Origin of the sequence: Turneriella parva DSM 21527 (assembly GCF_000266885.1) — a bacterium.
In the GTDB taxonomy this organism is placed as follows: domain Bacteria; phylum Spirochaetota; class Leptospiria; order Turneriellales; family Turneriellaceae; genus Turneriella; species Turneriella parva.
In genome coordinates this window covers 1-57,671 of the sequence record NC_018020.1, presented here as the reverse complement: position 1 = coordinate 57,671, position 57,671 = coordinate 1, and the positions used below count along the sequence as shown (strand labels likewise).

Here is a 57,671-nt window from a genome sequence, read left to right as displayed (position 1 = left end):
GCTGTCGTGCAGAATATCATTGTCGAGAAAAACGGGCTGGTCGCCCTCGTGCAGCTTTGCCTGCTTAATGACTTTGACAAATTGTTTTTTAAAGAAGTCTTGCTGTACGACCATTTCATGGTATTTCTGTACGTAGAGCTCACGCTCGTTGACGTAGGCGCGGTCACGGTCTTGCAGTTGGTCGGCCTCAACCTGAATGTTGCGCTGCAGGCTCACGGCAAATACCGAGGCGACGATCACGAATATCAGCGAAAATATGGCGAGCGCAATAACATAATTACTGAGCTGCATATTGACGATCGCCTTATCGTTGTGCGGAATCACCAAGAAGGTGATACGCTCGTTACCTTTTTCGCGCAGCCTTTTGCGCACCGCAGCTGCGCGCTTTTCAATGCGCTGGCGAATCGTCAATTGCGTTCCCCGAGAATTTTGCCACCTTCGGTTTCCATCATTTTCGCTTTGTCGAGAATGAGGCCGTCGCGGCTGTCTGCCGGCATCGGCATACCGCCGTCGAGATAGATGGCGCCTTTGGGGCAGGCTTCTTCACACAGCCCGCAGTAGATGCAGCGCAGCAGGTCTACCTGAAACGACTTTGCGTATTTGTCTTCGGGGTGCAGGTATTGCCTTTCAGGAGTGACTTCGGCGGCGACGATCTGAATCGCATCGGCAGGGCAAACCCACTGGCAGCAATAGCAGGCGGTGCAGCGCTCCTGGCCTTTTTCATTGCGCTTGAGCCGGTGCAGGCCGCGAAAACGCGATGACAGCGGCAGTTTTTTTTCAGGGTATGAAACCGTGACCATGCGGCGAAGAAATGCGGATTTCAGAAAGTGCTTGAGGGTTACCCACATGCCGGCAGAAATCGACATGAAGTAAAACTTCTCGTACCATCTGAAAGCGTACTTCTTATGAACCTGAATCGTTGCCATTAGACTGTCGCTCCCACTGGTGTCTTGAGGCGTGAGAGAACCTGGCCCACAGACTGCAGACCCTGCACGGGCTTCAGCACCGCAGTTGTAGTTTTCGTCACGCCGTTCTTATCGACATACCGACCCTCATGTTCGGGAAACGCCAGCACCGGAACTGCGAGCGCCGCGCGCAGTGCTGCAGAATTGTGGTGCGTTGTGAAAACCGCGGTTTTTACCCACGCCGCTTCGCCTTCAATGGTCTTGAATAGCTGAGTCTCTTCGACGGCGGCAGCAATTTCAAGCCCCGCGACATGCGCGCTGTGCTCGTCCGCGCCGGCAATCTGGTACGCATAAGGTGCAGAAAGTTCATTAATGACAATCACAAGATCAACGTTGCGGATTTCCGATTGTAATGCAACAAAATTCGTGAGCTCGGTTGCACCCTTGTCTCGCAGGTATTTTGCGTTCGGGCGCAAATCGCCGCTAAGCAAGAAGTCGTAGCCGGCACGATTCTCGAAGGCAGCCGCAGTAGACCTAAAATCCCATTTGACCTGTTTGCCTGCGGCGCGCCATTCGCCGATTGCGGCCGCGACCGAATCGACGTCGTCGGTGCATTCAGTTGCACCGCCGAGTACAAGAATACTTCGGGCCGCTGCAATCTTCTCCGCGAGATCGGGTAACACCTGTTTTGAAGTGGCCTGAGCGCCGGTCGCGACGTAGTGGTGCAGCCGGTCGGTTGAAAAGTGTTTACCCGAAAAACGGCCATAGTCGCAGATGAAAATGCCGTCGCTGATTTCGCCGCTTTGCGGCGCAGCTGCGGTGGGCATGTATCGGTAAAGGCTGTTGTTCTTCACGTTAGTCGATACTTTGCACAGCGTCGAACAGCCATGGCAGTGCGATTCTTGTGATTCATACCACCAAACACGGGATTGAAAGAGCGTGTTTTCGTTCAACAGCGCGCCGACCGGGCAGATATCGGCGAGCGCGCCCTGGTAGTTGTGGTTGAGGTATGTCGATTTTTCTCCCGATGTTTCGGGCGGCGTGTACGCAATAATGGTGTCGTTGCCGCGCGCGAGCATTTCAAGGTCATTGACCCCGACGATTTCACGGTCGAAGCGCACGCAGCGATAGCACAGGATACAACGGTTGTGGTTGATAAGAAGGTTGGTGCCGATCTTCTCTTGCGGTATATTGCGCTTCTCTTCTTTGTATCGTGTCGTCTCGTGGCCCAGCGCGAACGAGTAATTTTGCAGGCGGCATTCGCCCGCCTTGTCGCAGACCGGGCAGTCGAGTGGGTGATTGATGAGTAAAAATTCCATTACACCCTCGCGCGCTTTGACGATCTTCTCGCCGAACGCATTGATTTTCATGCCGTCTTTAATGGGGGTGTTGCAGGCCGCCTGAAACTTGGGCACGCCTTCGATTTCAATGAGGCAGATGCGGCACATGCCGACGACAGAGAGTTTTGAGTGGTAACAGAAGTGCGGTATCTCAACGCCCTTTTCTTTGAGCGCATCGATCAGGTTCTTTTTCTCGTCGACCTCAAATTCGGTCCCGTCGACGAAGATTTTAGCCATGGGCACTTTTCGTAAGCGAAATCAGGGTGTCTATTTCTTGTTGTTTACGGTCTACCGGTTCGTGAGGGTGAAAACTGCCAACCCACGGCTTTCGACGAAAATTCAATTTTTCCGGTCTCTGTCGTGCCAGCAATCGCCCCCCCTGGTAAACCTCGCAGGGCAATCGTCGGCAAAGCGCCTGAAGTCTCGGTGGGCCAAGGTTGCCCGTACCTCAGGCCTGCCGGGCTTTGCACGGCTACTGCTTGTTCACGCCGGGGCTGATGGCAACACCTGAATCAATCATGCTTCCGGTAACCTGTTTCACATAGTTGGTGGTGCTCACGGCATTGGCCGTATATAGCATGATTGAATTCCCTGCCGCATCCTGCATGTTTATGGTACACACTTTCCAGACCCCCGTTTCGTGGTAATTCTGGAGTGTCACGGTACCCTCGAAATACGTTCCCTGGTTTGTTACAACCCCGTTCGTGATTGTTGTTCCGCCGGTGCCCGCGCTGATCCGCGTCGGGCTACAGAGCTGAAAGGTGCCATACTGGAATCCCGACCCGGTCTCCGTGTAATAAATCCTTACCGTGACGACGGCTGGGTAGGTGCTCGTTGAGGATGGCGTTGCCGTCACCGATGTGATCTGCGGCGGCGTGATGTCATGCGTTGTGCCTGTGACATTGATGCTCCCGCCAATGGCAACACCTGAATCGATCATGCTTCCGGTAACCTGTCTCACATAGTTGGTGGTGCTCACGGCATTGGCCGTATATAGCATGATTGAATTCCCTGCCGCATCCTGCATGTTTATGGTACACACTTTCCAGACCCCCGTTTCGTGGTAATTCTGGAGTGTCACGGTACCCTCGAAATACGTTCCCTGGTTTGTTACAACCCCGTTCGTGATTGTTGTTCCGCCGGTGCCCGCGCTGATCCGCGTCGGGCTACAGAGCTGAAAGGTGCCATACTGGAATCCCGACCCGGTCTCCGTGTAATAAATCTTTACCGTGACGACGGCAGGGTAGGTGCTCGTTGAGGATGGCGTTGCCGTGACCGAGGTGATCTTGGGCGCAAATACATCATAAGCCACGGTCGTCACCGTGACGGTGTAATTGACCACAGTGCCATCCTGTGCCTGAACAGCGTAGATCACTGGTGCCGAGAAGTTGTTGGCGGTGACATCGCTGAATTGCGGGTTGCCGTTCACCCGCACAATCTGGCCATTGATTCTGAAAATCGCGACGAGGTTTGTCAGGTCGGTGCCATTTGGTACCCGCACGGCGATATTCGTACCATTGAATAGGCCGAAGTCCGATGTGCTCGCAAACGTAAAGTAGGCAATACTTGCCGTCGAATTGGGTGCCGCGACGGTGAGGGTGACGGTATAACTGTAGAGCGTACCGTCGGCAGCCTCGATCGTGTAGACGACCGGCTGAATGAAGTTGTTGGGGGTGACACCGCTCGTCTGCGTCACACCATTGACTTTGACAACCATGCCGGTGGTCGAAAAGGTTGCGATAAGATTTGAGACGTTGGTTCCGTATGGTACCGTTGCAGCAATCTGCGTTCCGCTCACGGTTCCTGTTGCACCCGCGGCGGTAAACGTAAACAATTCAATCGATTTGTCGTCCACAGCTGCAACGTTTACGGTGACCGTGTAGTTCTGCGTCGATGCGTCTGTGGCAGTCACGGTGTAGACGACCGGGGCGGTAAAGTTGTTTGCTGTAGTACCGCTCACCTGGTTGGTCGCTCCGACAGCGACGCTGCTTCCTGTTCGCGAAAAGACGGCGATAAGGTTTGAGACATTGGTGCCGTGCGGCACGTTGACTGCTATGTTGTTACCCGAGATAATTCCCACTGCATTGAGTGATGGTATCGAATAGCTCGTGATCTCTTTTGAAGTATTGAGCCCCACGTTCGCCGTTACTGTGAAGTCGCGCGTAGTGCCGTCCTGTGCCGTCACGGTGTAAACTTTGGGTGTGCTGAGATCAACCTGAGTCGAGTTGCTGACCTGCGCCACGCTGTTGATCTTAATGGAAATACCGTTATGCTGGAATATCGGCGTCACATTGATTACGTTGGTGCCGAAAGGCACATCGATGGTGATCGTGTTCCCTGATAAACGCCCCACATAACTGCCGAATCCGTAAGATAAGATTTCTTTTGTGGGATTATCCGCGTTCACGGTTACCGTATAGTCCTGAAAACTCGCGTCCTGCGCTGTGACCCGATAGATGACCGGTGAAGAGAAGTCATTGGCGGTGACGTTACTCACCTGAATCGTTGCCCCGATGGCGATGCCGCTGCCGTTGTGCGTAAAGACTGGCACGAGATTGCTGCGGTTTGTGCCATAGGGCAGCGATATCGTGATATTGTTACCGCTGATAGTCGAAACCCCGCCCAGGTTTGGAAAACTGAAGTAGGTGATTGCCTTTAGGCTTGAACTTGTCGTTACAGTGACGGTATAGGTCGCGGTCGAATTATCTTGTGCATGGACCGTGTATGTTACGGCGGTGGAAAAATCGTTGGCTGTGACCCCGCTGGTCTGTTGGGTGCCGCCGACTGTCAGCGACGTACCATCAATGAGAACGACTGCTCTGAGATTATTGATCGCGGTTCCGGTGGGCACTTGTACCGAAATATCGGTGCCGCTGATCTGTCCCGTGGCCGGTATGGTCGGAAAAGAAAAATGGGTGATTGTTTTGGCAGAAGACGTACTCGGCGTCGTGTTTGAACCGGCCGGCTGGCCCTGATTGGCGCCTGAATCAGGCGCGGCGCAGCCAATCGCCAGCATCAATATGGTCATGATTAGCCCGCCTCGCAGGCGTGTGGTGGGTGGATTGATCTTTTTCATGGCATCTTCTCGCACACTTTCTCAAAAATGTCCATAGGGCATCTTGCCCTATGGACATTTGGCCAGAGGCAGCTATTATGCTGCCAGTTAAAAAAGGAGATAACTATGAAAACTTTAACTAAGCTGACGGTACTTCTGCTCCTGGCTGCTACGGCGGTGGCAGCGGGACCCATAAGGTATGCTACGACAGCGCTGAAGGTACGATCAACGCCCGGTACTGATGGAGACCTCGTCACGGTGCTTAAACCCGGAACACCGGTTGAGGTGGTGGGCGAAGAGGGTGAAGAGGTGACGATTTCAGGCGCAAAGGGTAAATGGCTGCAGATTCGCCACAGCAGCGATAGCCACACGCAGTTCTATGCGTTTGGCGGATTTCTGAGCCAAACCGATCCTTTGGCCGATACGCTTACCAGGACTGAGGCGGTTTTTCTCGAAGACCTGGCCTGCAAGGGCAAAAAAGGAAAATTGGGGTGCAAACTCAAGAAACAGCCTCCAGCTATGATCGCCGACCGCGCGCAGAGGCTTTGTCGCCTCAAAGGGGGGCATCTGTTCACCGAAAGCGATTTTCACAAACATTCGACCAGATTTACGGATGAGGGGTTTCAACTGGAGGTCTTGGTCGTCCGTCAAGCTGGTGACGTGGGCATGACACGGTGCTATTATGAAGAGTTTGAGGCCTCGCTTATTTGTCTGTCGGTGCATCCATTTTCTACCCAGGTTGAAACTTCGGGTGCGCTCTGCGTCAAAGACTGAGGGCTCTGTCAGATGACCTTCCCCTGCCTGAGGCAGGGGAAGGTTTGAACGTGTTATTTCGCCTTGCGAACGCGCTTTTGTGGCAGCGCAGCCTGGCACTCGGCGCCCAGTTTGTCGCGGTTCTTGAACAGGCAGCGCATCGAGTGCTGCTTGCGCTCTTCTTCTGCTTTGCAGAACTGCTGCACGTCTTTTTCGCAGGTTTTCATCACCTTTTCGTAGCGCTCTTTGTGCTCGGCGCGTTTCGCGATAAATTTCTCTTTTTTCGCCTTACATTCAGGGGAAAGCTGGTCGGCGTTCGCCTTCATGCAGGCACGGAGTGCTTTTTTATCGCCTTTTTGCGCGCCGCAGAGGCGCTCGATATCGGCTTTGCAGGCGCCGCTTTTATTGCCCTTACGCTGGCGGTTGCCTTTTTCTGCAAACGCAGGGGCCAGCGCGATCAGCGTGGCCAGAAGTATGGTAAATATACGGTTCATGATGTCTCCTTATTGGTGCATAGTTAGTACGCTTTACAAATCACTACCGGACTCGTAAAGAATGTAGCAGGTTTCTTACAGGCGCCCGATAACCGCCTGGGCCAGACCCTCGACGCGAAAGCTCGCCGGGTCGGCGGCAAAGGGCTCGTATTTGGCGTTCAGTGAATAAAGAAGAATTTTTTTGCCTGACCTGACCAAACGTTTAATGTAGGCACGGCCATTGTCTGAGCAGGCGACGACGCTGCCGTCGGGTACCTCGGCTGCCGTTTCGAACAGCACCAGATCACCGTCGTGTATGCGGGGCTCCATCGAGTCGCCGTGGGCACGCACAAAAAAGGGGGATTTCAGGTGTACATGCATGAACTGCGGTGGTAGCTCGATGCGCTCTTCAACGTCACCCGAAAGCAACGTGCCCGATGGCCCGCAGCGCGCGAGGCCATAGAGATTGACCAGAAAGAGGCCCGACTCTTCGGGCGGCTGCCTCACCCGGTAGTCGGCCGGGTTCATCGGGTTGCGTTCGATATATCCCTTTTTTTCAAGCTGCTGCAGATGAAAGAAGACAAGGCTCGGCGTCGAGAGTTCAAGACTCTCTTGCAGCTCGCGGATTGTATACCCTTCGCCTGACAGCTTGGTCAGTAGCTTGAGCAATTGTTTTTGGGTGGGATGTAGTTTTTTCATAGAACAAAAATAGAACAAATTGGTTGCTTTTCTATTCTTGTTCTATAGTGTGGCTGTAAAGTAAATTCTGCCTCACCCCGCGCAAGAGCGCACCCCTCTCCTAAAGGAGAGGGGTAAGAGGTGGGGCTCCCCCTCTCCTTTAGGTGAGCGCCTTCGCTCTCCGTCATCGGTGAGGGGGTTGGGGGGTGAGGTATGTTTCATAGGGCTACAAATTTCAGCATCGGGGTAAATCCTCACAACGAGCTAACGCTCGCCAACGCGTACCGCCTGTGGGACTACAAGGGCAACAACCGCTCGATGGCGTACCTGACCGGGGCATCGGCTGTTTTTCCGCTGACGCAGGTCTGGCAGACGCGCATGGCAATCGCGGGCATCAAGACGCACACAATCGACTGTGCGATGCGCTTTAATACCTATGCTATTTCTGACGAGGCGCTGCGCCAGCAGGTTTCGCCCGAATCGATCGCTGACAGCATCACGATCACCCGCGCTTTCACACCATACCAGATTCTCGATGCAGTGCAAGAACTGAAAAAAAATGAAGTCGTCTTCATTCTTGCACCTGCGAAACAGTTTTTTGACGGCGATGTCGCCTTCGATGAGGGGCTGTTTCTTATCCAGAAGCTGGTGAGGTTTTTTGCCAATGCGCATGAGCGCGGGGTGGCGCTCTTCGTCGTCGAAAGGCCGTCATACGCCGCACCCGCGTTCAGCACATTTCTTACCGATCTGAAGCCGCTCGTCGCCGGCAGCAGCTTCAACCTCACCAATGCCGGGGCCCCCGACGCCTGGCGGCTGCGCCACAGCTCGCATGGCAGAATCAGCAAAGAGATTCTGAGCCTGCCCGGCTCGGCGCGCATGCGCGAAAGTACCAACAGTGCACACCTGCTGAAAAATACAACTCTGCCCGGGCAAACCGCGCAGATGCAGTTTGCTTTTTCATAGGTCATGGTGAGCTCGTCGAACCATGACAACTAACTTTCACACTCTTTTAAGGAGAAAAAAATGAAACCGAAGAAAAATTCCCTCGCGACAAGTAGCCCAGAAGAGCTGCACCAGCGCCTGCTCAAGCTCTCGCTGTGGGACTCTCTCAATAAAAACCGCAAACAGCCGATCTCGTTTGCATTCAAGGTGAATCCGCACGACGTCATTAACCGAGCGCTTTCTGTCGAATATCTTGCGCGCATGCGGCAGCGCGAGAGCTCTTGCTGATATGGGCCGAACTGTCGTCCCTTATTCCCTCGTCATCGAACAGGTCATGCACCGGTTCGATAACTACCGCCGCACGCTGCGCCGTGAAGACCGCGAAGCTTTCGACGAGCTCATGCGCGTCGCCAAAATGCAGGTGCAGGCAGGTGTCATGGCGCAGCACCCCAACGCCTTCGACTCGATGAGCATGGCGATGCTGGTGCAGCTCAAGCGCGAAATCAACGAACTCAAAAAAAATATAAAAAGCCAGGGAGAACTATATGCAGGGGTGGAAACGCAATAATATCAAGACCACAGTGTCGCTGCCGGCAGGGTTTGTTGCCCTGTTTGGGGTGTGGCAAAAAGCCTGGCTTAGGGCGCTCGACGCGTGTCTCGCAGATACGCTCAGCAGTAAAGCATGCCGGGATAGGGCGAGGTGTTATAATCATGCAAGAGACAAATATGAGATTGTGCCGGTTTACTGGCCGGTAGAGGTGTATAATAAGTTGCATGCGTTGGCTGCGGCACAGCGCGTGAGTGTCTCGTCGCTCGTCTATAGCATGATCGTGCGAATGCTCAGTCGTGCAGAGCCGGGGCGAACTACAGGTTTCAATAACTATTCCATGAAGGTCAAAAAATGGTCGAAAACCGGAATCCATGTTGAAGAAAACATAAATTTCAGACCACAAGCCAAAGAAAAAGACCACCCACCGCTCGCAGCCTGACCCGTGCATTTCAATGCCATCACCCGGCATCAGCGCGCGTTGGCATTTTGCTGGCTATCTGTTCGACGCCTACAGCGTCGGCGACCAGATTTACCTTTGGTTGCTCAGCGACGACCGCCACCTGCTGCAGGTTGCTGAAACCTTTTATCCGGTTATTTATGTGCACGCCAATACCGAAATCTATCGCAAGGTGGTGGCACGCCTCGCGGCCACCGGCGCGCTTGCTGCGCCACCGCGTCTTGAAAAGAAGCTGCTCTTTTATGAAAACCGAACCATCGATGCTCTGCGCGTCGAGATTGCTGACCCCGGCATGCTCCTGGGGCTGAAGCGCCGCCTCTTCACGCTCTATGGCCGGTTTGACATCTATCACTCCGATCTCGACCCTGTTTCGAGTTATCTTTCGTCGCGCAATCTTTATCCGCTGGCCCCGGTGAAGGTACGCACCCAGCTCTCTGGCCGCAGCAACCGGCTTGTTGCAATCGAAACTTCGGGCAGTGCGTACGATCTCGAATACCAGCTGCCGCCACTGCGCATTCTGAAGATGGCGCTTCAACACAGCCATCGTCTTGGTGTCAGCGCGGCAAATCCGTTAATTTTAAAAATTGAGGATAGAGACTATACACTCGCCGAACGCCGTGGTGAAGACTATATCCACAAGCTCAACCAAATCATTCGCACTGAAGATCCCGATTGCATAATTTCTGCTTACGGCGACCAGGTGATATTGCCGTTTTTATACGAAACAGCGCAGAAGAGCGGGGTGCGGCTCGAACTGGATCGCGATCTCGCAGCGCCGATCAGCCGCAACATTCGCAAAAAAGGTTCGAGCTTCAACACCTACGGCAGCTGGATCTACCGATCTGCTTCGTACCCGCTCTACGGGCGCTGGCACATCGACCAGCACAACTCATTCACGTTCAAGCACACCGACCTCGCCGGCACGATCGAGCTTGCGCGCATCAGCCGCATGGGTGTGCAGCGTCTGGCGCGCGCTTCAACGGGCAATGCGCTCACCGACATGGAAGCCGATGTCGCGATCAGAAAAAACTATCTGGTTCCGTGGCAGAAAAGCGCGCTCGAAAACCGCAAGACGTGGTACGAACTGCAGCTTTATGACAAAGGCAGTCTTATCTACCAACCCGACATCAGTAAGGGAGTCGTGCGGCACAATGTCGCGCAGCTCGATTTTTCGCAGATGTATCCGACGATTATGCACAGGCATAATATTTCGCCCGAAACGATCAATTGCCCCTGCTGCCGTGATGATGCCAGCGTGCCGCGCGTTCCCGAAACGGGTTATCATATCTGCAGCAAGCGGCGCGGCGTTGTTTCCGATGCGCTCGCGCATATTCTGTCGCGCCGGCGTTATTACAAGGCGAAGCTGCAAGAGCCGCTTGACGAGAAGCTGCGCGCTGTTTACGAGCAGCGTACCGACAGCCTCAAATGGATGAATGTTGTCAGCTTTGGTTATCTCGGCTTTCGCAATGCCAAGTTTGGCAAGCTGGAAAGCCACGAGAGCGTCACTGCATTCGGGCGCGATAAACTCTTAAAGGCGATTCAGCTCGCCGAGCGTCATGGTTTTGAACTCGTGCATGCGATCACCGACTGTATCTTCATCGCCAAACCCAACGAGAGTAATTTCAGCGCTGAAGAAATCAACCGCCTTTGCGCCGAAATCTATCGCGAGACCGATGTTGAGATGAGCACCGAGGGTATCTACTCATGGGCGCTGTTTCTGCCTTCGCGTACCGACAGCCGCATGCCCGTTGCCAACCGTTACATGGGGCGTTTTCAGACAGGTAAGTTTAAGCTGCGCGGTATCGCTGTTCGCCGAAAAGATATGCCGCAATACATCACCGATTTTCAGCGTGAGCTGCTCGTGCTCATTAAAGATTGCCTCACCGCCGCCGACGTGGCGGCGATGTATGGGCCGGCAAAGCAGCTCTACGAAGAACGAATCGCAGAGCTCACGGCTCAGAAGGTATCGTGGCGGCTCTTGCTGCTGCGGCGCACCGCAAGCCACGAGCTCGAAGACTACCAGGTGATGAACGGCACATCGCTCAGCATGCATTCGCTTCAGGCGGCGGGTATGCACATTGCCCCTGGTGAAAAGGTACGCTATTTCGTCGTGCAGCAGAACCACCGCGATCTTTCGCGGCGCTACATGGCAGAAGAAATCGCCGAGCAGCGTCGCAGTGAGTATCTGCACTACGATGCTGCTTACTATGTGAAGCTGCTCTTTGAGTCGTTTGCTGAGATATTTGCCCCGTTTATTTCGCAGAAAATACTCTCACCCACAGAGAGTCTGCAACCGGAGATTTTTGACCTTAACCCAAAATCTTAAACCTGCTTGACCGCGATGTGGCGATGACAGGCCTCGTCCTGTCCATGCCCGAAACAGTACCTTACGTTGCTTTTTTTGATCTCGACGACACCTTGCTCGCTGATAACAGCGGCAAAGTCTTCTGGGATTATTGTGTTCAGAACAAGATTTACTCCCCCCTGCAGATGGGTTTTCTGGGCATGTCGCTCTTCATGTATCTGACGGGTTTTGACGAAACCGAAGATTTTATCCGTAACTGGGCAAAATGCTTTAAAGGCTGGCAGACCGAAAAGATGGAATTTGTCACGCGCGAGCTTTTCGACCAGAAGATACGCGATCTGATTCGCCCACAGGCCCGCGAGGCCGTCGAATACCATAAGAGCCGTGGTGCAGAGACTGTTATACTGTCGGCATCGACGCGGTATGTATGCGAGCCCGTCAAAGATCACCTCGGCATGCACGCGGCAATCTGCACTCCTCTCGATGTCGAAAATGGCGAATTCAACGGCCGCCTCGGTGGGCCCTATGTCTTCGGCGAGCAGAAACACCTTTCGGCGCTCGACTACTGTGCCCATAAAGGCATCAACATCACCGACTGCTATTATTACGGCGATGCCTACACTGACCGCTTTGTTATGGAAGCCGTCGGCACGCCGGTGTGTGTAACCCCCGACAAAAAACTCAGGGCGCACGCTGCAGAAAATAACTGGCAGATCGTCGAGTGGTAAAGGGGCGCGGCCCTTTCGTATATCGGGAACTTGCGCCAGCAAGTGCCCGATATGCCGCTTCTAACCCTTTTGCTCGCCACACCGTCGCAGATTTTAGATACGTCGTCTGACAGAAGGTTCATGGGTACCTACAGCTTTTCACCAGAATTTGAAAAAAGGTTTCTTGAACTCGAGAAGAAGTTTCCCCGGCGCTCATCGCTGGTCTTGTGGTCGCTGCATCTTGCGCAAGAAGATATTGGCTATATCACCCCCGAAGCGGTAGACTATATCGCCGGCCGGGTCGGGGTTTCGCCTGCCTGGGTTAAGGGCGTCGTTTCTTTTTACTCGATGTTTCGCGAGAAACCGATCGGTAAATACCACCTCAACGTCTGCAGCAATCTGATGTGCCAGATTATGGGCGCCGACAAGATCGAGGCGACAATCTGCGACAAACTGGGCATTCGCGACGGCGAAACGACCCCTGACGGCAAATTCACCTATACGCGTCAGGTGGAGTGTCTGGCGGCATGCGGCTTTGCGCCGGCGATGCTGGTCAACAACGACTTTCACGAGACTCTCACCCCTGAAAATGTGGCACGGCTCATCGATGATCTTGCGTCAAAAGGTTGACGGTCTGTCTTATTTGCCGTTTGTTCCGTACTGCTTATTTAATTAAGCATTTGCTGCCTTAGCTCAGTCGGTAGAGCAACTGCCTTGTAAGCAGTAGGTCGTCAGTTCGATTCTGACAGGCAGCTAAGTTGAATGGGCACGCCCATTCAACGGTCTCTGCCGCAGGCAGAGTTCTTAGGGTAGGTGGCCGAGTGGTTAATGGCGCCAGACTGTAAATCTGGTCTCTCCGGAGTACGAAGGTTCGAATCCTTCCCTGCCCACATTTCTATTCCTGCTATCCCGCAGGCTCCAGTTATCATCCAGTTGATACCGAACCGGGTTCTCCTTGGATTCATCCGGTAACAGATCCTCTAACCCGAAGTAACGTAGATTCCCGATCGCGGTGAATTCATTTAACGCCAGAGTAGAGTGCTTCGGATTCAACCATCCGTAAGACCGGAACGCCCGCTTCAGAATCCCCTGACGACCTTCAGCAACCTGTGTATGTATTCCGTTCTTCGACCACCGTTGCCGGGACCAGGTGTGTCGTTTGTCTTTAGACTTCAACGAGTGATTGATCGTGCGATGATTCATAGAGGGTAGGGAGTATCCGCCATCGGTGAATACCGGATTGTGTACGGGAATGTACTTGAAGAGAATAGGGTTAACGGTCTCTGCTTTCTGATTCGGTATTGAATCGAAGAATGCCGGACCGTTCTTAACCGCTACAGTATTCACGAGTGTCCCGACTTGTTCTCCCCGGCCATCAACCGATGAACTCCGGTAGATACTGGATGTCTGTCCTTTCCGGCGAAAGCGTTTCCGGCCTTTATTAGATAGGTTTCCGACGCTGAATAACACAAGAGTATCAGCCTGGGGAATTGGCTTATCCTTCACCAGTTCAGTTAAGTCAGCTTCTCTATCCCGGGGAAAGCGGAAGTCCCCGAACTTCAGTTTGTTATCCCGATAGAAAGCTTCCTGCATACGGGGTACTAAGTCCGATGTAAAGAGTTGAATCCGGCGTTTAAGAAGATAGGCAGTGCCCGTTGAAGATAAACCAAGACGGCGTTTGATTTCCGCAACGGTCAAAACCTTCGGGTATTGTACCTGGGCTTCCTTCAATAGATAGCTAATTGTCCAGCGCGGCACGCGGAGTTTCCGGAAAGGCCCGGCCAGCTTGCTGTGTTCTTTATGACAAGTGGGGCAGCGGAGTACAAGCTCCCGCGTCGGGCTTTGTTTGGTGACCTTCTCCCCGCAGCAGATTCGCGGATAGAATTCGCTGAGGATTAGGTCAGTGAGTTGGGTGTAGTAGGTGGTATCAATCTTGATTCCCCGGCTACGATTTCGCCGCTTAGTCCGGCTGTGCGTGGTAGCAGGATTGAAGATATGGCCCAGCTCTGGTGTTGAGCCGGTAGAAACCGCTGAATCCAACATGAACCCACCAGGCCTGCCCAGTTCGGGCTGGCAAGCAGTTATGGTAGTCCACAGATTCCGGCAACGATGAGGTCGAGTGGACTGCGATGGAGTCTCACGTTTGCCTGTTGAATGATCAGCGAAATACGATTGCAGGTAAATGACTGCCATTTGCGTTCGAGCGATCGGAGATCGATTAGAGAAGTTGGCCATTGGCATACCAATGGATTATTTAGTCCCCGGATTTCAGCTTGGCAACTTCCCCAATACTCTATTGAACTAAGCACCAGACTGAAATCTGATCGTGTACACGAGAGTAGAACTCTCTCTGAGTCGCTACGGTGTCCAAGGACACCTTTCGCTCCTCGCTTCACTCGCCCGCACCGAACCTAATTATCCAGAGAGATATGTTATAGGTTGGTAAATGGAATGCTGGCAAGTGAAGCGAGCAGCTACGCCGACTCAGGAGAGAGTAGCCTTCGGCACGAAAAGGAAAAAGGTCACCGGGATCATTAGTCCCGATGACCTTGAGTGTTACGGCTGCGACGACTTTTCCTTTAGGAAGTCAACAGCCGTTTTAGAGAGAGAGGCGACGCTGAAGATGAACTTCGGGTCTTGTTTGAGCGCTTGTAGCCAATTCGCCAAGTAGCTCGGGTGTTGAACCCGGTCTGAATCCACGCCAAGTTCTGCCGTTAGAAAGGCGGCACCCAATTCGGCGGTGAGCTCTTCCTTCGCATAGTCCGGTGATCCGAACACAGCACCGGTAAGACGGTTGAGTCTGTCTTTGGAGCCGGACCAGTGAACCAATTCATGCAGGTGCGTAGCCGTGTAGTCGGCATGCGACATGAATCTATCCTGATCCGGCAGCTGGATTGTGTCAATGGAGGGGACATAGCAAGCCATGTCCCAACCAAATTGCACATTGTGCTCGATACCGCCAATAAAGCGCATGGCGGCTTCGCTCGGTTCATCCTCATGAACGACCGATCCGGGAAACTTCTCGGCATACCTGGCAGGGTCAATATCGCTCTGTGCGAGATTAAACACCGGGCAGAGCCGAAAGACTCTATACTTTTGTCTTTTGGTCGGTTCTTTGGGATCGGCATTTGTCGTGTTTGCAGTATCGACTACCAGCTCTTTGCTGAAGACAATCTGGGTCGCACGCTCACCGGCCTTCACGGAACCACCAGCTTTCTTGATTTGCTTGAAACTCGCCCAAAGCGGATGCTCGTAGCCCTTCGCCATGGATTCAAATCCAAGCAGCATCAGGTTCAGCAGGCCCCGGTAGGCGTGGCCTGAGGTGAAGTTCCTGGGACCACCAGTGATCCAGGGTTTTACCCATGCCTTTAACCCCTTGCCATTCTCGAGTTGCTCAACGATTTTGTTCGTCACAGCGTCGTAGATATTTGTCATATTAACCTCAGAACTGTGGGTGGCACGTTGGCCAGGCTCCCGTGCAGTCCAAGGTGAAAGGCGAATAAAGAAAAGGCACAGGGATTAGCCTGTGCCTTGAATGGTTATGGTTCAGCGAGAACCTTGATTTGAGAAAGTGCCCGATGGATGTCATCGCGCAACTGCGGCACCAGTTCGTCGCAGTATTTCATGGCGAAGTTCAATGCCGCCTGCATACCGCGAACTAAACCAACTGTCTTGATCACTTGCTCTTTTGTTCCGTGGATTCGGACATAATTGAGCTTTGTACTCACTTCGTCTGAGCCTCGATCCAGAAATACCGTCAGCTGATCTGGTCTGACGCACTGAACGTAAGCCTCGTCGATGTGCTTGATCTGAAACTCCGCGGGCACTTCTAGAGCACCTACCTGGGTTTGTTGTTGAACTGTCATGGGAACACCTCGACGGTCCGGGGGTGAGTTCACCAAGTCCCGATAACCGCCGGGGTGAAAGGATTGAAATAAAGGGGAGAGTACCGAAGTACCCTCCCCATGCGTCACTTAGCGACTTTCCACAAGATCAGATAGCCGACTGCCGCAATGAAAAGCCCTGGCAGAACAGCCAGTACGCCTTTCAAAAGTGTCCAGCCCAGGAACACAGTCAATCCAACTCTTGCGACTTTGATCGCAGTATGTCGGACTGCCACTTGATTTTCTGTGCCGTTCACGATGATCTCGTTAGCTTGGTTCATCAGTCTTTTAAACATGTTGTTCTCCTAAACGTTGTATTGACCAACTCGAAAGTTGATTCGCGAATAAGAAAAGAGCCCCGGGTAGTTAGTCCGAGGCTCTTTGCTATTGCTGACATCGAGTGATGTCGCACCTGTTTGAGGGTATGAGATATGGAATCTCACTTTCCCCGCATCTTTCTTGTGAGTTTCAAACTGCAGAGTACGCGTAGTATCTCCGTTTCAAAGCAATAAACTTGTCTTGGTCAAGGCGATGAACTCGCGCGGCGCTGGATACTTCTGTCCAGTCGCAGTCGCCCTGTTCAATGCGCTTGAGCAGATGAGCGAACACCTTCGCTTGCTTCACCTGAACTGCTCGCAGCCATAGCGTGTACGCTTCGCCGCGGGTGAGCCCTGAAGTTATGGCCCGTTGAATAAACTGTTGCATCTTTCGTCTCCGTCGGATGCCGCCTTGGTCTCCCAAGTGCGGACTTGCTCCAACGGGGATCGAAAGAATAAAGGCAGAGCCATATGACTCTGCATGCCCCCCTGGGCGTGGACCCGAAAGCCCACATTAGTAACCGTTCAAACTACCTACCTGATTTCCCACTTTGACACGAACACCTTGCCCTTAGGCCCCCCATATTACGCTGCCGGTTGCGCCGCGCAATTAGCTGAGCATAAGATCGCTTCATCGAACTTCTTACGTTTGCGTTCCAGGAATACTGTCGCGCCTTCATAGAGATAGTGGTGCAAGGCAACGAGGGCCTTCTGATTAGTTGCCCGGACTGCCCATATAGTCTTGTCCCGGCTGATGCCGATATATTCGCCCGTTGCGGCTTGCAATGTGTCACGCAGGCGTTGTGCAAATGATTCATTCGCCACGGAGATTGAGAATCGGAACCTGACTATTGACTTATACTTTCCCCGGGAGAGCGAGTGAGTCACATAGCCATCAGCATCGAACATGCCCCGGATGAAGTGCCGTAGCAAATGGTCAGGTATCGACGGGAAATCAGCATAGTCAGCCTTGCGGTTGCCGTAGCCCAATGCTACGAATGTCTCATAAAAGCGCTTCCGACCAAATAGTATCCGAACCGTTCGTTGGACCTGCCAGTTACCTTCCTTGGGCTCATAGGTTCGAATCGACGCTGGTTTGTCTCCGACCGTAATCGCCAATTTACAGAGATGATGCCGATCCTGTTCTGCCAAGGATATGCCAACGGTCTTCTTGCTCGGTGATAAGAATCCATCACCGTAGAACATGCCTAGCCAAAAAGCCTGTTCCTCAGTCGTTATGACAGCAAAGTATTCTTCGTTGTAAGTTCGGCCGTGCCGCGGCCGTGCGGGATTGTGGTTTGATTTATCCATGCCACAAGCGTAGCATGTGGTTCCGTCTGGTTACCTTGGGGGTCTCAGATGGTCTATCGCCAAGGTCTGATTGATATATAGATAAGGAGTGTCATCCTTCTCAATTAGGGACAGCGGTCCCTTACTCGATGATGGCAGATACTTCACCGGGTGACCAAGCAAAGCGACAATCATTGACCGCGTCCCTAATAGGTAGCAACTCCTTCAGAGGCGTGATGCTTAACAGGTGTTGTGCGCTGCGCCAGTCATGAAATGATGCGATATTCTCACATGCTTTTTATTGCCTGTTTGTCAAAAGGACTTGTCAAAACATCCCCAGAGAGACCGGTTCAGGTACTTCCCACTAACAACCCACCCGAGGGACAACGAAACCCCAGAGGCCGGATCAGAGGGAGGGGAACCGAGAACAAACGGAAAGGAGAATGAGAAGATGACAACAGACATCAACACACTCAACCACCAGAACACCCTCGGGGACAAAAGACGGAACAACCCGACGGACCGGCGCGAAAGGGAACAACCCCAGGCGCCGGCACGGAGTGACACTTCGCCGACGAACAGTACACCCCTCACAGAGAAAGGATACAAGGACGTCGCCGGAGCCCAGCTCGTGGACTCGCTGAACCCTCGGTCAGAGCCCTCGGGGACTCCGGAATCTAAACAGTCACAGCCGGGGGGGCGCAAGCCCCCCTTGATGTGCCATCCAGCCATTACATACGACGCAATGTGTAGTCTCGCGGGGCTTCAAAGAGCCCAGATTAGTCTGATAGAAGAACTTAAACGAAGGGGCGAAGGGTCAAAGCACGCCTTATCCTATGAAGATTTGACAGAGCTGGGAGCACTCTTGCGTTCCCATCAGTACAGTCACAGGCCATGCCGGCTCATGACGATCAAAGTCGGCAGTAAGAAGAGAGATATTGATTCACCGGATTGGTTAGACAGAATTGTTCAGCGAACATATGTTGATACGATATACCCGCTGGTGCAGCAAATGGCTTGCGATAGCAGCCATGCATACCTTTACAAGCGCTCGATCCACACCGCACTCTGGCGGTTAATCATGAATATTGAGCACTTCGGTTATAGCCATGTCTTTCGTACCGACATTGAGAGCTTCTTCGATTCTATACCGCATGCCGAAATGGAAAGGGTGATTGATCTGCATATAAGGGATATTGAGCTTAATGCTTTCTCGCATGAGCTGCTTCGGGTAGCCGAAGGCTTCAAGAATAGCAAGGTAGGATTGCCAACCGGATGGCTGATACCACCCCTTTGGGCAAACATGCTTTTAACACCAGTTGATGCCCGGTTGGAATCCGCCGGGCTCAAATTCTTCAGGTACGGCGATGATTACGGAATTCTTCAACGAAGTAAGCAGGAAGCCGAGTTTGCGCAAGGTCTACTGGAATCGGCGCTGAAACCCTTGGGTTTGCATCTCAAGCCAGGATACTCCCACAAGACCTATACGAGAAAGCTCGAAGATGGACTGATTGTCCTTGGTCATGAAATCCGGCGCATAAACAACCGTTTGACAGTGGCTATTTCAAAGAATAGTCTTGCGGAGACTCGCCGGGAACTGCATGGGAAGATATGCAGCCTGAGATATGCTGAGGATGCGGGCAGGATCGCTGGTGAAATCTGGCATATCGCTCATGGTTGGTCCGGCAATGCCGTGCATTATGGGACCGGATTTAATCATCCGCGTTTTGCACAACTTGCGGATGCAAACACGGACCTGTTGACGGCAATCAATTCATTGCCGCCTCAACGGAAAGCCTTGCTTTTAGATAGTCCAATGGGCAAAAGGTTCGACGGGCAGAGATTGCTTATCATTCGTCCATTGGTGGATATGCCCTTAATTAAGGAGGTGGCTGCGTGATAGAGGATCGCAGGCATGATGCACCCCGGCTTCTCATGGCTTTGGCGTCACGTGGCATACTTCGGATCAAGCATATCTGCCTGTACTTTTTCTCGCCGCTGATTCGCATTAATTGTAAACTTCCCTTACGTATCATGAAAGACATGCCGCGTAATTCTCAATCAACTATGATCAGCAATGCGGTCGCACATCACGCATCGCAGGAATGGACGTCACCTTTGCGTTCATTTACGACTCCGCAAAGGCAAACAAAACTAGGAGGTTCACATGAACGTGAATCGAATAGTTGGGTTTGCTCGGCGTGGGTCCAGCAAGCTCAACTCTAAAACAACTTCCCACACAAACAACATCGAGTGGTGTTCAGTCGCACTGACTGCAATTGAACGCTCGGCGCGCATAAAGAGATCCAAATACGGACCTTGTTTTTATGCGTATGCAGAAAGGAGGTTTAACAATGAAATCAGCAGCAAACAAGGGAAATGAAATGGGCGCTGGTGGAAATAGTCGTGGGAATCCGTTGCTAAAAGTCGATGTTACAGAGCCGATGAAGATAGCCGAACTCGAATATCATCCCCTGCACGACAAGTTCGTCGGAGACGCCGTTACTGTAAACCTGGAAGGAATGGCTGAAAGCATCAGGCAAAATGGCATGCTTGATCCGATAACGATTTTGCCCAAATCAAAATTGGTGATCGATGGATTTCACCGAATCGAAGCAGCCAAGATAGTTGGCTTAAAAGTTGTTCCTGTTAGGAGAGCCAAGGCAGAGTTAACTGAGGAACAAGTCCTGAAATTGATGTATCAATCTCTGGTTCATCGCAAGCATGTGACGAAGCAACAGCGAGTCGCCTTATGGGTCACTTGTTACGGCGGCGAAGAGACATTCAAGGCGAACTATAAGCGCGATAAGGGACCATTACCAGAAGGCTCAGACCTGATCACAAACCAGATGATCGCTGCCCAATTCGGGGAGAAACCAAACACTGTAAGTAAATACGTGAATGAGGTGCTTTTTCCGAGCGGTGATGAAAAGCAGGAAACAGGTGAAGCTAATGCCGAAGGAAAGTCTGAACTAGAGACACCCAAGATTCCAGAATCTACGCCAAAGCGAGAGCATGATCCTGAAGTATTCAGAAGTCCGCAAGGTATTAGGAATGCGCTTCAATTGTTTCAAGTCGCCTATCAAGGCGGCGATGAAAGGGTGCGCAAGATGATGCGCGAGGCGGTGCAAGAACTCATCAGATTCTTTGACGCCTGCGAAGGAGGTGCAACATGACCCTTACTGGAATCGAATGGTGCGTATTTACGTGGACAGTGGTTCATGGCTGTTCCTTTATCTGTAAAAGTCTGAACTTGACCTGACACACCCATTTTCATGCTGTCTGTAATTTCAAATCCAGCATTTTGTCTTTCGCTATACTGAGCGAGTCTTTGAATGTTGCCAGAGGCGTTTTGCCGAAGCAATATTTCCCCTGATGAGTGCGCTGCGTGTTGTAATCGTAAATCCACTCATCAAGGTCTGCCTGCAATTGCTCCAAAGAAGTGTAAACCTTCTTTCTGAATGCAACATTGTAAAACTCATTCAATATAGTCCGGTGAAAGCGCTCACAAATGCCGTTCGTCTGCGGGCTCTTGGCCTTGGTTTTTGTGTGGTCGATATTCTCCAAGGCCAGATACAGCTGATAATCGTGCTCTTCCCGGTTGCCACAGTACTCGCTGCCACGATCGGTCAGAACGCGCAACAGCGGAATCTCATGCTCGTCAAAAAACGGGATGACTCTGTCGTTAAGCATATCGGCTGAAACCAGAGAATTCTTGCGATCATAGAGTTTCGCAAAAGCGACTTTCGAATACGTGTCGATGAAGGTCTGCTGATAAATTTTACCCACACCCTTCATATTTCCCACGTAAAACGTGTCTTGTGACCCCAAATAACCAGGGTGCTCCGTTTCAATTTCACCGTGACTTTCCTTCTCATCTTTTGCGCGTTCGAGCGCAACCAATTGTGCCTCGGTAAAGATCCCCTTTTCCTGAGCCATTCGCGCTTCAAGGTATTTCAGCCGTTTTTTAAACGTCGCAAGATCATGGCGCAGCCAAACGCCGCGCACGCCAAAAGGGGAGATGATGATACCTATCTTGCGCAACTCGTTGGACGCCCGAACCTGACCGTACGCGGGGTATTGAAATGCAATTTCCCGTACCGCTTCCTCGACCTCTGGAGCTACACGATTTTTCAGCAAAGGCTTCCTGCGGCTGATCTCCTGCAATGCGAGCTCGCCACCCTTGTCGTAAAGCTCCTTAAACCGGTAGAAACTGTCTCTTGAGTAACCGAAAACCTTGCAAGCTTTCGATACGCTGCCCAGCTGCTCTGCCAGTTTCAGCAGACCAACCTTGTTCTTGATAATTTTCTGTTCTGTCGTCATAAACACTCCTTTTTGTTAAGAGAGTGTCAGATAAAGTAAAAACTATTACACTTTATCAGCTCCGGCTGCCTTTACTGCTATGCAAAGTTCGTAGCGGAGATGAAGGATAATATTGTGAAGATTTCAAAGGGTGTATATAGTAACGGGTTCAAGGTAACCGCGGAAATGGATCGCCTATTTGATCCTTTCAACCTGAAAGGGCGCGCGGTAATCTTCCTGTCATCGATGGGGGACTTGTTCCACATGGAAATGCAGAAAGCGTTCACCCTCAGTGGCAAGCTAATCGAAGGGGGCAAAATAGCCCTTGAATTTATTCAGTTGGTGTTCCTGGTCATGGTCAGCAATCTGCAACATATCTTCATGGTGTTAACAAAGCGCCCGCACATCTGGCTGAAGATCGCTGACAAATTGCAGATTAGCGATAACATTTGGCCGGGTACATCCGTTGAATCGCCAGAATGGTATAGTCGTATCGAAACCTTGAAAAAGATACCAGGCAATGGACGCAAGTTTCTATCTCTTGAGCCTGCGATTGCCGACTATGACGGCCTCGAAGAACATGTCGATGACGGCCAGATATCTCTGATCATAATGGGTGGAGAGTCTTACGATACGAGGCCGGAAACATGGGTGGACGCGAAGATAAGACGGGGTGAAATCAGGGAGGCCATGCGCGAAGCCGCTATTGCTGAAGAAATTGGCCTGCGCAGTAGTCGGCAAATGAGTGTCAAATCTGCAATCGCCGTTAAGGAAATCTGCAAGCGCCAAGGAATATGCTTCTTCTTTAAGCAGTATAGCTACCAGGGGTCGCATAAGCAGCATCGACTTTTGCCTGATGTCACCGTCGAGGAGTACGAGCAGATTCTGGCACAAAATGGTTGGGCTCATTCAACAATTAATGAACAGATAGAGCTGATTGGCTCCAATCCGGAGCTATTTCGAGCAAAGAAGTTCTCAGAATTTCCGGAGCCAGCGTTGTCCATCATGAAGGAATGGAAACCGGAAGTCTTTGAAGACGAGGAGCAGGATGGCTGAATGATGATGCAGACCTTGGGGTGCGTATAGTAAATGGGGCGGGGTATAATTCTTGCCTTTTCATTGACAACGCGCCAGAGTCTGTGCATAATTCCTTCGCAGGCTGAAACAGTCTGTAGCGGTTCTTCCCCGCTTCTACATAACGCGTAGTTGTCGATCCCGCCAAGCATGGCCGGGAACGGTGTGCCTACGCGTGCATTGTCTCGGGGAAGACCTGTTCGGCGGGGTCGCTTTTGAGCGGACCTCGCTGTTTAAGGAGGTCTAAATGGAAACTCAATCTCTTACGGGTGATGCCGCAAAAGCGGACGTGTCAATCAAAGCGGCTTCACGGGTGCTGTGGTCAAAAAGGGGAACCCCTTGGGATGCGATTGCTATACTTTTGCTCAGAATACCGATGGCGGCCGCGATGGAAGCTAGATCAAGTAGCACAAGCATAGCGGTACCAATCGCTAATTTGCTCGCCGTATATGGGGTTGTTCGATTGATTATTTGGTTAATCAGCTTTCGCAAAGGACTCTTGATTCTGGAAGGAAATAGCCTGACTCTGCGGACACCAGATTTGGCGATTCTCGCACCGCTTGACGACATAAAAGCTGCCGCGCGTGGCAACGCCATTGATCCGAAAACAGGAAACAAGCTCAAGTTCTGGCAGGGTAATTCCTCCCGAGGCGGAAAGGTTGACATTGGCAACGTAAGCTTGCCAAATGATACACCTGCTCAATTAATCGCCAAAGCGGCGACTTAGAGAACGATTGAGGAGCCAAGATTATGAAGCTGATCGGACAAGCTAAAACGACTCTCATCGTTACCATTTGCATTCTCTTTGGGCCCATGACATACGCTGCAGATGGCATCGATGAGCTGTCTATGGCCATTTGGCAAAACGATCTCGGCAAAGTAAGGTCGCTGGTAAATACTGGTGCTAACGTCAATGCTGGTCTGCCGGTTGCGGTTGCAGCTGATAGGCAGGAGATTGTGGACTTTCTTATTGCCAATAAGGCGAACGTCAACTTCAAGGAGACACCTCAAAGTGAGTCGATTCTGTTTTCAGCCGTAGATGCAGCATCTCCTGAAATCGTCAGTACGTTGATAAAGGCAAATGCCGAACTCGGGACTCGCGATTCAGAAGGACGAACCATATTGATGCGCTTGCTGCTGGGGCGTTCCCGTCCAAAAGGTGGCACCCTTATCGCCCAGCAGTTATTGGCCGCAGGTATTGACGCTAATATCAAGGACAAACAAGGTAAGACCGCATTATTCTATGCCACTGGATGCGAATATGCTTCTTTTCGCCATTATTCAAGTGCCGATATTGTTCGTCTGTTAGTAGCTGCAAAAGCAGATATCAATGCCCGGGATAATGCTGGCGCGACGGCGATCATCGAAGCGGCTGGATGCGACTCAAAGGCTGTGACGTCATTAATAGCAGCGAAAGCGGACATAAATGCTAAAGACAATGAAGGATTAACGGCCTTAATGCTGGCGGTTGATGCGCATGACTTAGATTGTATTAATATGCTCGTCGCTGCAAAGGCCAATGTCAATGCTAGGGATCGGGCTGGTAAATCAGTATATCAGCACTTTTTGAGCAGTCATGAAGGTTGCGAGGGTAAAGGCGACGCAGCGATTGACAATATTCTGAAGCGAGCCGGCGCCAAAGCCTCTCATTAGGTTCGCATGGAGGATAATATGAAACATCAAAAGTCTCTCTTAGAGAAAAGATTGGGCCTACGAGGGTTCATCTTTGTGTGTTTTGCAGCATCTGTGCTTGCATTGTTTGGCTGCGGCAAATCCAATTATTTGAAAGTAGGTGAAAATGCCACTGTAACGGCGAAAGAAGGTCTGTATATTCGTGCAGATGCTTCTGCGCAGAGTAAGAAGATCGGCTTGGTACCTACGGGCCAAGACTTCCAGGTTCTCGCAGAAGGTGCCACAGAATCCCTGTACTCAATTAAGAGCCGATGGTACAAGGTCAGCTATCGTGGTAAAACTGGCTGGCTCTGGGGTGGGCTCGCAACTCCCGCAAGTACATCTGCTACTGGCCGAGGCTATTGCATAGCCGAGGATGACTTGTGCACTACGCAGATTTGCGGTGCGTACGCTGAATTGAAACCAGATGGCACATATCGTGGTGAATCTGTCGGTTGTGGGGAGACCGGCCATGTCTCGGGCACTTGGCGTCAGAACGACAATGTGATAGAGGTCGATTACACAGTTTACCCTCAATGTTACGAACAGTGCGGTAATGTTTCGCCTGAGAAATACACTGAGGCACATAAATACTCGGGTCACCGCACCTACCGCCTCCTGCCGAATAACAAGGCCACCTATATAGATGAGGTAAAGGGAAATCGGGAACAATCGAAGCGCGCATTGAATGTGACTCGATTATGAGGTTTCAGTGATCATGCCCAAGTTTGCAAGATTTTTGCTCTTCTCTGCCATGCTCTTCGGAACGCTTGCAATCGCAGATTCGGGAAGCGATCTTGAAAAAGCTATCTCTCAGCGAAGCTCCAAGAAGCTTCGGAAGTTGCTGAAAATAATAGGCCCAGATACACTTATTTCAAGCCCCGAAGGTTACCCAGGTCAGTCTCTGCCTGCTTTGGTGTATGCCGTAGAGATCGGTGATCTGACAGTCGTGAAAACCTTGCTGGAGGCCGGGGCTTCAGTAGATATTCGTGGGACATCAGAGCAGCTTACGCCGCTTATTCTGGCAGCCTGTGACGGAAAGAATGAGGTTCTTCAAGTCCTTATTGAAGCAAAGGCAAACCTGGATCTGAAGACAGTACCAAACGAGTGGGCCCGTAGTTATACTTCGGTGAGCGCCCTGGCTTGTGCGGCAAATAGAAACCACAGGGAGGCCTACGATCTTCTGATCGCGGCCGGAGCGAAGGAGGATTTTCCCCTGCATTCGGCAGTCATGTTGAATGACGCCGATTTAGCCAGCCGTGCCATTGAACAAGGAGCGAATGTCGATCTTGTCGACGGCTATCTATCTTCTCCGCTCATGCATGCAGTGAAGAAGGGCAATGCAGAATTGGTTAGAATACTCCTGGATGCAAAAGCCTCACCCGATATTCCGAGGCAGGTTAGTCATGAGACTGTGGACGGGAGGCCGCGAACCACTTTCAGCTCAACCTACTTAATTGGCTCCGAGCCAATCTATGTGGCGACAAAGGCCAAGAACGTAGAGATTGTGCGGATGCTTCTTGAAGCCAAGGCTGATCCAAATGTCTCCGATCTATCTAAGCACACGCCGTTGTGGCTGGCAGTCGAAGCAGGAAATATGGAAATCGTTCGACTCCTTTTGGTGGCCCGAGCTTCGGTAAATATAAAAGACCGTCAAGGCGAGTCGCTGATCGACATGGCGAAACGTATTAAGTCAGACCCGCAGATTTTGCAGATGCTGTCTGAAGCCAAACCATGATAACCACGGCACTAGTATTCTGCACGTGCTCGGGTTATTGGTGCAGAGAGATTCTTACGTGTTCAGAGATGACGATACTTGCCCTTTCGGCACACGTGGCAAGTGACGCCATTGACACCGGATTGACCTGTCTTGCCGAATGGTCCCTGTGAGGTGCCGCAACCATGTAAATTGCCCGCATGGCCGGTTGAGTTACAACGCACGTCGCCGCAATTATCGCACTTAACAACTACACTTCCGAGATTGCATCGAGGACATTTCATGTTGGTCTCCTAAAGGTCAGTATTCATACACGTTGCACGGGTCTGTAGATTCCAAAACGAAGTGCGATAGGATAAAGTAGTGTAAGGCCGCGCCGGGGTTTCGAGGTTGATTTGCGAAATACGACCACGGAGACCCCGGATGCGACCTTACGTTCAACTATCCAATGAAGAAAGACTGTGTATAGAAGAAAGCCTCAGGCAGGGCCGCCATGCCGGACGTATTGCCAGAGACCTGAAGCGCCACCCGAGCACCATTTATCGTGAAATCCGCCGCAATTCAATGCCGCGGCATTACAGCGCCCGCTGCGCAAAAGATGCAGCGCGCAGGCGCCAGACGAATACCAACGCCGCAAAGGTGACCCCGGAACTCTGGTCACAGATCGGCGCATCGCTCAAATCGACGCTGTCACCGGAGCAGATCGCGGGGCGTATGCGGCTTGAACGCTTCGGCGGGGTTTGCATGCAGACGATCTATAATCATATCCGTAAGAAATCCGCCACATCGAATTTCTATCGCCTTTGCCTGCGCCGCAAGGGAAAACCATACAAACGCACAGTGCGGATTGAGGCTGAAAACAAAGGGTTTTTACGCATTCACGACCTGCCAGCCGAGGCTTTGACGCGGCGAAAACCTGGCTATTGGGAGGGTGATTTGGTGGAGGGAAAAATCGGCACAGGACAAATCGCAACCTTTGTCGAAAGACATTCGCGCTACACCAAGGCGGCAAAAATCGAGCGCAAACTCGTTGAGCAGTTCAACGCGGCTGCACGCGACCTGTTCGCAGACGTCGATAATTCTCTGTTACGGGGTGTGATTTATGATCGCGGCACAGAAATGAGCGGATACCGGGACCTGCAACAGGTGCTGAATTGCGGAGTGTATTTCTGCGACCCAGGATCGCCCTGGCAGCGGGGAACGAACGAAAACACCAACGGCCTGCTGCGCGAGCCATTTCCGAAGGGAACGGACTTTCGGGAAATCGACCAGGAACAGGTTGACGCGGCGCTCGAATTACTGAATAATCGGCCACGCAAGCGACTGAATTTTCGGACGCCAGCCGAGGTCTACTTTCGGAGGTCGATTGCACTTCGTTTTGGAATGTAAGGTCCGGGGATTTGACAAGCCATTTCATTGTTTGACGTCATACGCAGATTCTCACGCATTGGGTGATCGAATTCTACCTGATTTAATAGCAGACCCTAATGAGCCAAACACACCAAGAACATATTCAGTTTATCTGGAACATCGCAGAAAAGCTGCGCGGGCCTTACCGGCCGCCCCAGTACCGCAAGGTGATGATTCCGATGACGGTTCTGCGGCGTCTCGATTGTGTGCTGGCGCCGACTAAGGACAAGGTACTTGAACAGTTCAAGACCCTGAAAGGGGGCAAGCTGCAGAATATCGAACCCATTTTGCAGCGTGTGGCCGGGCAGAAGTTCTACAATACCAGCAAGCTGGACTTTGAAAAACTGCTCGGTGATCCCGCCAATATCGCGGCTAATCTCGTCAGCTATATGACATCCTTCTCGCCATCAGCCCTGGCAATTTTGAAGCACTTCAATTTCGAGGATGAGATTGAGAAACTGGAAAGCGCGAACCGCCTCTTCATGGTCGTCAAAGACTTCGCAGCTATTGATCTGCACCCGAGTCGGGTGTCGAATATCGAAATGGGCTACATCTTCGAAGAGTTGGTGCGTAAGTTCAACGAACAGGCCAATGAAGAAGCCGGGGATCACTTCACGCCGCGCGAGGTAATTCGGCTGATGGTGCATCTGCTGTTTGATCCAGACGATGACACGCTGACGAAGAAGGGTATCGTACGCACAATCTATGACCCTGCTTGCGGTACTGGTGGCATGCTGTCGATCGCCGATGAATACATCCACGAGCACAATCCGCAGGCTAACCTGGCCCTGTTTGGTCAGGAATACAATTCTGAATCGTATGCCGTGTGCGGATCAGACATGCTCATCAAAGGCGAGGATGTGCAGAACATCGCTTTTGGTGACACACTGGGTGACGGCAAGACGCGCGATGGTCACCCCGATAAGAAGTTTCATTACATGCTTTCGAACCCGCCATTCGGCGTTGAATGGAAGCCCGAGGAGAATGTTGTCCGCAAGGAATATGAAACGCAGGGTTTCAATGGCCGCTTCGGGGCAGGGCTGCCGCGCATTTCAGATGGCTCGTTTCTTTTCTTACAGCACATGATGTCGAAGTTCCATAAGCCACCGGCCGACGGTGGCGATGGTTCAAGATTGGCGATTGTATTCAATGGATCGCCGCTGTTTGCCGGCGATGCAGGTTCGGGTGAGTCTAACATCCGCAAATGGATTATTGAGAATGACTGGCTCGAAGCGATCATTGCGCTACCAGACCAGATGTTCTACAATACCGGCATCTTTACCTATCTGTGGGTCGTAACCAACCGTAAGGTTGAAGCGCGTAAGGGCAAAGTGCAGCTCATCAACGCGACCAATCTGTATCAGAAGATGAAGAAAAGCCTTGGCAATAAGCGCAACGAACTTTCTGCCGCGCACATCGACACGATTGCGAAAATCTATGGTGAGTTCGCAGAGACTGAGAACAGCAAGACTTTTCGCAACCAGGACTTTGGCTATCTAAAGATTACCGTTGAGCGACCGCTGAAGCTGAGTTTTCAGGTAACACCGGAGCGAATTGAGATACTCAAAGCGCATTCGGCTTTTGAGGCGCTGGCGACTTCTAAGAAACTCAAGGACAAGAAGGCCATCGCCGCAGAGATTGCCGCGGGTGAGAAATTGCAGTCAGATATTCTGTCTGCGCTGGGCCGTATGGATTCAGCGCGTGTATGGAAGAACCGCGATACATTCAAGGCGGATCTCGAAGCTGTGCTCGAGGCCGCAAAGCTCAGTCTGCCAGCACCGGTGATGAAAGCAATAATGAGTTCGCTGTCTGAGCGCGACGAAACGGCAGACATCTGCGTGGATCGCCATGGTAAGCCAGAACCTGACACCGATTTGAGAGATACCGAGATCGTGCCGCTGCCAGAGGCGTCTAAGCTCCCAATCAAAGATGATGATTTGCCTGATTTCAAAGTTCATTGCGAGGATTATCTGAAGCGTGAGGTGCTGCCGCATGTGCCCGATGCGTGGATCGATCACACAAAAACCAAGGTAGGCTATGAAATACCCTTTAACCGTTACTTCTACAAGTACGAACCACCCCGACCGCTGAAAGAGATTGAGTCTGAAATCAAAGCTATCGAGCAAGAGATCATGAAGATGCTCAGCGAGGTGACTACATGATTCGTTCGCCTAGTTGCCACGGGTTTAAACCCGTGGCAACTAGGAGGGCTACGAGGGGGCAATTTATATTTGACGAGCCCGGGCAAAATACCGATATTGTTTACAGCAAACCCGCCAAGCCTCTGTGCGCAAGTGCAAGCTCAAATCTGGCGGGTCTTTTTATGTCCTGAGGGCTCATGGAATACACCAAGCCCCCGTTAACCTATGAACAGCAAGCTGATCAGTTGATTTCGCGGGGCCTACTCGCTGATCGCGCGCAATTAATTCAACGCCTCAAGAGCGTGAACTATTACCGTCTCAGCGGCTATTGGTTTCCGTTCAGAGAATATCCCAAGGATAACTTCAAGCCAGATACTCGCTTCGAAGCCATCTGGAGACGGTATGCCTTCGATCGACGTCTGAGACTCATGGTTATGGATGGCATCGAGCGCATCGAAATCGCGCTTCGTGCCGATGCAACCTACCACCTCGCGCACAAGCACGGAGCCTTCGGGTATTTGGAAGCCCACGCTTTACCTAATTTGTCTGTGGACAACCATGCCCGCTTGATGACCGCCCTTCGTTCAGAATATAGTAAGAGCAAAGAGGTTTTCGCCAGCCACTTCGGAAATAAGTACGGAGAGGATCATGACAGTCTACCCATTTGGATGGTCACCGAGCTCATGACAATCGGACAATTGTTTACTCTGTTCAGGGGCATGTCAAAAGGAATGCTGAAGTCAATCGCAAAGACGTATGGCGTTGCGGGCCCGGTGCTCTTTTCATGGCTAGGTACGCTGCATGCAGTACGAAACATATGTGCGCATCACAGCAGGTTGTGGAATCGAGAGTTAGGTTACAAACCTACCTTTCCCGACTCTGCGGAATGGACAGAGCCTGTTGCAGTTACCGATAGACGGGTCTTTGGTGTGCTCACAATTCTCAAATACATGATGGATAGAGTTGCTCCCCAGAGTTCATGGCCACAAAGGCTCATGGATTTGCTCAACGAATACCCTGAAATCCCGAGGCGTGATATGGGGTTTGCAGATAATTGGACAGACGTGCCGATGTGGAGTGATCAGAAGTGAAGGATTCGGGTGTTCCACCGAATTGGAAGGCGCGAAGGTTAAAGTTCGCAGCAATTGTAAATCCGGTCAAATCTGAAGTAGCGCATTTGCCGATCGATACCCAGGTATCCTTTGTGCCGATGGACAACATTGGTGAATACGGCGGGATACGGTTGGATGTCGAGAAGTCTATTGAAGATGTCTACACTGGCTATACATACTTTAAGGATGGCGACGTCGTTATCGCCAAAATCACACCTTGCTTCGAAAATGGGAAGTGTGCAATAGCTACTGGGTTGAAGAACGGAATCGGATTTGGTACGATTGAGCTGCATGTTGTTCGCGCGGATCGCAAGCATTCGATGCCGGAATTCCTGTTCTATTACTCAATTAGCCATAAGTTCAATAAAATGGGCGAAGCGGAAATGTATGGTGCCGGCGGTCAAAAACGCGTACCTGATTCCTATGTTCGCAACGAACGATTGTACCTCCCACCCCTCGACGAACAACGCGCCATCGCTGCCTTTCTCGATCACAAGACAGCGCAGATCGACGCACTGATCGACAAGAAACGGCGCATGATCGAGCTGCTGAAAGAGAAACGCACCGCCCTCATCAGCCACGCTGTGACGAAGGGCTTGAATCCCGACGCGCGGATGAAAGATTCGGGTGCTAAGTGGATGGGAATGATTCCGGCGCATTGGGAGTTGAAGAAACTGAAGTTTCTGTCAAAGTCGATCAAGACAGGTAAGACCCCAGCATCGGAAAGTGCTGAGTATTACTCAGATGAAATAGACTGGTATGGCCCCGGTGATTTCTCTGATGATGCGACTGTCTTGACGGAATCAAAGAGGCGGGTATCTCAGCTTGCGATAATCAAACGCGAGGCACCATTGTTTAAAGCAAATAGCGTGTTGCTAGTTAGTATCGGAGCGACGCTGGGGAAGGTTGGTTTAATTCGAAGTCAAGCATCATCGAATCAACAAATCAATGCAATTACGCCAAATGACGATACCGATCCAGTATTTCTAATGCATTTTCTTCACGTCGTAAGAAAACAGGTTTGGAGTCTTGCGATGATAACTACATTGCCTATCCTCAACCAAGAAAAGACTGGCATCATTGAGGTCATTACACCCCCACATGCTGAGCAAATAGCAATTGGGGAATATATTCGGGTTGAAGCCGCGAAAATCGACCGTTTAATCTCTTCGACTCAGCATGCGATCCAGAAGCTGCAAGAGTACCGAACTGCGGTCATTTCCGCTGCCGTTACTGGCCGGATAGACGTGAGGAATAATGGCGCTGCTTAAATCTCGTCGCAATCTTCTCGTTGCCACGGGTTTAAACCCGTGGCAACGAGAACAAGAGGGGCAACGAGGGGCAACGAGAAGAAGAGAGACTATGAGGAAAACAAATCATGCCAGGCCATAGCTTTCACAGCTTGAACTATCATGTGGTTTTCACCACTAAAAGGCGGTTGCCCTTGCTTGCGCCTGAGAAATGGTTATTGCTGCGCGGCTTTCTGCAAGAGAAAAGCGAAGATTGGGGCGTACACATTCACATTGCCGATGGTAGCGATGACCATGTGCATTTGTTGCTTTCGTGCCCGCCTCGACTGGCGGTTGCTGATTGCGTCAAGCACCTGAAGGGTTTTACGTCGCGCAAGGTCGATGGCCTATATTGGCAGAATGGCTACTATGCGTTTACGGTAGATCGGTTGGGGTTTAACCCGGTTTACCAATATATTGAGAACCAGAAAGTTCATCATGCTCAAGAATCGTGCCGAGATGAAATAAAGGCCCTTCTCACCCCCCTCGTTGCCACTCGTGGCCACGGGTTTAAACCCGTGGCCACGAGATTACAAGACCACCAGGGCGAGAACATAGAACAACCCTTATGAGTCCCCAAACCAACGAAGCCGCCCTCGAAACAGCGATTGAGCATTATCTGCTCAACGTGCACAAATACAAAAGGCTCGAAGACGCCGACTTTAGTCAGGATATTGCCCTCTTCAAAGCCGAGATTATTGCTTTCGTCAAAGACACTCAGGCCGAAACCTATGCCACCATTGAACGCACCAACGACGATCGCACCGATAAGCTGATTATTGACGATCTGGTTAAGGCGCTGAATTCCCTCGGTGCGCTCGAAGTGATGCGCCATGGCTTCAAATGCTTTGGCCGAACCATTCGCATCGCGTACTTTCAGCCCGCGCATGGCATGACACCCGAGCTCGAAGAGCTATTCCATAAGAACCGCTTTCGCGTGATTCGCCAGTTACATTATAGTAGCCAGAATCGCAACTCGCTCGATATGGTGATTGTCTTGAATGGCATACCGATTATCACCGTCGAACTCAAGAACCATTTCACAGGCCAGAATGTATCGCACGCACGGCGGCAATACCAGAACGACCGCGATCCGCGTGAGATTATCTTCACCTTTAAGAAACGCACCTTAGTGCATTTCGCCGTTGACCCTGATCTCGTTTACATGACGACCAAGCTTAATGGCGCGAGCACGTATTTTCTGCCATTCAACAAAGGACAGAATGAGGGTGCTGGCAATCCAGTCGCACCAGCGGGCAAACACAGAACCCACTATTTATGGGAAGATGTTTTCAGTCCCGTCGTTCTGCTCGATATCATTGGGCGATTCTTGCACATAGAGAAGAAAGAGCGGCAGATTGAAGTGACACGCGCAGGCAAGAGTGATTTGCAGAAGGTGACCAGCGAATCGCTGATCTTTCCGCGCTACCACCAGCTGGATGTCGTGCGTAAACTACTGGCAAACGCTAAGGCCAAAGGCCCTGGCCGCAACTATTTGGTGCAGCATTCCGCCGGTAGTGGAAAGAGTAACTCAATCGCCTGGCTCGCCCACCGGCTATCCAGCCTGCACAATGACAAGGACGAGAAGATATTCCATACGGTGATCGTTATCACTGACCGGCTGGTGCTCGACAGGCAACTACAAGAGACCATCTATCAATTTGAGCACAAGCAGGGTGTTGTGGTCAAGATTGACCGTGATTCTGCGCAATTAGCAGAAGCTATTCAAAACAGCACACCCATTATCGTCACGACGCTGCAGAAGTTTCCGTTTGCGGCAAGCCATATCGAAAGGCTTGAATCGCGTAACTTTGCCATCATTGTCGATGAGGCACACAGCTCGCAGTCGGGTGAGGCTGCCACCGAAGTGCGCCACCTGCTTTCGATGAACGAAATTGAGCAGACCGTCAGGCAGCGTGCAGAAGAGGAGGATCTATCCGATATCGACGAGGCGATACTTAAGGCGGCAGCGGGCCGCAGTCGCCAGAAGAATCTCAGCTACTTTGCTTTCACTGCCACGCCCAAGGAAAAGACCCTCTCGATCTTTGATGAACCCGGTGAGAATGGTAATTCCCCATTCCATTTGTACAGTATGCGGCAGGCGATTCAGGAACACTTTATCAAGGATGTTCTGGAGAATTACACCACATACAAAACCTATTACAAGCTGGTGAACACGGCGGGGGAGGACCCGCTCGTCCCGAAATCCAAGGCTGCAAAAGCATTGGCGCGTTTTATGAGTCTGCATCCGCACAATATTGCTCAGAAGACCGAGGTGATGATAGAGCATTTTCGGCACCATACGATGCACAAGATCGGTGGTCGCGCGAAGGCGATGGTGGTGACATCTTCGCGCCTGCATGCTGTCCGGTACAAAGAGGCATTTGATAAGTATATTCAGGACAACAACTACCAAGGGATCAAGACACTCGTCGCCTTCTCGGGAACAGTCATCGATAAAGACATTCCGGGCGTGAGCTACACCGAAGTCGGCATGAATGGTGGCATCAAAGAGAAAGAGCTTCCGGAGAAGTTTGCCACAAATGAATACCAGGTCTTGCTCGTGGCAGAGAAATACCAGACTGGGTTTGATCAACCGCTATTACATACCATGTACGTAGACAAGCGGCTTGCAGGCATTCAGGCGGTGCAGACTCTCTCGCGCCTCAATAGAACCCATGCCGGTAAGGAAGATACCTTCGTACTCGACTTCTATAATGAAACTGAAGACATCTTTGAATCGTTCAAGCCCTATTACAAGATAACCGAATCAGGTGGCCATGCGGATTACGCCAGGCTGGCCGAACTCAAGTCAGAGATCGACACGGCGCAGATTCTGCATCATGATGAGATCGACGCTTTCTGTAACGTGTTCTTCGCTCCGCAGGAAATCGAGTCGAAAAAGGATCACGGGCGCCTGGAATCTATACTGCAGTCAGCTGTAGACCGGTTCAAAGACCTGGCCACCGAGGCCCGCGAAGACTATCGTGCCAAGCTGAAATCCTTCCAGCTACTCTATAGCTACCTTTCGCAGATGGTTCCCTTTCAAGATGCAGAGTACGAGAAATACTATACAGTTATTCGGTACTACATCAAGAAGTTGCCATTACCGATCGGCGATCCGATACCCGAGGTCGATGATGACATAAACCTCAAGTACTATCGTCTGCAAAAGATCAGCGAAGGGCGGATTGATCTTGAATCGGGTACTGCCAACCCATTGAAAGGCCCTATGGATGTCGGTACTGGAAATCCCGACGAAGAAAAGATCAGGCTTTCTGAGTTAGTCGATATGCTCAATGAACGCTTTGGCACCGACTTTACCCAGGCCGATCAGCTATTCTTTGATCAAGTCGCCGAAGAGGCCGTTAATGACGAGGCCTTGCAAGCCGCAGGTCGCGTTAACACACTCGATAACTTCAAGCTCGTTTTCGATCAGGCACTCATGGATTACTTCATCAAGCGCATGGACGGCAATGAGAAGATCTTTACGAAGCTGATGAACGACGAATCGTTCAGGGCAGTGGCGTCCGGGCATTTGCTGAAAAAGGTTTATGGGCGGATAAGGGAAGATGGGTAGGGCAGAGACCGGAGGTGCGACGGACGCCCAATTGGATGTCGCAAAACAGGTATTGGACGCATACCAGCATGTAGCCGGCCGTCAATTGAACGCCTTTACACACTTGCTTGACAAGAGCCGGGCGCTTGCCGGTGAACTTGAGGCCAAGCATATACGTATAGTTGAGCAGGCCAGTGCCTTGATCGCTCGCTATCGCCAGACCGAGCTATCTGAGATCAATTTGCTGCGATCGTTGCCGCTTTACCTCGATGAGAACAGCTTAAGCGATATTTTTGCGCAGATACTCAAGGAGTCTCCGACATATGCCGCCGGCCGCAATATTCTGATAACTTGGCTCTTCAGCCTCAATGTACCGGAAGCTCACGTGATTGCTAACGAACTGGCTAAGCCAGATGTCAGGTATCGGGTTCACCGCGAATTCGATCTGGGCTACACTATACCGGATATAGCTATTGTGGGAGATACTTTTGTTATCTTCATAGAGAACAAACTTCGATTTGGTCTGGAAACGTTTACTGATGACCATCAGACAAATCGGCAGGCGCGGGCACTGCGTGAATATGCAGAACGGCACGGTATAGAAAAAACTGTGGCCATCTTGCTCTCGCCTGACCGGTCAGTGCCGATAAACAAGGTGTTTGTGTCGGCTACTTATTCATCCTTGGTCCAGATAATTCTGCCTGAAATAGAAAAGACCGGAGACTCTCTGCTCTCTAGTAGTGCGCAGGCTATCTTCAACCTTTACGATTTCTCATAAGAGGCGCCGGAGAATAAATATGATTACAGACAAATGGATAAAGTTCCTGTTGGAGAATCTGGAGGATGCCAGGGGCTTTCAGCAGATGTACCAGCACGGCAATATAAAGATTCCCAAACTGTATAGTAATGAAATGCTGCGGGCAATATCAGAAGCTCTGCAGGATGACACGCTATCAGATATCACCTCGGAGCTGGAAGAGGGCTATTGGTGGTCTTTCAGCAGGCACTTTGATAAAGCTGCCGATATCGGCCTATACTGGGAATATGTTGATGGCGGCAATATGACGATTGATGCCGAGCCCGACGAAGATTCAGCGCCTTACATTGGTTTGTACCTTAATGAAGGCAAGGCCTATTCATGGGAGAAGATTTATAGGAAACTGCAGCCATTAAATGGCAAGCACGGTATCCATATCCTCAAAAAAGCCTCCGACGATAAGAGTATTGCCTGGGTTTCATTGCGGGATTCTGTCCATTTTGAATGGTTGTTACAGGACTCGAAGATTCGCGAATCCGTGAAAAAACATGTGCTGGCGGTTATGAAAGCGGTGTCAGCGGCCTTGAAGTAGGGGAATGCTAGCAGGGTCACTGTATAATGCGGGCTAAATAGTTGATGCTCGTACTGTTGTAACTAGTGAACGAGCCGCCAATGACGATCTTTCCATCAGGCTGGATGCCCATTGAACTTATGCTGCTGTCAAGGCCGGTTCCAACAACAAACGTCGTATCGATTGAACCATCGGGATTCAGGCGCGCAATCCGATTCCTTCCAGTCCCATTGTAGGTCGTAAACCCACCCCCAAAAAGAAGTTTTCCATCTGGTTGTAAGGCCATTGTCAAAACCGTGGAGTCAAAGCCACTGCCTGTTGCGAAAGATGAGTCAAGATTCCCGTCCGGGAGGATACGCAAGATTCTAAAATGCGGAACACCTTGGTAGTTTTCGAGGCTACCCGCTAATACAATCTTACCGTCCGTCTGGAGAAGCATCGAAAACACCCCCCCGGTCGAGATTCCGCTCCCTGGTGCCAAGGTCGTATCCAACGAGCCGTCACTATTGATTCGCGCAATGCGGTTTCGAGAAACACCATTGTAGTTAGCAAAAGTACCTGAGATCAATATTTTTCCATCAGGTTGCACACCCATGGCTAATATAGGGTTGTCTGCACCGGAGCCGGGGTTGAAGCTCGTATCGAGTGAGCCATCCGCATTTAAACGCGCAATTCGATTTCGTGCTGTGCCATTGTAGCTTGTAAAGAATCCTCCAATCACTATCTTGCCGTCGGGTTGTACAATGATTGCCATGATGCTGTTGTCCGCTCCGGTTCCTGGGTCAAAAGAAATATCAAGGCTGCCGTCCGTATTTATGCGGGCTATCCTGCTTCGAGGAGTGCCGTCATAAGTGGTGAATCCTCCACCGAAGAAAGTGCCTCCACCAATAAGAATTTTCCCATCACTTTGTATGGCCATGGAATATACACTGTTGTTCGCACCGGTGCCGGGGTTGAAGGTCAGATCCAGCGTGCCGTCTGCGTTAACTCGGGCTATGCGATTGCGCGAGATTCCGTTATAAGCTGTAAATAACCCTCCGATTATGATCTTTCCATCAGTTTGAATTGCCAGTGATTGAATGACATTCGCGCTGCTACCCGGATTGAAGGTGGCGTCAATTATACCGCCATTAAGTTTCTGCGAGGCCGGCGCGTAGAGGATCATGTTACCGAAACCGTCTCGAACCAGTACTGCGAAATGAAAAGTTGCACCAGAATTCAGGCCAGTCACAGTGCGCGATGTTGTACCGGAAGTCCAATTCATGACGAGGTCAGAGCCAGATTTGGCGTTTGCCAAGGCCACGGAATTAATATTTGCCGCACTTGTATCATCTTTCACTAACTTGTACTGCAAACTAGCTGTGGCCGTAATGGCATCGGAGGCTGCTCCCCAGTTTACTCTAACGCTGGTTTGCGTAATATTGCTGAAGGTGATAGCGGTGCCTGCAACAGGCGGGAAATCAATCGTGTAAGTACCCGATGAGATACTGGAGTTGGTTGCTCCGACCCGTGTCGCCATGGCCCGCAGTATTGTGGAACCGCCTGCAGAGATATTAACCGTGGCTCCATTGGCAATCTGTGTCCCGAAAGAACAGGTGCCAGGTGTTGCTGCGGCAGGGAAATTACCATCGGTTGTATAACAGATATTTCCACCTGCATTGTTAGAGGAGGAAATTGCAATATTCTGTCCTGTTGAGTAGGTCGCCGCCACAGGAGAAAACTCAGGGCTAACCAACGTGCCTAATGACGTGGTGCTCTGCGAGGCCGGTGAATAGAGCCCAATATTTCCGGCAACATCACGGACTAGCACAACAAAGTAGTAGGTGGCCAAGGGAGCGAGACCGTTAGCGGTGTGCAGGGTAACGTTGGATGTCCAATCCATGAGCAAATCCGCACCGGTCTTTGCATTTGCCAGAGTAACCGATAGTATGTTTGCCGCGCTTGAATCGTCTTTGACCAGCTTGTATTGCAGAGCCGCAGGCAAGTCAACATTGTCGGACGCAGCACCCCAATTGATTGTGATGGTATCTGACCCGATCCCCGTGAAGGATATGCCCGTTACAATTGATGGAGCAATCGTATCTGGTCCGCCAACCGTAGTCCCCGCCGTCGACTCTTCGGGTGGTAAAAAGGTCTGGTTGATTTTCTCTAACCGATTGCATGAGAGAAAGACCAGAATAATCGATATCAGAACCTGTGATGTTTTCTTCATAACTTTGTGCCTATAGCCGAAGGGTCATGCCGCCACTAAAGACGACAAACCCAGATACATTATTGGCATAAAAAAGATTCGTGTATTCAGTAATTAGTTCGAGTGTCACCATGCTGTTGATTTCAAAGCCCGACCTGATGCCGAACGTTAAAGCAGGCGCCGAGGCAGTGAATAATGCACTATTGGCTGGCTGTGAATCGACACCCAAGGGCTTTCGGGGTAGGTTATCGTAATTCAAAGAAGTCTCGCCGAAATAATACCCTGCTGCTGCAAAGGGGGACCAGTTAAATCTTTGGTACCCTGGCATTTCATATCCTATACCAGCCCTTATAGACACAAGAGTCAGTTTGCCTTGAGCTTTTTGAACGTTATTCTCCACGGCAAAGTCTTTGCTCGCTGTCTGGTATCCTAAGTTTCCCAAGGCATAAAATGATCGGTAGACGTTGTTTCGAATATACCCCAACTGAAATGTCAAAGCGGAACCAAAGTCACCCGGTTTCAAGATGGTGTCAGAGGTGAGTTGCCCTTGATTGCCACTCGGAAACGAAAACGCAGAGATGCCCGTAGAAATGGTCAGCAGATTCGGTGTGCTCGCAACCGCTGTTTGCTTTTCTTCGGCGAGCATTCTCTTCCACTCATCCTTATTGGGTAGGACTGCCTGGCATTCTTCTGCGATTCGTTCTGCGATCACACCGACGGAGGCGAATATCTGACTTGAGGCAGGTCCTGTCACCTCTATAGTCTTAAGGAGCTTGCGGTTACCGATGTCGAAGATTCGTATCTCAGTGGTAATTGTTTCGTTCTCAACGCTATATGAACCGTTGATTACAACATCCTGTTTCAAGAGTAAGCCCATTTGAAAGGCAACAGATTGTGTGTGAAACTCATCGGTCATGAACAGGTTAGCCTGAGCGAAATTTATGGCTTCTTCACGGGGGTATTCTTGAAACTCGAACTTACCCTTGAGCATTTCCCTTACTGCGTCAGTAATTGAAGCCTCGAGATATTGGTAGTTTTCATCGTCTTCGATATTCTTGAAGTCAAGAATCAAGACTCGCTTTAGATCGGCAGCGGTGATTTTCGGACAGCTGCAAATGAATAGCAAAGCCGTGAACAATCTTAAGAACGTGGTAACAGCGGCCTTGATAAAAACCTCACCTGAAAACTGGGAACAAATATCATCTGGGAAACGCAACTGTCAATGAATATCCTATAGGCGGGCAGAATGCGCAGAGCCATCAATTCGGTTGTAATATCAGTCAGGTAGTCACGGTCCTTGCATAGGATACCAGTCGTTGCGCATGTCACTTCCCATAAGGCCTATTCAGTCACCGCAAAAACAGACTTTACGCCAGCGAGATTGAGATCTTCAATGCCCATTGATTGAGGGTGACCGTGAGGCTTAGTCGACCATGAGCGTGCTGATAATACCGTGCTATTTAAAAGACAGATGGGATGTCGAATCCTTGCACCGCTTGCTGAATAGCGTTAAAGGCCAGTCAATGGAATTCGAAAAAGTATATGTAGTCGACGATGCCAGTCCAATGGAGTACTCTCTATCACATTCCTTGGTTGAGCACATAAGACTTACGGAAAACGGGGGGCCGGCGAAGGCAAGAAATGTCGCAATTGAAAGAGCGCTTTCATTAAAGGTAAGTAATATTCTATTCACTGATCATGATTGTATCCTTGATGTTGACTGGAATCGACACATGACCAGATTCCTCAATGAGACCGATTTTGGAGCCGTGGGGGGCATGACGTATTCTTGGGGAAAGACATTGTTGGATTACTATCATAACGTCAATGGGACGCTGGCGGGAAAATGGCTTTTGCCCGGAAAGAAAGAGCTTTGGTATATGCCATCGCTAAACTTTGGCATGAAACGAACGGTTGCAGAACAGTTTCCTTTTGATGAGCGATTTCCAACAGCAGCCGGCGAAGATGTCGATGTATGCTTGAGGCTCCGCAGTAAATATAAAATAGGCTTTTGTCCAGAAGCCCGATTATGGCATGACTACGGCTATAAGAATTCTATCTCAGGGCTCTTGAAATTCATAAGATTGTTCAAGAAATACAAGAGCTCGAGTGCTACAGTGTATGAAGGGCACACAGTGCTAATGTGGGATTCATCTGAGTCGATCTACCAGGGGAATATGTATGAGTCTGATTTATAGACTTAAGGCAAGTAAGCCAGGGATCTCTCACGTCATATATGATTACCTGGGTGAAATACGTCCGTTCGTTAAGCGAATTGAACGATGGTATTTGGTGATTCCGCTGCTTCTGTTGAAGACCATTGAATGGAGCATCTATCGATGGCATAAAGCTAGTGCTCGAAGATTCTATGGCATCAAAGGTAACGAGCTCATATACATGATCACAAATCGTTGCAATGACCGGTGCCCAAAATGCGGAATATGGGAGCGGCCAGAGTCTGATGGCGATCACCTGAAAGTGGAGCACTTTATCAAATGTCTCAGGCGCCTTCATCATAATCTCTATCAGGTGACTCTAACTGGTGGGGAGCCGATGTTATTCAAGAAAGATGTGATGAGGATTGCTGAGGAAGCAAAGCTGTTAGGTGTGCCCATGGTCATGGTTTCCAACGGTAGGTTTATAGATGAGGAATTCTTAGCTCGTTATTTCGAACTTGGTCATATTCTGGTCATATCCGTAGATTCGGTAGGCAGAGAAAAGTGGAATGAATTTCGTGGCCGGAATTCTTTTGATATAGTCATGCCCAAGATACTTAGAGCTAAGGAGGTTTTGGGGGATAACCTGAGGATTCAATCTGTCTTGTCCAAGCAGTCTGCCGAAGAAATTCCAAAAGTCATCGAATTTTGCAAGCGTCATAATATACAACACAACACCCAATTGAATCAGGATTTTGGCGGAACATGGACAAATCTCACAGATGATGTCGTCGCTTATGATAACGCCACTCCCTGCGCAGCTCGCAAGAATATCTGCGTGTATCCGAATGGCGATGTTGTAAAGTGCTTCGATCATCGGCGCATTCCTCTGGCGAAAGAACCGCTCGGGAATATTGGCAAAGAAGATATCCTTGAGATTCTCTGCACCAGACGCTCAACGGAGATTTCAAAGATTATGAAGACATGTAATTTACCGTGCAAGAATATGTCTTGCAATAAGCCTCAGGCCCTCTTGTTTAATTGATTAATGCCACTCGCCGACGTAGTGATTATTCGTGGCGCACCAGGCGCTGGAAAATCTCAAGCCGCAAAAAGTCTGGCGAATTACTTTCCCGATGGCGCGAGAATAGAGATCGATACATTGCGGGCCATGGTGATTTCTGTTGATTGGACAAATCAGGATGAGCATATCAAGATTCTTGAGCTATCCACTCGGCTTGTGAGGGATTTCGGGAAGTTGGACTTGACCCCCGTTATTGTCGTAGATACATTTAGCGGTGACAAAATTGAGGCATTTGTGTCGCAGTTGAAGAAGTTAGACTCAGCATTAGCCATACGCACTTGCGGATTATATGTTACCGAGGAGGAATTGGAGAAAAGAATCAGAGCCCGAAGTGGCGCTGAGTTCAAGGATATCGGTGTTTGCAAGAAGTTGAATGCTTACGTCGTCAGGAACAAATACCCGGATGAATTTCAAATTGATACGACAGGTTTATCCCCCGATGACACCGCCAAGATTATCTATGAGTGGCTGACGCAACGGTGAGCTTCGATGGGTAGGCCGCTCCCTGTTACACAATGCAGCTTCTCATAATATGTATTGTGTCACTAAAGATGTGACATAATGCACAAACAAATTGTATGATGTGACATAAAACTTATTGACGATGCAGTTTCACGCATGTACCTTTACCGTTAGACGCTAATGGCCAAGATAAGGCGGAGGATTTAATGAGCAATACTTTTAAGATGCCGGAAAAGAAGGCTGTGATCTTTTGGCCAGTAGGGACTGGCGATTCAAGTACACTGGTTGTAAAGCCAGGAAAGACGATTATGCAGATCGACTTGCGGCATTTGGAAAAAGCCGAGAATCCTGAAGAGCCAGAATGGCCTATAATTGACCATTTGGTAAAGTCCCTGCCTAGACGTGAGGGGAAGCCTTACCTATCTGTATTCGTACTAACGCATCCGGATAAAGACCACATTCAGGGATTTGAAGAATTGCTGACTAAGGTTACGATTGGCGAACTCTGGCATACGCCCAAGATATTCCGTGCCCGGAACGATCAGGAAGCCCTCTCAAAGGACGCAAAGGCATTTCGAAAGGAGGTCAACCGTAGGCGCGAAGCAATCCTGAAGAATCCCAGTAATATCAAATCTGGGGATCGGATAAGGATCATTGGTTATGACGATATTCTAGCAGATGACAAATATAAAGAGCTGCCGCCGGATTGTAAATCTCATCCGGGGGAATTGGTCACCGTATTAGATGGGGAGAATCTTGAATCGGATTTCCATGCCTTTATCCATGCTCCATTTAAAGACGATCAGGAAAAGGATAAGAACAGCACGAGCCTATCGTTAAATATTTGCCTGAAGCAAGCGACACAATTTGCAAACTTCATCTTCTTCGGTGATCGCGCATATGATACGATTCTCCGCATATTTGATACCACTGAAAACAGTAATCCTAGTAATAAGAAGCATTTGGAATGGGATGTCATGTTGTCCGCCCATCACTGTTCAAAGGCCGCAATGTATGTTCGAGAAGAAGGTAAAGAAGACTATGTACTTAAGCAGGATATTATGGATTATTTTGAGAAATATGCCAGGAAGAATAGCGGTTTCATAGTTTCGAGTTCGCACTCTAATTTTACAAGTGATTCAGGAGATAATCCGCCTCACAGCAAAGCACGGATGCAATATTCAAAGATTGTCAGCGCCGGGCATTTCGTTTGTACCCATGAATTTCCAACAAAAGTATCTCCTGAACCGATTGTCTTCACCGTTGATGAAAAGGGGCTATCATTTCTGGACAAGCGTGAGAAATCCACATCGCTTTCCAGTATTAAAGAAGGCGTGGTCGCTGCTAGGGGAAGAGCAGAACCGCCAAAGACTCAGACAACGTTTGGCTTGGATTAATGACAATAAGCCAAGACACGGCGATCTCTGAGCTCAAGCAAATTCGCCGATTCACGAGAAAAGGCCACTTTGAATTTGAAATAGAACGCCTGGCGGACGATAAGGCTCTTATCATCCGCTTCCAACTAAGGATTGGGCTTCTCCAAACACAAAATGGTGGCCTTAAGTTTTGTGAGGTCGAAGAGTTCCTGCTTAGGATACCAGCTGATTATCCATTTGTTTATCCAGAGGTTTGCGTTGCACATAAAAGATTCGCTGGCTTTCCCCATGTGACTTGGGCCCACTGGATATGCCTCTACCAGAGTAGATCCGATTGGAATCCCTATGACGGAATGTTTGGCCTTGTCGATCGCCTTTGTATTTGGATTGAGCGAGCAGCAATAAATAATATGGATCCAATGGAGGGACCACTAGAACCACCACATGCATCCCAAAATCAACAGCTCCTGCCATTCGTAATTCGGCCCAATGCACCAGTCAATGCAGGGGAGTTCTGGTTCGGATTGGCTGCTTTAGAAGTTCGGGATAGTTATGTCGATCTTGTGAATTGGATTGCACCAGAAGTCGGCACATTGCCTGAAAAGGTCGCGCTGGCTGTCTTCCTGCCATGTTCGATGCCAATAGAGTTTCCGACTCGTGGCAAAAGTCTATTCGCTGAATTTGAAAGGCAGGGGATCCTTAAGGATGAGATACTTAGATGGCTGGGATTAAACGCTAAATTGGCTTCCGATAAAGAGGGAACTTACCTTATTCTCGGTACACCAATGAGACGAAACGAAAACGGCCAATTGTTGCAACATATTTCCGTTTGGCATATTGAAGCAGAACAAACTGAAGGGCTTGGCCTTCAGGTCTCGGATGAAAAGGATACTCACGAACTCGCGGAGTTGCGCACCAAGTTAGGTGATTCGATCTATGAAATGCTCTCGGCTGCCAAGGTGTCATGGTGCAGGGTGCTTGAGGATCGATCGGAAATCCTCGTTCGACGGGATAGAAGTTCAAACCTTCACTGGTTTTTCGGGAAGAGAGTGTTGCTGGTTGGCTGTGGCGCTATCGGGTCTTGGTCTGCTGAGATCATCATCCGGGCTCAGCCTCGATCAATCAAATTAGTTGATAACTCTATTGTGAAACCGGGTGTGCTTGTGAGGCAAAACTTCAGTCAATCGGATATTGGTATGAATAAAGCGAAAGCACTCATGAAGCGATTGAAATCCGTTTCCACGAAGACAGACATTGAGGCCGCTGACGTGGAAGGTTTCAATTTCATCATGAGCGATTTATCGCAGCTGTTGGACTATGACATAATTATCGATTGTACCGCATCGAATATATTTCAAATGCGGCTTGAAAGCGCTTGGCCGGCCATCCGGGCAAATATTAAGTCACTGCTGTCATTTGCAATTGATGCCGACGCACAGCATGTTATCGGGGTATCCATCGGCAAATTACACTTGGGTGGGATTTATGATACCTATAAACAGTTAAAATATATTCTATGCTCGGATGGGCGAAGAAACAACATAGCAAACTCGTTCTATGCAGCAGATGTGAGAAATCATTTATTCCAACCCGAACCTGGATGCTCTGAGCCGACGTTTTCAGGTTCTTGTGGAGATATACAAGCGTTAACGGCAGCAGCTTTGAACATAGGTATTAGTACGCTAGCTTTACCGAATACCGCTCGCGGCTTCGCATTTTCCCGCCATTTGAATAGCGATGAACAGCCTTTTCTTGAAACCATTGATTTTCCGCCCGCCTTCGAACAGCTAACCGGCCACTTAACTGTGCGAATACTTCCAAAGGTGTTCACCGAAGTCGCCACAGCTATAAAGGAAAATGCATCTTTAAGGTCCCCAGATCATGAAACGGGTGGTCTATTATGGGGACAATGGGATCACATTTTGGGGATCATTTGGATTCTTGACGCCTCGGGTCCCCCGACAGATAGCAAGCATGATGCTTTACATTTTCAATGTGGCATCCTTGGGACCGTTGAAGAGCATCGATCGCGTATCTCTCAATCAAAGGGATTATCTGGCTTCATCGGGCATTGGCATACTCACCCCAATTCGGTGTCTGAACAAAGCAGTATTGACCAATTGAGCATGGCGAATTTGATCACGGCTATCGATGAGAACCAAAAGCGCGCGATAATGTTAATCTTCGGAAAGGACGCTGGACAACACACAATTGGTATTTACCCTTATGAGAGTTTGATCGCGACAGACAGTATCGATTGGGTTGTTAATGCAAGCGCACAGATGCAATTCCCAGCAGGTTTCCTTTGATTGGTCTTGTATTATCCGGTGGAGTCCACACATGGTTAGCATTTCATTTGGGATGCGTGCGCGCACTGAATGATCTGAATCACTTATGCGATGAATTGAAAAGGTGGTAATTTATGGCAGAAGCTAAATCATTAAAGGATGGGAACCTTTCATTGCTTCTTTCTTTCATGGGTTTCCATGCTATTCTGATATTCTGGTTGATGTTAGATGTCCCGCTAAATCCCGCTGACCTTAAAGCGATAGCACAATTCAAGTGGTTGCAGAGCGGCTTAATTGGCATTTGTTCGATTGCACTGATATTTCTAAATCGACTTGGCAGCCCTCACATAAAAGCAGCTCTAGTATTCTGGAAATCAAAGTATCCATACCCAGGTTGTCGCGCCTTCTCGAAATTAGCTCAGGGGGATGACCGGATTCAAATGGAAAAGTTACGCCGAGCCGTTGGTGGGGAGTTGCCACACGATCCGAAATCCCAAAACATTGCATGGTATAAATTATATCAGGTGTAAAAGTCTGAACTTGACCTGACACACCCATTTTCATGCTGTCTGTAATTTCAAATCCAGCATTTTGTCTTTCGCTATACTGAGCGAGTCTTTGAATGTTGCCAGAGGCGTTTTGCCGAAGCAATATTTCCCCTGATGAGTGCGCTGCGTGTTGTAATCGTAAATCCACTCATCAAGGTCTGCCTGCAATTGCTCCAAAGAAGTGTAAACCTTCTTTCTGAATGCAACATTGTAAAACTCATTCAATATAGTCCGGTGAAAGCGCTCACAAATGCCGTTCGTCTGCGGGCTCTTGGCCTTGGTTTTTGTGTGGTCGATATTCTCCAAGGCCAGATACAGCTGATAATCGTGCTCTTCCCGGTTGCCACAGTACTCGCTGCCACGATCGGTCAGAACGCGCAACAGCGGAATCTCATGCTCGTCAAAAAACGGGATGACTCTGTCGTTAAGCATATCGGCTGAAACCAGAGAATTCTTGCGATCATAGAGTTTCGCAAAAGCGACTTTCGAATACGTGTCGATGAAGGTCTGCTGATAAATTTTACCCACACCCTTCATATTTCCCACGTAAAACGTGTCTTGTGACCCCAAATAACCAGGGTGCTCCGTTTCAATTTCACCGTGACTTTCCTTCTCATCTTTTGCGCGTTCGAGCGCAACCAATTGTGCCTCGGTAAAGATCCCCTTTTCCTGAGCCATTCGCGCTTCAAGGTATTTCAGCCGTTTTTTAAACGTCGCAAGATCATGGCGCAGCCAAACGCCGCGCACGCCAAAAGGGGAGATGATGATACCTATCTTGCGCAACTCGTTGGACGCCCGAACCTGACCGTACGCGGGGTATTGAAATGCAATTTCCCGTACCGCTTCCTCGACCTCTGGAGCTACACGATTTTTCAGCAAAGGCTTCCTGCGGCTGATCTCCTGCAATGCGAGCTCGCCACCCTTGTCGTAAAGCTCCTTAAACCGGTAGAAACTGTCTCTTGAGTAACCGAAAACCTTGCAAGCTTTCGATACGCTGCCCAGCTGCTCTGCCAGTTTCAGCAGACCAACCTTGTTCTTGATAATTTTCTGTTCTGTCGTCATAAACACTCCTTTTTGTTAAGAGAGTGTCAGATAAAGTAAAAACTATTACATATCAGGCAAACTCTGGAAATCCTTCAGTCTTAAGCACGCACAAAGAATACTTGCTGTTTCGGGATATGACTTGGCTGACGGTTCTGACAGCAATACTCACCGCGATTGCGTTGCTTAGCCTAAATATTAAGCTTAAGATTATCTTCCAATACATTTCGGCGTGCAGCATCTTGTATTTATGTTCGAGCACGATCGGCCGGCTCGCAGGGAACAGGTTCGTTCGAACAGTAATGGCCGTTTCAAGTGCGTCTGTCGAAATACCGCAGCTGGTAATTCCGACAAAATAGGTGAATCGGAATCGTTGATCTTGCACTTTATTTGACCTGCAGGCGAACAGCTGGCATTTTGACCAAAGAAGTGGTCGGACTTAGTTACGGAGATTGAACACCAAATATAGTCTGGAGATCATTTTGCTTCAATTGGTACTCATCGCTATCCGGGTCGGGAAGATTCGTAAACGCTTCTACAACTTTATGGATTCGCTCATAGTCGGCCAGAAGCCTTCTAACAGCATTTCGAAATATGCCATGCAGGAGTAATACTCGCTTTGTTTTGGCAAAAGTAGTCGCTTCGATAAACCGGCGGACAAGTTCGTAATCTGTTCCTGCTTCCTTAACAAAGTATCTGAGATTATTCTTATCTACGAATAGGTATTGAGCACAAATGCCACTTATCCGAATTACTGCATCTGCAAAGTCATCCTTCCGAGATTCTACGAATTTGATTGTGCCTTCAAAATCATCGCATGGCGAGAGTGGGCCATTTAGTTCAAGCCGCTCAATTGTTTTGCCAAACGAAACTCCAGCTACAGCATGCCCAGCCTCATGGTATGCAATCGACAGGAACTTTGGGTCATGGGCGTGCGAATGCATGGGATTATGCGAACTCCCAATCGGTATTTATGGCAAATTGTCGATGAAATCTTTAGCTGCCTGGATGGCACGTTCCTTTAGCGTATCCCGGATTTCGAGCTTTTCCGCAACCGGAATTCTTATCGGTGTCCAACTCGCCACCGGCTGACCTGCCAGAATGATGTTCACCTTTTCATCACCAGTCATGGGTTCTAAGGTTACTCGTATTGAATAACCTTTGTGATTCTCTTCTGCAGTGACCCCCGAAAACCGGACAGCTTAACCTGCTGCCATTAGGTTCCTGTATTCAACCGGCGAACGCATCTTCAAGCCTTTATGGGGCGCATGATGGTTGTAGTCATACATCCAGTCTGAAATCTGCGGCATTACTTTCCACGCGGATTCAAGGCGATTTATGTAAACGTAATCGCGCTTGAATGTTTTCACAAATGCTTCGGCCATACCGTTGCTTTCAGGGCTATAGGCAGGCGTCGTGCAGACTTGAAAGCCGATGGAAGATGCAAAATGAACCGTTTCACGGCTCGTGAATTGTGGGCCATTATCACTGAGCAGTTGAATGGTGTGTGGGCATTCAGCCTTGCCAAAGCGCTCTTCGACTGCACCGAGCAGCATGTCGCGAATGTTCAGACCGTCGATGCCGACGGTGCTGCTAAAGTGATTGATGACTTGCCGATCGTGGCAATCCAGAACAAACGCCACCCAGACGTGAGTGCCATCCCAGGTAAGCACGCCAAATATATCCATGCACCAGCGCACGTCACTTTTCGCCGTGATGATTCTGCCATCATGCACAAGGGTGCGACGGCTTGCAACTTTTTGCAGCAGCAACTGGTGCACCTTCATCAATCGGTAGACGCGCTTCTTATTCACGCGTGAAAAGCCTTGTTTTTCAAGGGTTTTGTTGAGCATTGCTGTCACGCGTCTATACCCGTAAGTCGGTCTTTCATCACAGATGCGTCGGATTTCCGGCAGTACTCGTTCATCTACCGTCTGGTCGGTTTTATTTCCGCGTCGTGAGGATTTCAAGCTTTCATAGAGGTTGGATCGAGATACGCGCAATACATCCGCTACCTGATTCACTCGAAACCCTCGATGCCGCGCAATGGCTTGTGCGAGATCAGTTTTTTTTCGCGTCCAATACGCACGGCTTCCTTGAGGATTTCAACTTCTTCCGTCTTACGACCCAAAATGCTCTCCAGCCGACGGATGCGCTCTTGGAGCTGCCTGACCTGCGATACGGGCAATACTTCCTCTTCGCTGCCAACAGCCGTCAGAGCGCCAGCCTCTTTCAGCTTTTTCCATTTGAAAATCTGCGTCGCTGCGATTCCATGTTTTCGGGCCACATACGACATGCTCATACCGGGCTGTTCGGCCTCTACCAGAATCTCCAGTTTCTCCGCGACCGACCATCTGCGCCGCCGCTGGACGGTTGTGACTAACTCTACCTTAGCCTTAGTACTATCATTATTCATATCACTACTCCTATGTCTTAGGAGCAGGATAAGGTGTCCGGTGATTTAGGGGGTCGCTACATCTTCAATCATAGGCGCAAAAGCTCTATGGTTTAGCAAGGTCAAACTGTTTATATTACGCCATTATCAAGGTTTCAAGCCGGCCGTAGTATTCACAACCAGATGATCGGGGGTAGAGTTGCGACATGCATTGATCTATGGGATCATGCGATGTAAATGGCGCAACATTGCGCATCACTCCTGAGATGCCTTAGCATTTACAACTGTTATTAGCTTAACTGCAGTCTTGCCCCAGACATGCAATTGCATCGTCGATACCTTAGGATTGCCACGCCTTGCGTATTCGTTGAAATGTTGGATTAACTGATTGACATGCCCCCAATCATCCCTTGGCTTTGACTTCCAGCCCATATTCTGCCCCCCTTGTCCTGATTACAGCTGCCGCTAATGCCACGATCTCTGCTTCGGTCAGCTCGCGGGAAAGCTGAACAATGCTCCTGTGCACTAGACTTACATTGCTGCGCACGTGCTTGCCCTTCTTAGCAAGCGGTATCTTGTGCGTGATCATCGTAGTCGCCGGGGTTAAATCCCAGCCGGTTAGCCTGCATTTATATTCCTGTTCAACTTCCAACAGATACCAGAAGTCCTGGGAGTTCATCCGCCACTTGCTCATGCGATCCTCCGTGCCTTAGCGTGCCACCGCTTGTTAAACTCAGGAACTGCAGCCTTGGGCATGATGTAGAGTATTGGCAGCAGTGCTGGAGATAGCCGCCGGATATCGTAGTATTCGATGATCTTGTTCTTGGTCTTACGGTTGAGATCGATGGTTTCGATTAAGCCAGCGGCAGTCCAAATACCCAATAGGCGATAGATATGCTTACCGGATATACGGTGCCTTCGGGCCAGATCATGAATCTCGATAAGTGAATCCGATGGGATGGTGTGCCATATACTTTCCGCAAGTGTCTGGTAGTAACGTTGCTTCCGGCGCTGGTCTTGTGTTGTCTTCCCCTTGAGCCATCGCCGATACCTATGGTTCTCCAGCTGCAAGCGTCGGCGAATCTTCAGGTCAGGAACTTTGGTTAGCGTGTCCTTGATCCTTTGGGCATCCGATTTACGTTCATCATGCTGGATTTCCAGCAGTGTCTTGGCATCGTAAGTTTGTTTGCTGACGAGCTCAGAAACAGGCCCCCGATGGCCGGGCATATTTCTATTCCTGCTATCCCGCAGGCTCCAGTTATCATCCAGTTGATACCGAACCGGGTTCTCCTTGGATTCATCCGGTAACAGATCCTCTAACCCGAAATAGCGTAAGTTCCCGATCGCGGTGAATTCATTCAGCGCCAGAGTCGAGTACTTCGGATTCAACCAACCGTAAGACCGGAATGCCCGCTTCAGAATTCCCTGCCGGCCTTCGGCAACCTGCGTATGTATTCCGTTCTTAGACCACCGTCCCCGTGACCAGGTGTGTCGTTTGTCTTTCGACTTCAACGAGTGATTGATCGTGCGATGATTCATGGAGGGCAGGGAGTACCCGCCGTCGGTGAATACCGGATTGTGTACCGGAATGTATTTGAAGAGTATTGGGTTAACCGTCTCTGCTTTCTGATTCGGTATTGAATCGAAGAATGCCGGTCCGTTCTTAACTGCTACTGTGTTCACCAGAGTACCAACTTGTTCACCGCGGCCATCTACTGATGAACTCCGGTAGATACTGGATGTCTGTCCTTTCCGGCGAAAGCGTTTCCGGCCTTTATTAGATAGGTTTCCAACACTGTAGAGTACCAAGGTGTCCGCTTGCGGTATCGGTTTATCCTTAACCAGTTCAGTTAAGTCAGCTTCTCTATCCCGGGGAAAGCGGAAGTCCCCGAAGCGGAGTTTGTTATCCCGATAGAAAGCTTCCTGCATCCGCGGTACAAGGTCCGATGCGAAGAGTTGAATCCGGCGCTTGAGTAAGTATGCAGTGCCCGTTGAAGATAAACCAAGACGCCGTTTGATTTCCGCAACGGTCAGCACTTTCGGGTACTGCACCTGGGCTTCCTTCAAGAGATAGCTGATAGTCCAGCGGGGGACCCGGAGTTTCCGGAAAGGCCCGGCCAGTTTGCTGTGTTCTTTATGGCAAGTGGGGCAGCGGAGTACAAGTTCCCGCGTCGGGCTTTGTTTGGTGACCTTCTCCCCGCAACAGATTCGCGGATAGAATTCGCTGAGGATTAGGTCAGTGAGTTGGGTGTAGTAGGTGGTATCAACTCTGGTTCCCCGGCTACGATTTCGGGGCTTAGCCCGGCTGTGCGTGGCAGTGGGATTGAAGATCTGCCCACATCTTTGTCTTTCACAAATCGATATCCAGCACTATAGGGCAATGGTCTGACCCTTGGTGGTCGTTGAGGTGGCGTATCTCGCGCACCTTTGGGTATAGCGGTTTGTCGACAATAAAGTAATCGATCCTCCAACCGATATTGCGTTCGCGGGCGCGCGACTGCATTTGCCACCAGGTATAGCTGACCGTTTCGGGGTAGCGGCTTCTGAAAACGTCGACCCAGTTATCGGCGACCAGCCGGTCTACCCACGCGCGCTCTTCGGGTAAGAAGCCGACATGCTTTTCGTTTTCTTTCGGCCGCGCGAGGTCGATAGGGTTGTGGGCGACATTGAGGTCGCCGGTGAAGAGCACGCGTTTCTTTTTCTTGCGCAGGGCGGCGATATACTGATGAAAATGATCGTAGAAAACGAGCTTCTCGCGCCAGGCTGCGTCTGATTTGCCTCCGTTCGGGAAATAATTTCCGAATATGACGAGGTCGCCGGCCTCGACCCCGAGCACACGGCCTTCGTGGTCGTTCCAGTCGGGCATGCCGCGCAGAACCTGCATTTTAGCGAAAAGCCCTGAGCGCACGAGCACACCGGTTCCCGAATAGCCGGGTTTCTCGGCGCTATGGTAATGAGCCTCGTAACCATCGGGTTTGAGCAACGCATCACTCAGCTGGTCGGGTTTGGCTTTGATCTCCTGCAAGAAAACAATGTCGGGCTTTTCGGCTGCCAAAAGCTTCACCAGCTCACCTTTTTTCTCTATGGCCCGAATGCCGTTGACGTTAAACGAGGCGATGCGCATGCCCGTAGCAAACAGAATCGCGCATGAACCGAAAATCATTAAACATACCTCATATTGGGCTGCGAATATGCCGAAATTTAAACGTCGGGGTATGGCTGCCTGACCCATAAAATTATGTACCTTGCTGTATCAAAACGCATGCTCTATCTGCTCGCGGCAGTTGCATCAGCTACGCCCGTGATGGGGCAGTTTCTGACGCCCGAAGATACAGTAAAAATACCACCGCCGGCTGATATTCCGGTCGGGCCCGCAACCCCCGCTGCACCGGCGCCTGCACAGAGCGCGCCCGCGCCGCAACCATCGGCGATAACGCCGCCGCAGCTCGACAGCTATTTCGCCGATTTTGCCGCATACCCCCGCGCGAAGAGTGTTATTCTTTCGTGGCACCTGATTCAGGGCCGTACAATCGAGAAGCGTATACAGCTCTACCGGTTCACCGAAGAGCCGAAAGTGATTCATGATATTTCGAAGGGTACTCTGATCGCCAAAATGACCGGCGAGATCAATATCTATGAGGATGTACCCCCCTCACGCGGCACTTATTATTATGCGATCTTTCTCGAAACGGGCCGGGGCCTTGAACCCGGTGCGTTTAATGCTTCGCGCAATCTGGTGGGGCCTGCATTCTACCAGACAGCAGGTGCTGACTTCACCCCGCCAGCAGCCAGCAGCCAAAAGGTAACAGAGGCGCAATACCAACGCCCTGAATTTACTTCGAACGAAGTTGACGCAGAAGACGACGAGAGCGATTCTGCAGACGAGCGACCGGCGCGGGCAAGCTCTGAACGCGGCATAAATTCCGTAATTCGCACGACATTTCTCGCGGGTGATTTTAGTGGAGCGGTGAGAAAGCTAAAGCCATTCTATCGAAACAGCTCACCGAAAGTGCGGGCCAAAGCAATCTTCTACACCGGCATGGCGCGATATCGTCTCGGCCAGTACGATCGGGCGCTGAAATACTTCGAGCATGCCCTGACAAGAAAGTACTACCGGCGAAACGCCGAATTCTGGATCAATCGAACGCAAGAGAACCTGAGGTAATATGAAAAGTGTAACAGTCTGGATAGGCGCGGTCATCTTCACAATCGGGGCGGGTGTTTTCTTTATAGAACGGGAATACGTTTCAGGTCATAAGGCTGCCAGCGTGAGGCTTGAACAGGGCAAGCTGCAGCTCGAGCGCTTCGACGAAGACGGTCTCAGAAAGGGCATCGATGATTTGACAGCTGTGGTAGCACAGTTTCCCGAAAGTACTTATGCGCGCGAAGCGCGTTACCACCTTGCCGAAGCGTATGAGCGCCTCGGCATGCGCGACGTCGCGCTCGGCAAGTACAAGAAGCTCAGCGAAATGCCGCTCACCGACGAGCTCAAGACAAAGGTTCGCTTCAAAGTGGCGAAGCTACAGATCATGAGAAACTATTCAGACGAGGGCATGAACCAACTTCTGCAGCTTCTAAACTCAACATCTGAAAAGTCACTGCGCGCCGAGATTTATCTTGAAATCGGTAAATATTACCAGCGCAAGGGACTGACTGCCGACGCTAAGCGTAACTTTCAGAATGCGCTGACCGAGAACCCCGATAATCGCGAGGCGCGTGCTGCGGCTGGCCTCGTCGACAGCGACTATGGCAATTCAGTTGCGATGCACGGCATTCTCGACAAAAAAGGCGAACAGCCGACAGAGTCGCAATCAGAGAACAAGAAAAACGAGAAAGCGGCCACGCCTGATAACGGCAATCTGCGCGCCGGCGTTCAGGCTTTTGTGAGCGGCGACTACCACCGGGCCGTGAAGCTGCTTACCGGGCCCGCCGCACGCGACACAGCTGATTCTGAAGAGGCGCTCTATTATCTTGGCAATGCCTACCTCAAGCTAAAGCAGTACCGCAACGCGGTGCATTTCTTGAACAAGGCAGTCAGCAACAAATACCGCGACCGTGACGAGGCGTCTTATATCAAGAAGGGTGAGGCATATTACCTGAACAACCAGTACCAGCGCGCGCTGCACGTTTTCGGTTTTGTCAGCCGCCACTACCCGAACGGCAAGTATGCGCAGATTGCGGCCGACTGGGAAACTGAAACCCGCCGTATGCTGGGCGATAAGGTGTCTGTGGCGCATGCCGCTCAGGGCGATGAGGGCATCGATGATGATGATGACGATGAAGACGGCGACGTCTTAGGTGGGGTCGCACTCGACGGTGACGAAGCAGCGCCGAAACCCCGCAAAAAGAATACATACGCCAAGAGCGAAGAAATCACGCTCGACGATGACGCCGACGTGACGCCTTAAGGCTTCAGAACTTCAGCTCTTCAACCATTTCGTCTATCTGCATCTGCAGAGCGGCGTCGGTATCGAGCAGTTCGCGCACCTTTTGATCGGCATGCAGCACGGTCGTGTGGTCGCGCTTGCCGAATGCACCTGCAATGTAGCTGAGCGTTGCACCTTTAATGAGGCTCTTTGCCAGGTACATGCACACATGGCGCGCGAGCGCAACCTGTTCTGTGCGGTTTGACCCCATGATCAATTTTTCGTCGACGTGCAGCGTGCGCGACACGACTCGCAGAATGTCTTCAATCGTAATCTGGTGAATTCCATTCTCTTGCGGCAGCGCCTTCAGCGACATCTTGGCCATCTGCAGGTCGATCGGGCGTTTCTCTTGCTGCGAAGTGAACTGCAGAATACTGAGCGCCGCTTCCATGGGGCGCACCTGCGAGGTGAAACGCGTAGCGAGGTATTTGATGACGTCGTGGCTGACTTCGATGTTCGCCTCTTGGGCCTTCGTCTTTAAGATCGCGATGCGCGTCTCAAAATTCGGAGATTTTACATCGACGATCAGACCTTGTTGAAAGCGGCTCTGCAGTCGGTCGTGCAGTTGTGGCAGCGCCTGTGGCGGGCGGTCGGCTGAAATGACGATCTGTTTCTTGTTCTGGTAGAAATAGTTGAATGTGTGAAATATTTCTTCTTGTGTGAAATCCGCATTTTTGCTGATGAACTGCACATCGTCGAGCAGAAACACATCGACGCTGCGGTAGCGGGTACGAAAGTATGCGAGGTTCTTGTCTTTCATTGCCTCGATCAGATCGCTTTGAAAAATTTCAGAAGGGCAATACTTAACCTTGAGCCACGGATAGGCTTCTTTGACATGGTTGCCGATCGCCATCATCAGGTGCGTCTTGCCGAGCCCGACCCCGCCGTAGATATAAAGAGGATTATGATAGTCATTCGGCTTCTGCGCTGAGCCGAAAGCGGCCGCATAGGCGTGCTCGTTTGAAGGGCCCTTGATAAACCTGTCGAATGTATAATTCGGATTCAGATCGATACGATTCGGGTATGCGGTTTCAGACTTTTGTATCCGCTGTGTTACTTGCGGAACTTCGGCAACCCTCAGCGCAGCAGCCGGTGCGGTTGCCTGCTTAATGATGACGTCACCGTGAAAGCCCAAGAGCGAAGCCTCTTCAGCGATTTTACGCCGGTACTGGCCTTCGAGGTGCCGGGCGACGTCAGGGCTGGCGCAGCTGATGACGAGTTTTTCCCCTTCAGTGTTCGCCTGCAGATCGGCAAAGAATACCGAAAACACCTGAGCCGGCATTTTCTTCTTGAGCTGGGCTTTCAGCGCCGGCCAGAGCTCGGTGTCGGCAGCGAGCGCGTAATCTGGTGTCTGAGGCCCTGACTGTGGGTCGGTAAAGAGCATGGAAATTTCTGACAACGGCGGTTAAAAATTCAAGCGCGTAATTTCAGCAGACACAGCTATA

The 57,671-nt window shown here is 50.5% G+C and carries 52 protein-coding genes, 2 tRNA genes and 1 pseudogene (1 of these 55 running past the window's edge); 33 read left to right on the top strand and 22 right to left on the bottom strand.

Annotation, left to right across the window (positions count from 1 at the left end):
• The 4 genes from TURPA_RS24105 to TURPA_RS00265 form a co-directional block, all read right to left on the bottom strand.
• Positions 1-411 carry the start of a M23 family metallopeptidase gene (locus TURPA_RS24105; RefSeq protein ID WP_014801273.1) on the bottom strand. 645 nt of this gene lie to the left of the window's left edge, so the window shows 411 of its 1,056 coding nt (coding positions 1-411); it begins with the start codon at positions 409-411; its stop codon lies beyond the left edge, outside the window.
• Positions 408-926: a NuoI/complex I 23 kDa subunit family protein gene (locus tag TURPA_RS00280; RefSeq protein ID WP_014801272.1), complete on the bottom strand. Its 519-nt coding sequence runs from the start codon at positions 924-926 to the stop codon at positions 408-410. The genes TURPA_RS24105 and TURPA_RS00280 overlap by 4 nt, the downstream gene beginning before the upstream one ends.
• Positions 926-2,482, bottom strand: a complete 1,557-nt coding sequence (locus tag TURPA_RS00275; RefSeq protein WP_014801271.1) for an NADH-quinone oxidoreductase subunit G — start codon at positions 2,480-2,482, stop codon at positions 926-928. The genes TURPA_RS00280 and TURPA_RS00275 overlap by 1 nt, the downstream gene beginning before the upstream one ends.
• Before the next feature lie 235 nt (positions 2,483-2,717).
• The gene (locus tag TURPA_RS00265; RefSeq protein ID WP_041948207.1) at positions 2,718-5,321 is read right to left on the bottom strand and encodes a DUF5018 domain-containing protein; all 2,604 of its coding nucleotides are present in this window, start codon (positions 5,319-5,321) and stop codon (positions 2,718-2,720) included.
• 105 nt (positions 5,322-5,426) lie between these two features.
• On the opposite strand from TURPA_RS00265, the gene TURPA_RS00260 reads away from it, so the two are divergent.
• Positions 5,427-6,074 (top strand): SH3 domain-containing protein, encoded by a 648-nt coding sequence (locus TURPA_RS00260; protein WP_014801269.1) that lies wholly within the window; start codon positions 5,427-5,429, stop codon positions 6,072-6,074.
• A 53-nt stretch (positions 6,075-6,127) separates the two neighbouring features.
• Here TURPA_RS00260 and TURPA_RS00255 read toward each other — a convergent pair whose 3' ends face one another.
• On the bottom strand, positions 6,128-6,547 hold the full coding sequence (locus TURPA_RS00255) for a hypothetical protein (RefSeq protein ID WP_014801268.1): 420 nt from the start codon (positions 6,545-6,547) through the stop codon (positions 6,128-6,130).
• Between the two features lie 75 nt (positions 6,548-6,622).
• Complete coding sequence (locus TURPA_RS00250; protein WP_014801267.1) at positions 6,623-7,225, bottom strand: LexA family protein; 603 nt, start codon at positions 7,223-7,225, stop codon at positions 6,623-6,625.
• Between the two features lie 192 nt (positions 7,226-7,417).
• Here TURPA_RS00250 and TURPA_RS21145 point away from each other — a divergent pair, with 192 nt between their 5' ends.
• The 9 genes from TURPA_RS21145 (at position 7,418) to TURPA_RS00205 (ending at position 13,055) form a co-directional block, all read left to right on the top strand.
• Positions 7,418-8,167, top strand: a complete 750-nt coding sequence (locus TURPA_RS21145) for a hypothetical protein (protein ID WP_014801266.1) — start codon at positions 7,418-7,420, stop codon at positions 8,165-8,167.
• Between the two features lie 60 nt (positions 8,168-8,227).
• Positions 8,228-8,434: a hypothetical protein gene (locus TURPA_RS00240; protein WP_014801265.1), complete on the top strand. Its 207-nt coding sequence runs from the start codon at positions 8,228-8,230 to the stop codon at positions 8,432-8,434.
• A 1-nt stretch (position 8,435) separates the two neighbouring features.
• A complete protein-coding gene (locus TURPA_RS00235; RefSeq protein WP_014801264.1) occupies positions 8,436-8,714 on the top strand; it encodes a DUF8156 family protein in 279 nt (92 codons plus the stop codon).
• On the top strand, positions 8,692-9,135 hold the full coding sequence (locus tag TURPA_RS23230; RefSeq protein ID WP_014801263.1) for a hypothetical protein: 444 nt from the start codon (positions 8,692-8,694) through the stop codon (positions 9,133-9,135). Before TURPA_RS00235 ends, TURPA_RS23230 begins: the two co-directional genes overlap by 23 nt.
• Positions 9,136-9,148: 13 nt before the next feature.
• Positions 9,149-11,479: a DNA polymerase domain-containing protein gene (locus tag TURPA_RS00225; RefSeq protein ID WP_014801262.1), complete on the top strand. Its 2,331-nt coding sequence runs from the start codon at positions 9,149-9,151 to the stop codon at positions 11,477-11,479.
• Between the two features lie 44 nt (positions 11,480-11,523).
• Positions 11,524-12,186, top strand: a complete 663-nt coding sequence (locus TURPA_RS00220) for an HAD family hydrolase (protein WP_041948204.1) — start codon at positions 11,524-11,526, stop codon at positions 12,184-12,186.
• A 51-nt stretch (positions 12,187-12,237) separates the two neighbouring features.
• Positions 12,238-12,795, top strand: a complete 558-nt coding sequence (locus TURPA_RS00215) for an NADH-quinone oxidoreductase subunit NuoE family protein (protein ID WP_014801260.1) — start codon at positions 12,238-12,240, stop codon at positions 12,793-12,795.
• Positions 12,796-12,847: 52 nt separating this feature from the next.
• Positions 12,848-12,920: transfer RNA gene (locus tag TURPA_RS00210), tRNA-Thr, on the top strand.
• A 52-nt stretch (positions 12,921-12,972) separates the two neighbouring features.
• Positions 12,973-13,055: transfer RNA gene (locus TURPA_RS00205), tRNA-Tyr, on the top strand.
• Between the two features lie 1,666 nt (positions 13,056-14,721).
• Here the strand turns inward: TURPA_RS00205 and TURPA_RS00200 are convergent.
• The 5 genes from TURPA_RS00200 to TURPA_RS00180 all read right to left on the bottom strand — a co-directional run bounded on the left by TURPA_RS00200 (position 14,722) and on the right by TURPA_RS00180 (position 17,677).
• Positions 14,722-15,600, bottom strand: coding sequence for an ArdC family protein (locus TURPA_RS00200; RefSeq protein ID WP_014801259.1), 879 nt, complete (start codon positions 15,598-15,600; stop codon positions 14,722-14,724).
• 104 nt (positions 15,601-15,704) lie between these two features.
• Entirely contained in the window at positions 15,705-16,031 is a 327-nt protein-coding gene (locus TURPA_RS00195) for a hypothetical protein (protein WP_014801258.1), read from the bottom strand.
• A gap of 104 nt (positions 16,032-16,135) precedes the next feature.
• Positions 16,136-16,345: a hypothetical protein gene (locus tag TURPA_RS00190; RefSeq protein ID WP_014801257.1), complete on the bottom strand. Its 210-nt coding sequence runs from the start codon at positions 16,343-16,345 to the stop codon at positions 16,136-16,138.
• 172 nt (positions 16,346-16,517) lie between these two features.
• Positions 16,518-16,754, bottom strand: coding sequence for a hypothetical protein (locus tag TURPA_RS00185; protein WP_014801256.1), 237 nt, complete (start codon positions 16,752-16,754; stop codon positions 16,518-16,520).
• A 197-nt stretch (positions 16,755-16,951) separates the two neighbouring features.
• Positions 16,952-17,677, bottom strand: coding sequence for an LAGLIDADG family homing endonuclease (locus TURPA_RS00180; RefSeq protein ID WP_014801255.1), 726 nt, complete (start codon positions 17,675-17,677; stop codon positions 16,952-16,954).
• Positions 17,678-18,560: 883 nt separating this feature from the next.
• On the opposite strand from TURPA_RS00180, the gene TURPA_RS23225 reads away from it, so the two are divergent.
• Complete coding sequence (locus TURPA_RS23225; protein ID WP_157210336.1) at positions 18,561-19,556, top strand: reverse transcriptase domain-containing protein; 996 nt, start codon at positions 18,561-18,563, stop codon at positions 19,554-19,556.
• 454 nt (positions 19,557-20,010) lie between these two features.
• Positions 20,011-20,832, top strand: a complete 822-nt coding sequence (locus tag TURPA_RS00170) for a ParB/Srx family N-terminal domain-containing protein (protein WP_014801251.1) — start codon at positions 20,011-20,013, stop codon at positions 20,830-20,832.
• Between the two features lie 97 nt (positions 20,833-20,929).
• On the opposite strand, the gene TURPA_RS00165 is transcribed toward TURPA_RS00170, so the two are convergent.
• On the bottom strand, positions 20,930-21,979 hold the full coding sequence (locus tag TURPA_RS00165) for an IS481 family transposase (RefSeq protein WP_014801227.1): 1,050 nt from the start codon (positions 21,977-21,979) through the stop codon (positions 20,930-20,932).
• Between the two features lie 54 nt (positions 21,980-22,033).
• Between TURPA_RS00165 and TURPA_RS21140 the strand changes: the two genes are divergently transcribed.
• The 13 genes from TURPA_RS21140 to TURPA_RS00100 all read left to right on the top strand — a co-directional run bounded on the left by TURPA_RS21140 (position 22,034) and on the right by TURPA_RS00100 (position 37,280).
• Entirely contained in the window at positions 22,034-23,014 is a 981-nt protein-coding gene (locus TURPA_RS21140; protein WP_281054988.1) for a DUF5131 family protein, read from the top strand.
• Between the two features lie 265 nt (positions 23,015-23,279).
• Positions 23,280-23,759: a hypothetical protein gene (locus TURPA_RS00155; protein ID WP_014801249.1), complete on the top strand. Its 480-nt coding sequence runs from the start codon at positions 23,280-23,282 to the stop codon at positions 23,757-23,759.
• Between the two features lie 23 nt (positions 23,760-23,782).
• Entirely contained in the window at positions 23,783-24,685 is a 903-nt protein-coding gene (locus TURPA_RS00150; RefSeq protein ID WP_014801248.1) for an ankyrin repeat domain-containing protein, read from the top strand.
• Between the two features lie 18 nt (positions 24,686-24,703).
• The gene (locus TURPA_RS00145; RefSeq protein WP_014801247.1) at positions 24,704-25,408 is read left to right on the top strand and encodes an SH3 domain-containing protein; all 705 of its coding nucleotides are present in this window, start codon (positions 24,704-24,706) and stop codon (positions 25,406-25,408) included.
• A gap of 13 nt (positions 25,409-25,421) precedes the next feature.
• Positions 25,422-26,441, top strand: coding sequence for an ankyrin repeat domain-containing protein (locus tag TURPA_RS00140; protein WP_014801246.1), 1,020 nt, complete (start codon positions 25,422-25,424; stop codon positions 26,439-26,441).
• A 402-nt stretch (positions 26,442-26,843) separates the two neighbouring features.
• Positions 26,844-27,809, top strand: a complete 966-nt coding sequence (locus TURPA_RS00135; protein ID WP_014801244.1) for an IS30 family transposase — start codon at positions 26,844-26,846, stop codon at positions 27,807-27,809.
• 98 nt (positions 27,810-27,907) lie between these two features.
• Positions 27,908-29,992, top strand: a complete 2,085-nt coding sequence (locus TURPA_RS00130) for a type I restriction-modification system subunit M (protein WP_014801243.1) — start codon at positions 27,908-27,910, stop codon at positions 29,990-29,992.
• Positions 29,993-30,168: 176 nt separating this feature from the next.
• Positions 30,169-31,062 carry an Abi family protein gene (locus tag TURPA_RS00125; RefSeq protein WP_014801241.1) on the top strand — a complete coding sequence of 298 codons (894 nt, stop codon included), beginning with the start codon at positions 30,169-30,171 and terminating at the stop codon, positions 31,060-31,062.
• Complete coding sequence (locus tag TURPA_RS00120) at positions 31,059-32,354, top strand: restriction endonuclease subunit S (RefSeq protein ID WP_014801240.1); 1,296 nt, start codon at positions 31,059-31,061, stop codon at positions 32,352-32,354. The genes TURPA_RS00125 and TURPA_RS00120 overlap by 4 nt, the downstream gene beginning before the upstream one ends.
• 107 nt (positions 32,355-32,461) lie before the next feature.
• On the top strand, positions 32,462-32,944 hold the full coding sequence (tnpA, locus tag TURPA_RS21135; RefSeq protein WP_014801239.1) for an IS200/IS605 family transposase: 483 nt from the start codon (positions 32,462-32,464) through the stop codon (positions 32,942-32,944).
• Entirely contained in the window at positions 32,941-35,952 is a 3,012-nt protein-coding gene (locus TURPA_RS00110; RefSeq protein ID WP_014801238.1) for a type I restriction endonuclease subunit R, read from the top strand. Before tnpA ends, TURPA_RS00110 begins: the two co-directional genes overlap by 4 nt.
• Before the next feature lie 31 nt (positions 35,953-35,983).
• Positions 35,984-36,709 (top strand): hypothetical protein, encoded by a 726-nt coding sequence (locus TURPA_RS00105; RefSeq protein ID WP_157210335.1) that lies wholly within the window; start codon positions 35,984-35,986, stop codon positions 36,707-36,709.
• Between the two features lie 19 nt (positions 36,710-36,728).
• Positions 36,729-37,280, top strand: a complete 552-nt coding sequence (locus TURPA_RS00100) for a hypothetical protein (protein ID WP_014801236.1) — start codon at positions 36,729-36,731, stop codon at positions 37,278-37,280.
• A gap of 16 nt (positions 37,281-37,296) precedes the next feature.
• Here the strand turns inward: TURPA_RS00100 and TURPA_RS00095 are convergent, their stop codons facing one another.
• Together TURPA_RS00095 and TURPA_RS00090 are read right to left on the bottom strand one after the other, a co-directional pair.
• A complete protein-coding gene (locus TURPA_RS00095; RefSeq protein ID WP_014801235.1) occupies positions 37,297-39,471 on the bottom strand; it encodes a chitobiase/beta-hexosaminidase C-terminal domain-containing protein in 2,175 nt (724 codons plus the stop codon).
• A gap of 10 nt (positions 39,472-39,481) precedes the next feature.
• Positions 39,482-40,666 carry an outer membrane protein gene (locus TURPA_RS00090; RefSeq protein WP_014801234.1) on the bottom strand — a complete coding sequence of 395 codons (1,185 nt, stop codon included), beginning with the start codon at positions 40,664-40,666 and terminating at the stop codon, positions 39,482-39,484.
• Positions 40,667-40,883: 217 nt separating this feature from the next.
• Here TURPA_RS00090 and TURPA_RS00085 point away from each other — a divergent pair, with 217 nt between their 5' ends.
• From TURPA_RS00085 to TURPA_RS21130, 6 genes are all read left to right on the top strand, one after another.
• Positions 40,884-41,648, top strand: coding sequence for a glycosyltransferase family 2 protein (locus TURPA_RS00085; RefSeq protein ID WP_014801233.1), 765 nt, complete (start codon positions 40,884-40,886; stop codon positions 41,646-41,648).
• A complete protein-coding gene (locus TURPA_RS00080; protein ID WP_014801232.1) occupies positions 41,632-42,651 on the top strand; it encodes a radical SAM/SPASM domain-containing protein in 1,020 nt (339 codons plus the stop codon). Before TURPA_RS00085 ends, TURPA_RS00080 begins: the two co-directional genes overlap by 17 nt.
• Positions 42,652-42,654: 3 nt before the next feature.
• A complete protein-coding gene (locus tag TURPA_RS00075) occupies positions 42,655-43,173 on the top strand; it encodes an AAA family ATPase (RefSeq protein WP_014801231.1) in 519 nt (172 codons plus the stop codon).
• A 185-nt stretch (positions 43,174-43,358) separates the two neighbouring features.
• Entirely contained in the window at positions 43,359-44,549 is a 1,191-nt protein-coding gene (locus TURPA_RS00070; protein WP_014801230.1) for an anti-phage 6A-MBL system MBL-fold protein, read from the top strand.
• On the top strand, positions 44,549-46,837 hold the full coding sequence (locus tag TURPA_RS00065; protein WP_014801229.1) for a ThiF family adenylyltransferase: 2,289 nt from the start codon (positions 44,549-44,551) through the stop codon (positions 46,835-46,837). The genes TURPA_RS00070 and TURPA_RS00065 overlap by 1 nt, the downstream gene beginning before the upstream one ends.
• A gap of 113 nt (positions 46,838-46,950) precedes the next feature.
• Positions 46,951-47,346 (top strand): hypothetical protein, encoded by a 396-nt coding sequence (locus tag TURPA_RS21130; protein WP_014801228.1) that lies wholly within the window; start codon positions 46,951-46,953, stop codon positions 47,344-47,346.
• Positions 47,347-47,376: 30 nt separating this feature from the next.
• Here the strand turns inward: TURPA_RS21130 and TURPA_RS00055 are convergent, their stop codons facing one another.
• From TURPA_RS00055 to TURPA_RS00020, 7 genes and pseudogenes are all read right to left on the bottom strand, one after another.
• Positions 47,377-48,426 carry an IS481 family transposase gene (locus TURPA_RS00055; protein WP_014801227.1) on the bottom strand — a complete coding sequence of 350 codons (1,050 nt, stop codon included), beginning with the start codon at positions 48,424-48,426 and terminating at the stop codon, positions 47,377-47,379.
• Positions 48,427-48,848: 422 nt separating this feature from the next.
• Positions 48,849-49,349: a hypothetical protein gene (locus tag TURPA_RS00045; protein ID WP_014801225.1), complete on the bottom strand. Its 501-nt coding sequence runs from the start codon at positions 49,347-49,349 to the stop codon at positions 48,849-48,851.
• A gap of 27 nt (positions 49,350-49,376) precedes the next feature.
• Positions 49,377-49,535 carry a hypothetical protein gene (locus TURPA_RS23220; RefSeq protein ID WP_014801224.1) on the bottom strand — a complete coding sequence of 53 codons (159 nt, stop codon included), beginning with the start codon at positions 49,533-49,535 and terminating at the stop codon, positions 49,377-49,379.
• Positions 49,536-49,596: 61 nt separating this feature from the next.
• Positions 49,597-50,821 (bottom strand): annotated as a pseudogene (locus TURPA_RS00040) (IS3 family transposase); the annotation flags it as partial.
• A gap of 382 nt (positions 50,822-51,203) precedes the next feature.
• Complete coding sequence (locus TURPA_RS00030; protein ID WP_014801220.1) at positions 51,204-51,494, bottom strand: HNH endonuclease; 291 nt, start codon at positions 51,492-51,494, stop codon at positions 51,204-51,206.
• Complete coding sequence (locus TURPA_RS21125; protein WP_157210334.1) at positions 51,491-52,867, bottom strand: hypothetical protein; 1,377 nt, start codon at positions 52,865-52,867, stop codon at positions 51,491-51,493. The genes TURPA_RS00030 and TURPA_RS21125 overlap by 4 nt, the downstream gene beginning before the upstream one ends.
• 283 nt (positions 52,868-53,150) lie before the next feature.
• Positions 53,151-53,963 carry an exodeoxyribonuclease III gene (locus TURPA_RS00020; RefSeq protein ID WP_014801218.1) on the bottom strand — a complete coding sequence of 271 codons (813 nt, stop codon included), beginning with the start codon at positions 53,961-53,963 and terminating at the stop codon, positions 53,151-53,153.
• 75 nt (positions 53,964-54,038) lie between these two features.
• On the opposite strand from TURPA_RS00020, the gene TURPA_RS00015 reads away from it, so the two are divergent.
• Positions 54,039-54,965 (top strand): tetratricopeptide repeat protein, encoded by a 927-nt coding sequence (locus tag TURPA_RS00015; protein ID WP_014801217.1) that lies wholly within the window; start codon positions 54,039-54,041, stop codon positions 54,963-54,965.
• Position 54,966: 1 nt separating this feature from the next.
• Positions 54,967-56,208, top strand: coding sequence for a tetratricopeptide repeat protein (locus TURPA_RS00010; protein ID WP_014801216.1), 1,242 nt, complete (start codon positions 54,967-54,969; stop codon positions 56,206-56,208).
• 4 nt (positions 56,209-56,212) lie between these two features.
• Here the strand turns inward: TURPA_RS00010 and dnaA are convergent, their stop codons facing one another.
• A complete protein-coding gene (gene dnaA, locus TURPA_RS00005; RefSeq protein WP_014801215.1) occupies positions 56,213-57,610 on the bottom strand; it encodes a chromosomal replication initiator protein DnaA in 1,398 nt (465 codons plus the stop codon).
• Positions 57,611-57,671 lie beyond the last annotated feature (61 nt).

Excerpts from the sequence above, each read along its gene's own strand:
- TURPA_RS00125 (WP_014801241.1), top strand. The coding sequence starts at position 30,169 with ATGGAATACACCAAGCCCCCGTTAACCTATGAACAGCAAGCTGATCAG.
- TURPA_RS21145 (WP_014801266.1), top strand. The coding sequence starts at position 7,418 with ATGTTTCATAGGGCTACAAATTTCAGCATCGGGGTAAATCCTCACAAC.
- TURPA_RS00110 (WP_014801238.1), top strand. The coding sequence starts at position 32,941 with ATGAGTCCCCAAACCAACGAAGCCGCCCTCGAAACAGCGATTGAGCAT.
- TURPA_RS00135 (WP_014801244.1), top strand. The coding sequence starts at position 26,844 with ATGCGACCTTACGTTCAACTATCCAATGAAGAAAGACTGTGTATAGAA.
- TURPA_RS00215 (WP_014801260.1), top strand. The coding sequence starts at position 12,238 with ATGCCGCTTCTAACCCTTTTGCTCGCCACACCGTCGCAGATTTTAGAT.
- TURPA_RS21130 (WP_014801228.1), top strand. The coding sequence starts at position 46,951 with ATGGCAGAAGCTAAATCATTAAAGGATGGGAACCTTTCATTGCTTCTT.
- TURPA_RS00100 (WP_014801236.1), top strand. The coding sequence starts at position 36,729 with ATGATTACAGACAAATGGATAAAGTTCCTGTTGGAGAATCTGGAGGAT.
- TURPA_RS23225 (WP_157210336.1), top strand. The coding sequence starts at position 18,561 with ATGACGATCAAAGTCGGCAGTAAGAAGAGAGATATTGATTCACCGGAT.
- TURPA_RS23230 (WP_014801263.1), top strand. The coding sequence starts at position 8,692 with ATGCAGGGGTGGAAACGCAATAATATCAAGACCACAGTGTCGCTGCCG.
- TURPA_RS00015 (WP_014801217.1), top strand. The coding sequence starts at position 54,039 with ATGTACCTTGCTGTATCAAAACGCATGCTCTATCTGCTCGCGGCAGTT.
- TURPA_RS00240 (WP_014801265.1), top strand. The coding sequence starts at position 8,228 with ATGAAACCGAAGAAAAATTCCCTCGCGACAAGTAGCCCAGAAGAGCTG.
- TURPA_RS00275 (WP_014801271.1), bottom strand. The coding sequence starts at position 2,482 with ATGGCTAAAATCTTCGTCGACGGGACCGAATTTGAGGTCGACGAGAAA.
- TURPA_RS00195 (WP_014801258.1), bottom strand. The coding sequence starts at position 16,031 with ATGACAGTTCAACAACAAACCCAGGTAGGTGCTCTAGAAGTGCCCGCG.
- TURPA_RS00080 (WP_014801232.1), top strand. The coding sequence starts at position 41,632 with ATGAGTCTGATTTATAGACTTAAGGCAAGTAAGCCAGGGATCTCTCAC.
- TURPA_RS00235 (WP_014801264.1), top strand. The coding sequence starts at position 8,436 with ATGGGCCGAACTGTCGTCCCTTATTCCCTCGTCATCGAACAGGTCATG.
- TURPA_RS00085 (WP_014801233.1), top strand. The coding sequence starts at position 40,884 with ATGAGCGTGCTGATAATACCGTGCTATTTAAAAGACAGATGGGATGTC.
- TURPA_RS00070 (WP_014801230.1), top strand. The coding sequence starts at position 43,359 with ATGAGCAATACTTTTAAGATGCCGGAAAAGAAGGCTGTGATCTTTTGG.
- TURPA_RS00030 (WP_014801220.1), bottom strand. The coding sequence starts at position 51,494 with ATGAGCAAGTGGCGGATGAACTCCCAGGACTTCTGGTATCTGTTGGAA.
- TURPA_RS00255 (WP_014801268.1), bottom strand. The coding sequence starts at position 6,547 with ATGAACCGTATATTTACCATACTTCTGGCCACGCTGATCGCGCTGGCC.
- TURPA_RS00260 (WP_014801269.1), top strand. The coding sequence starts at position 5,427 with ATGAAAACTTTAACTAAGCTGACGGTACTTCTGCTCCTGGCTGCTACG.
- TURPA_RS23220 (WP_014801224.1), bottom strand. The coding sequence starts at position 49,535 with ATGACTGGTGATGAAAAGGTGAACATCATTCTGGCAGGTCAGCCGGTG.
- TURPA_RS00225 (WP_014801262.1), top strand. The coding sequence starts at position 9,149 with ATGCCATCACCCGGCATCAGCGCGCGTTGGCATTTTGCTGGCTATCTG.
- TURPA_RS00265 (WP_041948207.1), bottom strand. The coding sequence starts at position 5,321 with ATGAAAAAGATCAATCCACCCACCACACGCCTGCGAGGCGGGCTAATC.
- TURPA_RS00150 (WP_014801248.1), top strand. The coding sequence starts at position 23,783 with ATGAAGCTGATCGGACAAGCTAAAACGACTCTCATCGTTACCATTTGC.
- TURPA_RS00095 (WP_014801235.1), bottom strand. The coding sequence starts at position 39,471 with ATGAAGAAAACATCACAGGTTCTGATATCGATTATTCTGGTCTTTCTC.
- TURPA_RS00185 (WP_014801256.1), bottom strand. The coding sequence starts at position 16,754 with ATGCAACAGTTTATTCAACGGGCCATAACTTCAGGGCTCACCCGCGGC.
- TURPA_RS00280 (WP_014801272.1), bottom strand. The coding sequence starts at position 926 with ATGGCAACGATTCAGGTTCATAAGAAGTACGCTTTCAGATGGTACGAG.
- TURPA_RS00075 (WP_014801231.1), top strand. The coding sequence starts at position 42,655 with ATGCCACTCGCCGACGTAGTGATTATTCGTGGCGCACCAGGCGCTGGA.
- TURPA_RS00055 (WP_014801227.1), bottom strand. The coding sequence starts at position 48,426 with ATGACGACAGAACAGAAAATTATCAAGAACAAGGTTGGTCTGCTGAAA.
- TURPA_RS00165 (WP_014801227.1), bottom strand. The coding sequence starts at position 21,979 with ATGACGACAGAACAGAAAATTATCAAGAACAAGGTTGGTCTGCTGAAA.
- TURPA_RS00145 (WP_014801247.1), top strand. The coding sequence starts at position 24,704 with ATGAAACATCAAAAGTCTCTCTTAGAGAAAAGATTGGGCCTACGAGGG.
- TURPA_RS00010 (WP_014801216.1), top strand. The coding sequence starts at position 54,967 with ATGAAAAGTGTAACAGTCTGGATAGGCGCGGTCATCTTCACAATCGGG.
- TURPA_RS00065 (WP_014801229.1), top strand. The coding sequence starts at position 44,549 with ATGACAATAAGCCAAGACACGGCGATCTCTGAGCTCAAGCAAATTCGC.
- TURPA_RS00180 (WP_014801255.1), bottom strand. The coding sequence starts at position 17,677 with ATGGATAAATCAAACCACAATCCCGCACGGCCGCGGCACGGCCGAACT.
- TURPA_RS00130 (WP_014801243.1), top strand. The coding sequence starts at position 27,908 with ATGAGCCAAACACACCAAGAACATATTCAGTTTATCTGGAACATCGCA.
- TURPA_RS00200 (WP_014801259.1), bottom strand. The coding sequence starts at position 15,600 with ATGACAAATATCTACGACGCTGTGACGAACAAAATCGTTGAGCAACTC.
- TURPA_RS00250 (WP_014801267.1), bottom strand. The coding sequence starts at position 7,225 with ATGAAAAAACTACATCCCACCCAAAAACAATTGCTCAAGCTACTGACC.
- TURPA_RS00155 (WP_014801249.1), top strand. The coding sequence starts at position 23,280 with ATGGAAACTCAATCTCTTACGGGTGATGCCGCAAAAGCGGACGTGTCA.
- TURPA_RS00045 (WP_014801225.1), bottom strand. The coding sequence starts at position 49,349 with ATGCATTCGCACGCCCATGACCCAAAGTTCCTGTCGATTGCATACCAT.
- TURPA_RS00020 (WP_014801218.1), bottom strand. The coding sequence starts at position 53,963 with ATGATTTTCGGTTCATGCGCGATTCTGTTTGCTACGGGCATGCGCATC.
- dnaA (WP_014801215.1), bottom strand. The coding sequence starts at position 57,610 with ATGCTCTTTACCGACCCACAGTCAGGGCCTCAGACACCAGATTACGCG.
- TURPA_RS00140 (WP_014801246.1), top strand. The coding sequence starts at position 25,422 with ATGCCCAAGTTTGCAAGATTTTTGCTCTTCTCTGCCATGCTCTTCGGA.
- TURPA_RS00220 (WP_041948204.1), top strand. The coding sequence starts at position 11,524 with ATGCCCGAAACAGTACCTTACGTTGCTTTTTTTGATCTCGACGACACC.
- tnpA (WP_014801239.1), top strand. The coding sequence starts at position 32,462 with ATGCCAGGCCATAGCTTTCACAGCTTGAACTATCATGTGGTTTTCACC.
- TURPA_RS00190 (WP_014801257.1), bottom strand. The coding sequence starts at position 16,345 with ATGTTTAAAAGACTGATGAACCAAGCTAACGAGATCATCGTGAACGGC.
- TURPA_RS00170 (WP_014801251.1), top strand. The coding sequence starts at position 20,011 with ATGAAATCAGCAGCAAACAAGGGAAATGAAATGGGCGCTGGTGGAAAT.